This is a genomic window from Granulicella aggregans, from assembly GCF_025685565.1.
GTDB lineage: Bacteria > Acidobacteriota > Terriglobia > Terriglobales > Acidobacteriaceae > Edaphobacter > Edaphobacter aggregans_B.
The window spans coordinates 746,534-804,204 of sequence record NZ_JAGSYE010000001.1; the positions used below are offsets into that span (position 1 = coordinate 746,534).

Below are 57,671 nucleotides of genomic sequence, written 5' to 3' on the forward strand. Positions count from 1 at the left end.
TCAGCCATCGGTTCCCCCAGGAAGAAACGCATCGTGGCCAAGTCAAGGTGACAACTGTCACTTCGCACTCCTGACGTTCCACACTGTGTCCATCGCTCGTTCAAGTGCATTCTTGTCTTCGTAGTCGAGAACTTCTTCGACAGAGAACCAGACAAGGAGAGCAAACGATGAGCGCTACTGCACTCACCTACGACAAAACGGAAACGGCAACTCCCGCGTCCACGCATCGCGCTTTACCGGGGCAAAAGATCGCAACGCTGCAATCCGTCGTGAAGAAGTACGACGCAACCACGGCACTTGACGGCCTCAATCTCTCGCTCCACGCAGGCGAGGTCGTAGCTCTTCTCGGCCCGAATGGCGCGGGCAAATCCACCGCCGTCCGCCTGATGCTCGGCCTGGCCTCACCGACCAGCGGTACGGTACGCATCTTCGGCGCCGACCCGCGAGACGCGGCCTCGCGAACCCGGGTAGGGGCAATGCTCCAGGTAGCCCGCGTTACCGACACCATCAAGGTCCGCGAGCACATCGACCTCTTCCGCAGCTACTATCCAAAGCCCCTCCCGGTGGCCGAGATCGTGCGCATCGCCCAACTCGAAGGTATCGAGAACAAGTTCTTCGGAGACCTTAGCGGAGGCCAGAAACAGCGTCTCCTCTTCGCCCTCGCAGTCTGCGGCAACCCCGATCTCGTTTTTCTCGACGAACCCACGGTCGGCATGGACATCGAAGCGAGGCGCGGCCTCTGGCAGCAGATCCGCTCCCTGAAGGAGCGGGGCAAGACCGTGCTCCTGACGACACACTATCTCGAAGAAGCAGACGCTCTGGCCGACCGCGTCATCGTCATCAACAAGGGACACGTCGTCAGCGAAGGCACTCCAGCCGAAATCAAGAACTTCAGCGGCGGCCGCAAGATCAAGTGCGCGACCATCCTCACGACGGAGTATCTCAAAGCTCTGAGCGGCGTGACCAGTGTCGAACGCAATGGCGAGTTTGTAACCGTAACCGCTACAAATGCGGAAGCGGTCGTCCGCATCATGCTGCTGAACGATGAAGCCCTCAGCGGCCTAGAAATAGCAAGCCCCGCGCTCGAAGACGCGTTCCTCGAGCTGACCAAAAAGTAAAAGATCACAGCAAGAAGGAGATATCAAGAGATGGCAACGACAGCAGTCACCTATTCGATGGAAGCGGTTGGACGCGAGCGTACGCTTGCGGTCTATGGCAAAGAGACGAAGTACGAGTTCCTGCACCTGCTACGTGCGAAGTCGTTTTCGCTCGCGGTCATCGGGTTTCCCCTGATGTTCTATGTACTCTTCGGATTGTCGAACAAGCATGTCGTCGACAACGGCGTGAACGTCACCAAGGCGATGTTGGGCGGATACGCCTGCTTCGGCCTGATCGGCGCTGCGCTCTTCGGCATCGGCGTGGGGCTGGCCTCGGAGCTGAACTACGGCTGGCTGGAGTTGAAGCGCGCAAGCCCCATGCCCGTGATGGCGTATCTCTTCGCGAAGTGCGCTTCGGCGATGGTCTTCGGCATCCTCATCGTCAGCATCCTCAGTGCGGTTGGCGTCGCGTTCGGCGGAGTCACGCTTACGAGCATCGAACTGGTAAAGATGCTGGGCGTGACAGTTGCGGGCTCGGTCAGCTTCGCAAGCCTCGGCCTTCTGCTGGCGCTGCTGATGCCCGCAAACGCAGCGCCTGGACTCGTAAACCTGATCTATCTGCCAATGTCCTACCTCAGCGGCCTTTGGATGCCGATCAAATACATGCCGCACTGGCTGCAGCACATGGCTCCGCTGATGCCGATGTATCATCTCGCCCAACTGATGCTGAGTGTCTATGGCTACCAGGAACCGAACTCGTCATTGGCCCTCCACTGGAACGCGCTGATCGGGTTTACGCTGGTGATGCTGGGGCTCTTCTGGCTGGACTTCCAGCGCAAGGAACGCAACGCTTAGGAACATTGCCGCACACTACACTTTGGGACACGAAGATGAGCTGGACAGCGATCACACAGGACAAAACGTCACAGGACCGAGGGTGGCGCAGATTCCTGCCGCCACTCTCTCGCCCTTCGCCCAGCATCTACATATGGCTCGCCTACTCCATCTTCTTTTTCTTTGAGCCCATCTATCGCCACAACCTCCGCTACTGGCTCCAGAACCTCGCCATCTACGCGTTCTTTCTCTTCCTCTATGTCTGCCTCGACGTCATCGAAGTCGCCTCCATCAATCTCGCCATCCTCGGCACCTTCGTCATTCTCGGCATGGCCACCCTGCCGTTCAATGCCGGCGGATCGACCTTCTTCCTCTACGCCTCCTCCATCCTGCCCTTTGTGCTTCCGAACAGCCGCCTGGTCGCGATCCTGATCGCCCTTGACTTCGTGCTGCTTGTAGGCGAGGGATACCTGATCGGCAACAATGCTCTGAACTACGTCATCCCCGCGTTCTTCCTCGTCGTGGGCGGCGTATCGAACATGTGGATGGCGCGCCAGAGATGGATGAACACCAAATTGACCATGGCGCAGGAGGAGATTCAGCAACTCGCCGCGGTCGCCGAACGTGAACGCATCGCCCGCGACCTGCACGATGTCCTCGGCCACACGCTCTCGGTGATCGTCTTGAAGGCAGAGCTTGCGGGAAGGCTGATAGATCGTGATCCCGAGCGCGCCGCAAGAGAGATCGCCGATGTCGAAAGCACCGCCCGCACCGCGCTCGCCGAGGTCCGCGAGACCATCGGCGGCTACCGCGCCCGTGGCCTCGCAGCGGAGCTTGCCGCCGCCAGGCGCACCCTCGAATCAGCAGGCGTAGCGCTGGCCTGCGAAACCGTACCCGACGCCGAAAGCAACCTGCGCGCGACCGAAGAGACCGTCCTCTCGCTCGCCATTCGCGAAGCCGTCACCAACATCGTGCGCCATGCCGAAGCGACCAAGTGCCTGATGCGTTTCGAGCAGACCACCGACGGCTTCCACGCCCTTCTGGTCGAAGACGATGGAGCCCACAGCGTAAGGCATGAAGGTAACGGCCTGCGTGGAATGAGAGAGCGCGTGCAGGCGTTAGGAGGTAGGTTCAACATCCAAAGCGACCACGGCACCCGCCTGCTCATCGAACTGCCCGTAACGGTCCCTGCCGCCGTCGAGAAGGAGGCCTGACCATGGCAAACACAATTCGCGTAGTAATCGCCGAAGATCAGGCGATGGTCCTCGGCGCGCTCGCCGCTCTGCTCGAGATGGAAGAAGATCTCCGCGTCATGGCCTGCGCCGCAAACGGTCGCGAAGCGCTCGATGCTGTCATCAAGCTCAAGCCCGACATCCTCGTCACCGACATCGAGATGCCCATCATGACCGGCCTCGAGCTCGCCAAAGAGCTGCAGTCAAACCACCCCGCCACGAAGACCGTCATCCTCACCACCTTCGCGCGGCCCGGATATCTACGCCGCGCTCTCGACTCCGGAGCCCGCGCCTATCTCCTCAAAGACCGTCCCGCCAAAGAACTCGCCGAGGCCGTCCGCAAGGTCCATCGCGGCCAGCGCGTCGTGGACCCAGCCCTCGCCACCGAAGCCTGGGGAGCGGAGATGGATCCACTCTCCGAACGCGAGCGCCAGATCCTCCAGCGCGCCGGCGACGGCAAGACCAGCACCGAGATCGCAGGCGAACTCCGCCTCTCCGACGGCACCGTGAGGAACTATCTCTCCGAAGCAATCGCCAAGCTCGGCGCAGCCAATCGCGTCGACGCCGCAAGAATCGCCCGCTCCAAAGGCTGGCTCTAACACTCATACCTTCTCAACTCCGTGCCCGGCCCCCGAGCGATCCCGACGCACCACATCCGCTCGAACCTCTCTGCCATGTAACTCTCAGCTCATCCTGCCCACACTGTTTTCCGAAAAAATCCCGGACCCGCACGACCCCTCGACTATCCCCTGCATCCGAGTGGAGTGACAGGAGAAGCCTCACCCATGAACCCTCGCACTCTCACCTCCCTACGCACCGCCGCGCTATGCGGCACAGCTTTAGCAGTCGCCATCGGATGCAACAAGAAGGCCGATAGCTCGATCAACTACACCAGCGCCATCAACACCTACTACAGCGCACACCCATCCTGCCTCTTCTCGCAGCCTCAGCAGTTCCCGACCCAGGTCACCACCTCCGACACTACCAAGACCGCGCCCTTCGACGCTCTCGTTGACCAAGGCCTGCTGGCACGCACCACCGCCGAGAAGAAGGTCCTCATCATCGCCTCGAAGCAGGTCACAAACTATGACCTCTCCGCCAAGGGCCGGTCTGCGTGGACAGCGGATACCACCCAGCCAGGCTTCGGAAACTTCTGCTATGGCCAGCGCAAGGTAAGCACGATCTATAGCTCCTCGCCCACCACGTCGGACGTAGGTGCCACCACCCAGATCGCCTATCACTACACCTTCTCGGATGCTCCCGCATGGGCCAGCGCCGCCGAGACCAAGACCGCATTCCCCCAGGTCGCGACGGACCTATCCGGCCCCCAAGCCGCCACCGCAACTCTCACCAACACCGCCAACGGATGGCAGGTCACCAGCACCCCCGACGCAAAGCCCTTGCCAGTGAAAGCCGCCGACGGAAAGATCGTCGAGTAACCTTATCCACCTGGAAGAATGTAGGTCGGGATAGTCACCCGTATATCGGGTGCCCCACCCATGGCTCGCCTTTGGCCATGGGTGGGATCACACCCCCTAACTCGCCTTCACAAACCCACCGAAACGTCATCTCGACCGAAGCATTGCAGCCTCATCGCAATGCGTAGTGGAGAGACCCCCGCATTTCGCCTTTGCCTTTGAAAGCTACTCCGTAGCATCTTCATCATTCGAAGGCCCAGAGTTAATCACCGCCATGGACGCAGCATAAGGCTTCATCTCGTACTCCAGCGGCGGAACACCCCCCGCCAGATAACGCACAAAGTAGTCCCATCTACGCCGCGTCATATACTGCGAAGCTGCACCATATCCATGCGCCGCATTCGGAATCATCAGCAGATCAAAGTCCTTGTTCGCCTTGATCAGCGCATCGACCAACACCAGCGTATTGTTCGGCGGAACGTTGTCATCCATCGTCCCATGCGCCAGCAGCAGATGCCCCTTCAGGTTCTTCGCGATGTACTGGTTCGCCTGCGAGTCATAGTTGGTCGTGCCATCGGCGTTCTTCACCAGCAGCCCCGCCCACTTCTCCGCCCAGTCATCTTCGTAGTCGCGCTGATCGTGATTGCCGCTCTCCGCAATCCCCACCTTGAAGAAGTCCGGATAGTGCAACATCGCCGCCGCAGTTGCATTGCCTCCGCCCGAGTGCCCATACATCCCCGCGCGGTCGATATCGATCCACGCATACTTCGCCGCCAGCTCCTTCATCCCCGCAACCTGGTCTGGAATCGTATTGTCGCCGAGATTCCCGTAGTACGCCTCATGGAAGCTCTTCGATCGTAGATTCGTCCCCATGCCATCGATGCACACCACGATGAACCCAAGCTCCGCAAGCGCCTGGTTGTCACGATGCGCAGCCTGGAAGCTCCTTGATCCGCAAGAGCCCGTCTGCGGCCCCGGATACACGTTGTTGATGATGGGATACTTCTTCGTCGCATCGAAGCTGGTCGGCTTGAACATAAAGCCGTAAAGGTCGGTCTTGCCGTCCCGCGCCTTCACCGTGATCGGCACCGGCGGCACCCATCCCGCAGCCGTCAGCGCAGAGATGTCCTGCTTCGCAACCTGCATAGCCACTGCGCCAGACAACGTCCGCACCACTGTCGTCGCAGGCGTCACCGGCGTTGAAGCGATATCGGTAAAGAAGTCGAACTTCGGTGAGAACGCAATCTCATGGTTCGCATCCTCCGGCGTCAGCAACTTTTGCTCGCTGCCATCGAATCGCACGCTGTAAAGATGTACGAAGTAAGGATCACGCCCCGCCTCCTTACCCACGCCGAGGAAGTAGATCACGCGGTTCTTCTCATCCACATGCAGCACCTGCGTCACGTTGCCATCACCATGCGTGATCTGGTTCTTCAGCTTGCCGGTAGTCAAATCGTAGAGGTAGAGCTGGCCCCAGTTGTCGCGCTCGCTGAACCACAACACCTCGTTCGACCCCGGCAGATAGTGCCAGTTCACCATGCCATCGCCGCTCTCGAAGAACTTCGGCGCGGTCTCCTGCATCACCTCGCGAACCTCGCCCGTGGCGGCGTCGGCAACGCGAAGCCACTCCTGCTTGTGGTCGCGCGACGTGGATACGAACGCCAGGTGCTTCATATCTGGCGACCACTCCACATCCTCCCAGGTGTTGTTGCCTCCTCTGCAGGTGATGTCGTCGCAAACCGTACCGCGATGCTGGTCCGGCGGCATCTTCAGCCGCACAATCTTCTTCGTGTCGAGGTCGATGAGGACGCGCTCAATCATCGTCACATTCACATCGCCCACCAGCGGTGACTTCCAGGTCTTCAACACCGGATGCCCATTGGTCACAGAGACCAAGTACATCTCGCCATCTTTCCGCTGGTCCTGCTGAAACGTAGCGATCTTCTTCGAGTCAGGCGACCACAGCAGGATCGCAGCATCACTCTGCTTCCAGCCCGCATTGTCGGTCGCATAGCCGAAGTCCTTCACTCCATCGGTCGTTAGCTGCGTCTCCCTTCCGCTCGCGATGTCCCGCACCCACAGGTTCCAGTCGCGGATAAAAGCGCCCTTTGTCTTATCCGGCGAGAGGTTCATCGGCGGCTGCTTTGTCGTCGACGGCTTGTCGAGCGCCGTACAGGTATAGGCCTCGGCAAGAGCACAATCGAAGTTGCTTGAGCCGATCGCAACGCGGAGCTTATGGTCAGAATCCGAGAACACAAGCTCGGCAGGCTTCAACCGGGCAGCGTCCGCCTTCAGCTTCGGCGAAGCCACGTTCAGAGCCGCAGCCAACTTAGCACTATCGAACGCCACCGTGTTCGTCTTCTTCGCCGGATCGACGATACGGAACGTAGTCTCCTGCTCATCGACAGCGCGGTACCAGAACCGGCCATCGGCCATCCAGTGCGGATTCACAACGCCCCTCCAAGCCAGCGGATTCACGTTGTACGAAAGAAACTTCTCCGCCTGCGCGTAGTCCGCCGCGGTGTAGACACGCGGCTGCTGCGCCACTCCCGATGCAGTCACGATCGTGGCAACCGACAGAGCGTAGCCAATCTTCAAATGCAGATTCACAGTATGTTCTCCTGAAAGTTACAAATAGAATTCAAGCAAAATCCTGACTGGATCAATCATGGACGCCGCAGCGCTGCGATCAGTTTCTCAGCTTCCACAAAATCTGCCGCAGCATCCCCATCCACACTGGCGCGTCGATGCGACTCATCTTCATCCGCAGAACCAGTCGCCGAAGGTCCGCAGGCGCGCTCCGCGCCGGATGATGCCGTATGTAATCTGCAGCCTCCAACACCTCGCCAAGAAGCCCCAGCACCCGCTCCTGCTCTGCGCTTGAAGCAGCATCAGCACTCTCCGGAGACCGAACCAGCGGACGTGCCCTCACCAGCTCATAGAGGCACACCGCCACCGCCTGCCCAAGGTTCATCGAGAGATGCCGCGACTCGGCATGCTGGAACATTGGAATCGTCGTCAGCCAGTTGCAGTGGCTCAACTCTTCGTTGGATAGCCCCGTCTTCTCCGAACCAAACAGGATTGCGACCTTAGAATCGTCCTGCTCAAGAGCCCCAGTCAGCTTCGGCGCAGCGTCATGGATCGCAAACAGTGGATGCTCCAGCACCCGCTCACCCACCGCCGTCGTCCCCGCAACCACCACGCAGTCCGCGACCGCTTCGGCCACTGTCGCATAGGTCCTCGCCGCATGCAGCACGGACGACGCATCCACCGCCGACCGTGCCCCCTCAAGCGGCATCACAAACTCATTCACAATCCGCAGATCCGAGAACCCGAAGTCGTGCATCGCCCGCGCAACGGCGCCGATATTCTTCGGGTTCCGCGCCCGCACCAGCACCACGGCTACCCGCGCAAGATGTTCGCTGCTTAGCATGAGCCCTTATTCTAGTGCGCGGGCAAGAGGAAGAAGCCCGAGTGCCCCATCCATGACAGTTTCCTCGTCATGGGTGGGACGTAAACCGCCCGCTTTACCGTCTCTCACCCAGACCCATACACCGAGGCAAGAAGAAAGGCCGGTGCTTTTGGCACCGGCCTTTCTGGTTGGTCGTTCTGGGGAAGGTTAGCGATGAGGGTGCTCGCCGCCATGGTTCGCTGGCTTCGGGGCCTGTGCGCGCGGTGCCGCCTGCGGCCGCGATTGAGCTGCCGGGCGAGCCTGCGTCTGCGGACGAGACTGCGCCTGTGTCTCCGCCGGCCGCGGTGCCGTCTGTCCAAAGCCGCCCGTGCGGGTCGCCGGAGCAGCGGCGGTCGCCGGACGCTGCGCGTTGGAGCCTCCATGCTGATTGAGTTGCTGGCCATTGAAGCGACCGCCACTCGCTGCCTGACTTCCTGCCCGCTGGTTCACAGTAGCTCCACGAGCCGGAACCGCCGTATTCATCGCCCCCGGCCGCTGGATCGCAGCCATCGCCGGATGCCCGCCGTTGGCCTTGGCAAAGTTCCCCGGCTCGGCATGCGCCGCTTGCACGTGGCTCATCTGCGCGGAGGTCGGCGGAACATGATTTTCGTGCTCGAACTGGGCCTCCTGCGCCGTAGGACGCGCTGGAACGCCGCCCGTTCCACCATTGAAGCTGGTGTGACTATACGTTGTGTTGTTGACATGAACGTTCTCAACATACGTGTTGTGAATCACCGTCCGGTTCACGTTCACCACTGCGGTGTTATACGCGAAGTGACCGCCATCCCAACGCCCGCCCACGAACCCTACGCCGCCGTACCCAAAGCCGTAGTTGATGCCGCCGTAAAATCCGACGTGCGGCCCCCAGTAGCCCTCATGGAAGATGAATGCGCTTCCGCCCCAGCCCCAGTAGCCGGGCGTCCAAAGCAGGCCCACGGTCGGCGGCTGCACCCAGACGCCGGGAACCCAGTAGTAACCCTCCGGCCCATAGGCCCAGTAGCCGGGATTCCACAGATAGCCATCGCCGGGGCACACAGGCTGCGTATAAACAGGCAACGCGGGAGGCGCGAAGCCAACCGAGATAAAGACACCGGCATTTGCAGCGACCGGCGCGACGGCGACAGCGAGGCCGAGGGCTGCGCCCAGTACGAATTTGCGAATAAGGTTCATAGACTTCATAACTTCTCCTGATACTCCATTGAAACGACTGTGTGCTGCGTTGGTCCCTGCCAGACAGCGGCGCGCCTTGAGACTGCTTCTGTACGAACCCCGCCTCAGAGAGGAAGTTTTCGGGAATTTTTTTCCCATTTCGCATCCTCTTGTTCTTGCCGTCATCCTGACATTGACCCTGAGCGTGCCGAAGAAAAAGGGGAAGGACCCGCCACACCGCCCACATCACCAGCACGGCCCGGCCCATTCCACCACAAATCCCGAAGTTCCCCGCGCCAGAATCCACAGCGACGCCATAAATCAACGCAGGTCTTATCCTAATAAGGAGTGGCAGATAACTTCGCACAGACCGTAAAGCAGCAGGCAGACATCGTCAAGATCGTCGGCGACTACGTGAAGCTCCGCAAGACCGGCGCGCAGAACTACACCGGCCTCTGCCCCTTTCACAAGGAAAAGACCGGCTCCTTCTCCGTCAACGCCGCGCACAACTACTTCTACTGCTTCGGCTGCCACGAAAAGGGCGATGTCTTCACCTTCGTCATGAAGCTCGAAAACGTCAGCTTCCCCGAAGCCGTCCGCGCCGTCGCCACCAAGTGCGGCATCCCCCTGCCCAAGCGCGAGTTCAACTCGCCAGAAGAGGCCCGCGACGCCGGCATCCGACGCCAGTTGATCGACCTCCACGAGGCCGCTACCCAGTACTTCGAAGCGCAACTCAAATCCCCCGAAGCCGCCCGCGCCCGCGAGTACCTCACCGGCCGCGGCGTCACCCCGGAGACCATCGCCAAGTTCCGCATCGGCTACGCCCCCGACGACTTCAACCACATGCGCGAGACCATGCGAAAGCACTTCGCGGAAGACGTCCTCCGCGCCAGCGGGCTGTTTTCGGCCAAAGAACAGGAAGATGGAACTCAGGGCACCATGTACGCTCGCTTCCGCAAGCGCATCACATTCCCCATCGCCAACGAGCAGGGCAAGACCATCGCCTTCACCGCCCGCGCCCTCGAAGACGTCGACGATAAGGGCCGCCCCATCGCCAAGTACATGAACTCGCCCGAGACTCCGCTCTATACGAAAGGGCAAGTCCTCTTCAATCTCGACAAGGCGAAGGCTCCCATGCGCGAACTCGACTTCGCCCTCCTCGTTGAAGGCCAGATGGACTGCATCTCCGTCTACATGGCCGGCGTGAAGAACGTCCTCGCGACTTCCGGGACGGCGTTTACCGAGATGCAGATTCGCCTCCTTAGCCGCTTTACGAAACGGGTGGTGGTGAACTTCGACCCCGACGCCGCCGGCTCGAACGCCGCCGAAAAGTCCATCGCCATGCTCACCGAAGAAGAGTTCGATGTCCGCGTCGTCACCCTCGAAGGCGGCCTCGACCCCGACCGCTACGTCCGCGAGCACGGCGTGCAGGAGTACATGGCCGCCCTGCGCGGAGCCAAGCGCCACTCCGACTACCTCATCGACCGCGCCCGTCAGCAGTTTCCTGCTCGCACCGCCGACGCCAAGGTAAAGGCGATGAACTTCCTTCTCCCGCACATCCGCCGCATGCCCAACCGTATCCAGCGCGACGAGTTCGCCGCCGACGCCGCCCAGAAGCTCGGCATCGACTCCGCGTTGCTCCGCCAGGAACTGAAGCAAGCCGCCGCCGCACGCCTCGAAAGCGTCCCTCAATTCCGCCAGGAACCCATCAGCGAGAACGAAAAGATCCTCCTACGCGCCCTCGTACTCGGCGAAGACGACCCGGCCCGTCAGCTAGCCTCCGAACAACTCTCGATGCACCCGGAGTGGTTCGCAGAACTCCCCATGGCCGACATCCTCGAATCGCTCTCGCAGGCCCCGGCCCCCGAAAATCCGCTGGACGCCGCTCCGACAAACGAGTCCCGCGCGCAGTTAGCCGTAGCCCTCCAGCACACTCACGGAGAAAAGGAACCCCCACTTCTCGACCAGGTCCGCGACGCCCTCGAAGCCCTCGACACCCGCCGCATGCAGCGCCGCCAGCGCGAACTTCGCTCCCAGATCGCCGAAGCCGACCGCCGCGGCGACAGCGCCATGCTCGATCAGTTCATGATGGAGAAGATGGCCATCGACAAGAAGCTGCGGGAGCGCTAACCCTCGCAGATGTCCCTCATACGTCCCGAATCAACGATCTACTTGTCCGTACCGTGAAGCGCTCCAATATGCCGCTTGACGATCAGGTCCGTCTCCGCCGCAAAGGCCTTGTACGCGGCAGCCCCGCCGTCTCCGGCCTCCTGCGCGAAGAGCTTCTCATCCTTGTCATGAATAACCGCCATCTCGCTCAGGTACGCCGAATCGAACTCCGCGCCGGATAGCGTGCGAAGGTGAGCGAGCTTAGCCGAAAACTCCGCATTCAGCGCAGGCGCGATCGGAACATGTTTCTCCGCCGAGATCGCCTTCAGCTTCCGGTTCACCAGCTCATGGTCGTGGACCTCGGTATTCGCCAGGTCTTTCACGTCCTGCGCAACCGCCTTGGTCAGCGCGATCTGGCTGGCCTCCACCTCATACCGCCCGCCCTGCGAGACCTTGGCCACAAACGCCTTGTCGTTGTCGGAGGCCGCATCCTGCCCATACGCGAGCGTTGCGGCAGCCAGTGAAAGTATCAGCAAGGAAGACGTGCGAAAGATGGTTTTGATTGGAACTCCCTACGAGCATGGTTGACAGAGGAAAGGACGCACAGCAAGTTAGATACGGCTTCGAAAGCCTTCGTATGCTGTCTTACAGATGCGACGCGCCTGGTCTGCGGTAGCCTGAAGACGATGCCTTCTAACACCCACGTTCAAGTACGACCGCCCCACACGACTGCGGGAGAGGAGATTGATGGATAGCAACACCACCAAGCGCCTGGCCCTCGGCTTCCTCTCGAACTGGGTCAGCAAGCTCGCGTCCACCGTCATCCAGCTCATCCAGGTCCCCGTCTTCCTGCACTTCTGGACGGTCCCGCTCTACGGCGAGTGGATGATCGTCACCTCCATCCCCGCCTACCTCAGCTTCAGCAACATCGGCTTCGGCAACGTCGCCGGCAACGAGATGACCATGCTCGTAGCCGGTGAAGACCGCAACGCCGCCCTGCGCGTCTTCCAAAGCTGCTGGTGGCTCATCGCGATCGTCTGCGGAGCGACCATCCTCCTGCTCAGCGGAGCCCTCTATCTCTTTCCCGTCGCCCACCTGCTGAAGCTCTCCGCGATGTCCGAGTCCGACACCAAGTGGATCATCTTCTATCTCGGCGTCTCCGTCCTCCTCGGCCAGCTTGAACAGCTTCTCCAGTCCGCCTACCGCTGCATCGGCCGCTACCCTTACGGATCCTTCATCAAGAGCGTCTTCTCGCTTATCGCCTTCCTCGCCATGATCGTTCCCGTCGCCATGGGAGCCGGGGCCCGGACCACCGCCCTCGTCTTCGCCCTCGCCAACATCGCCGGAACCATCCTCCTCGCTATCATGGTCCGCCGCGACATCCCTTGGATCCGCTACGGCTGGTCGCACGCCCGCTTCTCCGAGATCAAACGCCTCACCCGCCCCGCCTTCGCCTTTATGGGCTTCCCCATCGGAAACGCCCTCAATCTGCAAGGGACGTTGATGGCTGTCGGCTACGCCCTCGGCCCCACCGACGTCGTCATCTTCGGCACCGCCCGCACCGTCTCCCGCGTCGCCCTCCAGATGATCCAGATGGTCAACAACACCTTCTGGCCGGAGATGTCGATCGCCTTCGGCCAGAAGGACGCCGCCCTCACCCGCACCCTCCACCGGAGAGCCTGCCAGATGGCCCTCATCCTCGCCGCAACGGTCGTTCTCGGCATGTTGACGGTCGGCCCCTGGTTCCTGAGCCACTGGACCGGCGGCCACGTCCCCCCCAGCCGAGGCCTCCTCAGCATCCTCCTCCTCGTCGTCGTCTTCTACTCCCTCTGGTCGACCAGCTCCACCCTCCTCCAGGCCATCAACCAGCACGAGCGCCTCGCCGCCGTCTACACCTTCGCCACCGCCATCACTTGCGGGATCTGCTACTTAGCCGCCCGCCGCTGGGGCCTCTACGGCGCAGCGGCGTCCCTCCTAGTCTCCGAAGCCGTCATGAATCTCTACGTCCTCCCCGCCTCGCTCAAAATCGCCAATGACCACTTCGGAGACTTCCTCGCCAGCATGACCCACTGGCCAAAGTCGCTGAACTGGGAGGCGATGGCAAGCAGGCTCCGCCGCTCCAAGCCGGAGCTGGAAAGCTAGCCGCCTAAGCTCCTTGTCCCATCAACTTGCCGATCAAACAATAGATCCGTCATCCTGAGCGGAGGTTGGCGCGCTCTTGCGCCAACCGGAGTCGAAGGACCCCGAGTGAGCTCACGCCACCCAGGATGTTCGGCCCTTTCCGTCAGCGACCTCTCAATCAAACGCCGTTTCGGGAAGAATCGACGGGCGCAATCGAACTGCCTGGCCGAGCACTTCCTCCGCTGGATAGACTGAATTGAGAGGGAGAATCATGGCGGTCGTTGTGAAAGTTCAGCAGATTGGCGAAGATCTAGCCATCATTTTGCCGGAGGAAGTCCTCGCCCATCTGAAAGCAAGCGCAGGCAATACCCTGGGATTCGTCATGACGCCGAACGGTCTACTTCTAACGGCCTATGACGCTCATTTTGCCGAGCAGATGGCAGCGATGAATCACGTCATGGATGAAAATCGAGAGGTTCTTCGTAAGCTGGCTGAGTAGTTCATGAAGCGGGCTTCACCCCTGGCACTATTTGACTCTTGCCGATAACACGACTTCGCGGCAATGAGAAGGTGTCGAACATCTGAATTGGCAACTACGATGGAGCGTGCAAACTTTCAGCTCAGGCAGAGAAGCAAAGGAGTATCTTGTCGCTCAAATTGTCACTGAGGCCGCTCGCGCAGGTACTCCTCTATCGGACACAGAACGGAAGATGATGTACTTCACCGAGACAGCGTGGACGCTCCCGGATATCTGGGAGGTCAATGAGGTCTTTGAGCGGGATTACGATCAGCCGACTTATGAGGCGAAGATCGTGAGACTTGCACGTGAGGCTAAGAGACGAGCGAACAAGACGGGCGAAACGGAAACCTGGAAACAAGCCGTCCGAATCCTGAATCAGGAAGACCATTACTTGCTGGTACTTCTACCAGAGCCCACAGGTACAGCTGGCTCGTGGGTGGCTGATCGGCTGAAGCTCGTCGGCACCGCAATTCTGGTCTGTCTCTTACTCATTGCAGCAATCTTTCTCTTCTCCTCAAAGAAGTAAATCAATCGAACATGCCGATAACGTCGACTTCCAAGGAGCTTGGAGGAAGTAGGATCGTCGGAGGTATCCTCTCCAAAGACTTCTATGGATGGTATAGACCGCAAATCTCTCGTTACGACCGGAATGCTCCTTGCGGGACTTCTATCACTTGGCTTGTCCCTCTACGGATGCATCATGATCTTGGGTCTGCCCGTTCCTCCTGAGACTTGGAAAGATGGCTTGTTGGAGCTTTCTTTACTCAGCGGCTTTCCGCTTTTCTTACTCTCGCTTAGGTCAGTTCGCCTTTGCACATTCGCTTTGTGGCTTTATTTCATAGCGAATTGGATCTCGTGGTGCCTCGAGAGCGTGCCTCCCAAATTCTTCTGGCCGACTGACGTATACGCGATCATGGTCCTAGCACCGGCACTTCTTGTCCAACTGTGCTTCCTTGTCTGGCCACGCAACCGCGAACGAAGCCCTGGTATTCGCGACATCCTTTCCTAAATGGGGTGCTTTATGACACAGGACATCCTTGCGCAATAGTGTGTGATCAATCGCAGCCTAGCGACAGGGCTATGCCCAGGGAACGCGACGCCCGCGAAGTCCAATAAAAATTACGAAAAGGGCGATCAGCGCAGCGATAAATGCCATATTGCTGTGGTGCATGTCCCATTATTTATGCGCCTGACGCAGCACAAATGCTTGTCTCGCAAAGGGTTAGTTTACGACCGTTGGCAAAAAACGGCATTTATCGGAAATCGGACTATCTCGAGCTAGCCTGACCCGAGCTACCCTCATGCGCAATTTCCCTCAGAACCTGAAATAGGCCCCGATCATCGGCTCAGCCGTATGGACGAACTGCCCCGACGACGAAAACGCCGTCGTCAACTGGGCAGCCTTATAAACGTTCCCGCGATACTGGAATCTCAAGCCAAGGTGCGGGAGTACCCCATAATCCACGCCGCCTCCGTATACCAAGACGCCTTTGGTCTGCGTTTGCGTGGGAACCGTTGTATTCCCACCCGTGGATGCCGAGGTACTCGGCACGTTCAGCAGCAACCCTCCCCCGGCCAACACAAACGGTCGCAAATTCAGCAACTTGAACGATGCCACCCAGTCCGCCGTGATCTCGTGCGCGTCCGCGGGTATGTGGGTGGAGAGCTTGGACCCAGCGTTTCCACACGGCAATCCGCACGATATAACGTTGTCGGTGGTGTAGCTCTGATTTGCGCGGTTGTAGGCATATGTTGCCTCAAACCCCACAAGCGGGTTCTTGATATGCCGCACCTCAAACAGCACACCGGCCGCGTTTGACGGGCTCTGCGTGACTCCATTGCCGTCGGTCGTCCCCGTGAACGCCCCATAGACGCTGGCGGACACGTCAGTCTGGGCCCTCGCGAAACCAGCCAAAGATAAAACGCTGCAAAGCACGAACGTCCCCAGCCACCTGCTCATGTCGTTGCTCCAGAAGATTTCAGTTGAAATAGATCGCAAGCTTTCAACCTTTCAGACGATCAGGATCCCACTTCGTGATGCGGCTTGAACCCTTTCGGACAACAGGTGGACCCGCGAATCCTTTTCCACCCCACCCACGTCTAACAGTTGTGGTATTCTGTGATTCGCTGGGGACGTGCGCCTTTGAATGCCCTGACCTTCCTAAAGGTCCTCGGGTTTGCCACCGCGGTCTACACCGCAATAAAAATCCCCGCCCATTACGAAACAAACGAGATCTTCGTTCGTCCAGGTGCGCCTATTTGCCTGCGAACGAGCCTCTAATCTGAAATTATTTTCGCAGGAGTGCGTGTGCCCGTGGCCGAAGACATTGATAAGTACGAAGACGATATAGACAAGCTGATCGATACAGGTAAAGAAAAGGGATATCTCACCTACGGCGAGGTCAACGACCTTCTGCCCGGAGACATCACCTCCCCCGACGAGCTCGACGACCTGATGACCACCATCAACACGCAGGGCATCGACGTGTTGTCGGGCGAAGGCCGTGGCGATCGCGACAAGTACGAGCCCGAGGCGGGCGAAGAGTCCGACGACGTCGAACTCGACCTCTCCCCCGGCATGCTCGAGAAGACCAACGACCCCGTCCGCATGTACCTCCGCGAGATGGGCACCGTCCCGCTGCTCACCCGCGAAGGCGAAGTCGAGATCGCAAAGCGCATCGAGCGTGGACAGATCCGCGTTATGAAGGCGATCTCGCGTTCGCCCATCGTGATCCGCGAGATCGTTGGCCTGGGCGAAGACCTGCGCCGCGGCGTCCGCAACATCAAGGAAGTCGTCACCTTCGACGAAGAAGAGCTCACCGAAGAGATCCTCCAAGCGCGCGTCCGTGCCACCGTCGGCCGCATCGACGTCATCGTCAAGCACCAGAAGAAGATCGTCGTTCTTGAAGAGAAGCTCGCCGCACCCGTCGGCAAAGACGCGAAGGCGAAGGCGAAAGACACGCGCAAGACCCAGTGGCTCATCGGCCGCGAGCACGTCTACATCAATCGCGTCGTCCGCGAGCTGAAGTACACCAACGGCGAGAAGAAGCGCCTGCTCGACAAGGTGAACAAGACCGTCGACGCCATGCGCACCCTCGAGCGCCAGATCAAGTCGCTCGACGCCAAGTACGAGGCCTCGCGCTCGGAAGAGCTCAAGAAGGAGTACAAGCGCCAGCAGAAGAACTGCCGGACGGACCTCGAAAGGGTAGAAGCCGACGCCGGCATCTCGCTCGCCGACCTCAAGCGCACCCAGCGCGAGATGGTCCAGGGCGACATGGACGCCGAGCGCGCCAAGCGCGAGCTCATCGAGGCCAACCTTCGCCTCGTCGTCTCCATCGCGAAGAAGTACACCAACCGCGGCCTGCAGTTCCTCGACCTCATCCAAGAAGGCAACATCGGCCTGATGAAGGCCGTCGACAAGTTCGAGTACCGCCGCGGCTACAAGTTCTCGACCTACGCGACGTGGTGGATTCGTCAGGCCATCACCCGCGCCATCGCGGACCAAGCCCGGACGATTCGTATTCCGGTCCACATGATCGAGACCATCAACAAGCTCATCCGCACCAGCCGTCAGCTTGTGCAGGAGCTTGGTCGCGAAGCCTCATCCGAAGAGATCGCCCGCCGCATGGACATCCCTGTCGCGAAGGTCCGCAAGGTCCTCAAGATCGCGCAGGAGCCCATCTCGCTCGAGACCCCCATCGGAGAAGAAGAAGACTCGCACCTTGGCGACTTCATCGAAGACCGCATGGCCGTCAGCCCGTCCGACGCCGTGATTTCGGTCAACCTGAAGGAGTACACGTCGCAGGTTCTGCGTACTCTGACACCGCGCGAAGAGCGCGTCATCAAGATGCGCTTCGGCCTCGAAGACGGCTCCGAGCACACCTTGGAAGAGGTCGGCCAGAGCTTCCAGGTCACCCGCGAGCGCATCCGCCAGATAGAGGCCAAGGCGCTCCGCAAGCTCCGTCACCCCAGCCGCAGCCGCAAGCTGAAGGCCTTCGTCGACGGCGTCAAGGACATGTAATCCAGACCGTGCAAAGACTCTGTGCCCCATTCATCGCAGAACCATCGCGATGAGTGGGGTTTCTCTCTTAAGCCGACCACAAAAGCGCCCTACGCGGGCGGCGGTCACTTCGGCACTTCGTGCGGTATTGGGCTTGGCTGGGTGCTCCCGCTGGTCGCAAGATAGTGTTCGTGCCGACCAACGGGAGGACAACGCAACGCGGTTTACAAGTCACCAAGTGACCGCCCCGCGCGCAGCGGGCCCGTCCGGCAGGACAGCATCTAAGTCGCAACCTGATCTTTCTAGGAACGAATCGCATCGTTCTGCCGTATTCTTCTTGGAAAACTTACAGAGATTTCCGGAGAACGTCATGATCGTCAACCCCATGTACACCGCCAGCCTGACCGAACAGCAACGCACCTGGTTCTTCGCCGAATATGAAGCCGCGAAGAAGGACGAAGTCGTCGGCGTCCTCCTGGCGCTCTTCCTCGGCAGCTTTGGCATCCACAAGTTCTATATGGGCGAGACCGGCTGGGGCGTCCTCTACATCCTTCTCTCCTGGACCGGCATTCCCGCCTTCCTCGGCTTCATCGAGTGCTTCCTCATGCCCGGCCGCGTCCGCGCCTACAACGCCGTCCAGGCCCAGATCATCACCAACGGCATCCTGGCCACGAATATCCCCGTCTACGCGGCCAGCACCCCGCCACCCCCGGCGAACCTCACGCCTGCCATGTGCCCATCCTGCGGCGGAGCCGTGCAGTCAGGCGCAGCCTTCTGCGCCAAGTGCGGATCAGGCATGGCCGCCACCGCCTAAGCCACTCGCCTCCCGAGAAACACGTCATCTCGACCGGAGCGAAGCGCAGTGGAGAGACCCCCGCATTTCGCCTTCCGCTCTGCCGCGCCGCAAAATCGGGTACCCCACCCATGGCAATCTCTTGGCCATGGGTGGGTTGAAGCGCCGAACCCCTCCACAAAACAAAAAGGCCCATGCCGAAGACTACCGGCACAGGCCTCTTTAATTCGTAACCAACCCAATTACATATTCGTATGTCCGCCGCGCATCTCTTCATTGAAGCTCGGCTTGATGAACGTAAGCGCCGCCTGCACCTCAGCATCGTACTGCGCCTTGTGGCCCATCAGCGCATCCGTCGGAGTGCCAAACTCAACGTCGGTGCAAAGCCGGATCACACCATCGGCAGCCAGGTCTTCCGCGGTCCTCTTCAACTCTTCAACCGTGGTGTTCAAATACTGCGCATCGCGCGGATCGGCCAGCCAGATCGGCTTCCGCTCGCCCAGTACGCCCGAAAGCCAGTAAGCTTTCGCCGCAAGATAGTTATGCCTCTGCTCCGCGGTCGTGTCGTTGAAGGTGAACTTCTTCTGCCACCGGCTGTAGTAGCGCGTCGTTACCGGAACCGGCTGACGGTTGCCGCTCTTCACCAGCTCCAGTTGTCCCTGGTCCATCGTCTTGCGCACGGCGTTGTAGATAAACGCCTCGGCAAACGGCTGTTCCGGCGCGGGAACGATCTCCGCAAAAGTAACCGTCATGGAAGCAGAGATCTTCGCATGCAGCGGGCTGTCGGTGCCGTCTTCAAGCTTGATCTCGCCATGCACCAGCAAGGTATCGGCACCCGAAGTCGACGAGTGGAAGGGCCAGCTGAACTTGCCGAACGTAAGCGGCAGTCCATGGAGCGTCACGTAGCAATCGGGGCGCGGATTGCGCAGCCGCTTCGCCGTCTCGGCAAGATAGACCTGCAGGTCGCTGATCAGATCAGCGCGGCTCAGGTCGAGGTTCTCCGTCAGCTCCAGAAGCTCGGTCTTGGCCGGATCGGAGGCCAGCGCCAGAATGAACTTCGTGGTGACCGCGCCGGAAGAATCAAGCGCGGATTCGGAGGAGGCGATGGTAAGGGCCGCCACTGCGGCGGCGTCGGCAATCTGGCCGGAAAGTGCTGTCTGAAGCGTTGTGCTCATGCGGAGATCAATTCCCTTCGATGTCCCTCTATTCTACCGGGACGAGAAAGAAAAATGTGTGATTTGGCCGAGATTCTGGAGTAGCAGCGGGCTTTAGTCCCTGGCCGCGTTCACCCTTCCCCCAACGGCCCATCAAAGTGAAACATCTCCTCCATCGGCATCCACCACTCACCCTCCGGCGTCCCTGGAATCTGCCGCTGAAACGGCTCCATGATCGCCCACCACCGCTGCGTCGCCGGGTCAGCCGCCATCAGTTCCATATCGGCCTTGAAATCAACACCGTGGTACTCAAAGCTGGCGAACAAGATCCCGTCGTGGTGGAAGATGGTGTAGTTGCGTATGTTGCAGCGCTCAATCGTGGCCAGCACCTCAGGCCATACCGCGGCGTGATACCGCTTGTACTCGTCATAGGCTTCGGGCCGAAGGCCAATCTGCATGCCGTATCGTTTCAAAATGGGCCTCCTGATCTTTGCGACCGTGACCATGCTAACCCGTGCGTGCTAGGTTTGCGCTCAGAATGGCTTGTGGTGCCGATGTACCGAGGTAGCAGCGATTGAGCAGGAGTCAGAACGTAGGAGTTGGAAGACGTAGGAGTTGGAAGATGATCGACGGAATCATGAAAGCTGAAGACAAGGAAGTTCTCGCCGCCGCCCCCACAGAGGCCCGCAACCCGCACTCATCGCAAATCGACAAGGTCTCCACCCTCGAGATGCTCAGCATCATCAACCGCGAGGACCAGACCGTCGCCGCAGCCGTTGAGCGCGTTATCCCGCAGATCGCCTTGGCTGTCGACGCCATCGCCGAACGCCTCAACCAGGGCGGACGCCTCTTCTACGTCGGCGCAGGCACCAGCGGTCGCCTCGGCGTCCTCGATGCCTCCGAGTGCCCGCCAACCTTCTCCGTCGACCCCGAACTCGTCCAGGGCCTCATCGCCGGTGGCGACGGAGCTCTCCGCCGCTCCAGCGAGGTCTCCGAAGACTCCCCCGAGCTCGGCGCCGCCGACCTCCGCGCCCGCAGCTTCGCCTCTGGCCACCCTGACGTCCTCGTCGGCATCGCCGCCAGCGGCCGCACGCCCTACGTCCTCGGCGCAATGGCCTACGCCAAGCAGCTAGGTGCCCTCACCATCGCCCTCACCTGCGTCCCCGTCTCCGCCATGACCCGCTTCGCCGAGATCGCCATCGCCGTCCAGACCGGCGCGGAGGTCATCACCGGCTCCACCCGCATGAAGGCCGGCACCGCCACCAAGCTCGTCCTCAACATGCTCAGCACCGGCGTCATGGTCCGCACCGGAGCCGTCTACGGCAACCTGATGGTGAACCTCAAACCCACCAACTCCAAGCTCGTCGACCGCGCCCAGCGCATCATCATGACCGCCACCGGCTGCACCCACGACCGCGCCGTAGAACTCCTGCTCGAAGGCGGCACGGTAAAGACCGCCATCGTCATCGAAAAGCTAGGCATCGACCGCGCCTCCGCCGAAGCCAAGCTAACAGCCGCCAAAGGCCGCCTCGCGGCCGCCCTCGGCGAATAACTCCGTGTCGCGTGCCCCATTCATCGCAGTCTTATCGCGATGAGTGGGATGGCCGCACACCCCCTCCAAGATCCCACCCCAAACAACTTCTTGCTCCATTCTCGAAGCAATCGGCTATCCTCTCTTCAGAACCGTGCCCCACCTTCCCCCAGCGTTGCATCTTCGTCCCGATCAGATTGGCGCAGTCGCCTTTGGCCTGGTGGCCTCCATCAGCGTCGCCGCGTACATCTTCTACAACCGCCGCCCCAGCGCCGAAGAGGTCGAGCGTCAGCGCCGCGAATTCCTCGCCACCCAGGGCCGCATCACCGACGCCACCTTGATCGACACCGGTCTCGATCGTCCCGACCGCCGCCCCGACACCGAGGCCAACGCCCTCAACGTCGAAGACACCCCACCCGATGTCCTGCGTTATCAATACAAAGTCGCCGGCGTAGGCTATGAAAGCCTCCAGGACGTAGCTCGCCTCCCCGAGCACGTCCGCCACCTCCGCGTCGACCTCCCCATCCAGGTCCGCTACGACCCAAAGAACCCCGGTAACAGCATCGTCGTCGCCGAATCCTGGAGTGGCCTCCGCGTCGGCCTCGGCACCGGCGTCAGCGCCGCCAAGGGCAAAGGCCTACAGGAACGACTCCATCCCCGCGACTAATTTCGGGAATTATCCCTCTTTGGTCGCATGAACAGACTCGGTTGCTATACGTTCAGATACCCCCCAGAGGTATAGAATCTCCCTATGCACATGGTCGCAAAGCCGTCGGGCAAGATGCAGCAGGTCCTCAAGCTCTCACTCGCCGCGACCTTCTGCTACGTCGTCGCGACCTTCTACTTCGGCGTCCGCGCGCACTCGCTCGCGCTCATCTCGGAGGCCGGCCACAACGTCTCCGACATGCTTGCCATCGTGCTCTCCTACGTGGCCGTCTACTTCCAGACCCGCCCCGCAACCGACGAGAAGACCTTCGGCTACCAGCGCGCCGGCGTCCTCGCTGCCTTCGTCAACGCCCTCACCCTGATCGTCCTCGCCGGATGGATCGCCTTCGCCGCGCTGCACCGCCTCGCGACACCCGAACCCGTTCAGCCCCGCCTGATGATGTATGTCGCAGCCGCCGGCGTCCTCATGAACGGCGTCATCGCCGGTCTGCTCTGGCGCTTCTCCGGCGACGTTAACATCCGTAGCGTCTTCCTGCACATGCTCGGCGACACCCTCTCGACCGCGGCCGTCATCGCCGGCGGCCTCGCCATCCTCTTCACCGGCATGACCTGGATCGACCCCGTCCTCTCGATGATCATCGCCGGCATGATCCTCTACAGCTCCTACGGCATCGTCCGCGAGACCCTCCACATCCTGCTCGAAGGCACACCAAAGAACCTCCAACTCCACGAGATCCGCGACTCCATGCAGTCGGTCGAGGGCGTTTTGAACGTCCACGACCTCCACGTCTGGAGTCTGGGCTCAAGCAGCCACGCGCTCGCCAGCCACGTCACCATCGCCGAGATGCCCATGTCGGACTGCGGCCTCATCCTCGAAGGCATCAACTGCGCCCTCCGCGACCGCTTTCACATCCACCACACAACGATCCAATTCGAGACCAAGGGCTGCGAGACCACCCACGGCTGCGCCGCCCCTCCGGAGCTGGAAGTCGTAGGCGGCCACGCCCATCATCACCACGGCCACTCCCACAGCCACTAAGCTTTCTTCGCGAGCAAAGCGAGCGCCACGCGAAGCCCGATACGCGTCACGAAGTGACCGCCGCCCGCGCAGGGCGCTCTTACTCTCAGACCAACTGCGCATCGAGCGTAATCTCCGCCGCCTTCAGCAGCCGCGAGATCGGGCACCCTTCCTTCGCCTTCTTCGCCAACTCGCAAAACTTCTCCTTCTCGATCCCCGGAACCCGCGCCCGCGTCACTAGGTGAATCTTCGTCACCGTCGGCCCGTCGTCGGTCTTCTCCATCGTCACCGTAGCGGTCGTCTCAAGCGACTCCGGCGGCAGTTCCACCGACGTCAACTGCCCGCTCAGCGCCATCGTGAAGCACCCCGCATGGGCCGCCGCGATCAACTCCTCCGGGTTCGTCCCCACGCCATTCTCAAACCGCGTGCCAAAGCTGTACTGCGCCTCGTGCAGCGTTCCGCTCTGCGTGGAGAGAGTGCCCTTACCCTCTTTCAAATTGCCGTGCCAGACTGCCGATGCGGTGCGATCCATGTTTTTCTCCTGCTGCGTTCAGATGCCGATTTCTCTACCCGTGCGCGGGAGTAGACTGTGCGTGAGTCTACGCGCCCATTGTTACGACCTGTAGACGTTACCGCCGTGGGATTGGCTGCCGCCCATAGCCGGAATCTCCCGCCGTTTGCCCCACCGCTGTCGCAATATGCAACTTTCCGGCAAGTGTGTTGTCAAGGAGGGTACGCCACGATGGACAGGAAATCATTAGGCGGGCGCATGAGATTCTGGTTCGTGCATTCGGGAGACGTCTCCCTTCATAACCAAATCGTCACCCAGGTCTCGCTCGGCATCCTCTCCGGCGATCTGGCGGCCGGCGAGCGCCTGCCCAGCATCCGCTCCCTCGCGCAAAGATTCAAGATCCACCCCAACACCGTCAGCGCAGGCTACCGCCAGCTCGAACGCGAAAGCTGGGTCGAGTTCCGCCGTGGCAGCGGCGTCTTCGTCCGCGACACCGCGCCTAAGACCATCGCCGGCATCCGTCCCACCCTCCACCTCGACAAGCTCATCGCCAACCTCATCCAGGCCGCCAGCGCCGCCGACATGACCCGCGACGAGCTCCGCGCCCGCATCCTCGGCCACCTCGACGCCGCTCCACCCGCCCGCCTTCTCCTCATCGAGTCCGACGTGGAACTCCGCCGTATCGTCCTGCAGGAGCTCCACGAGTCCATCAAGCTCCCCTCCGGCTTCACCATCGGCTTCACCGATCTTCCCCGCCCCGGCGACACCAAGGCCATCGCCGCCATGACCGCCCAGCTCCCCGGCTCGCTCGTCCTTGTCCTCCCCAGCAAAGCCGAAGCCCTGCGCTCCGTCCTCCCGCCCGAAGTAGCAATGCTCATCCTGCAGGTCCGTTCGATCCCGCAGCTCCTGGCACCCTGGCTCCCCGCCCCCAACAACACCCTCGTAGGAGTAGCCTCCCGCTGGCCGCCCTTCCTCGCCTTCGCCAAGATCATGCTGGTCGCCGCCGGCTTCGAAGCCGACGCGCTGCTTCTCCGTGACGCCTCGCTCTACGGCTGGACCTCCGGCCTCAATCAAGCCCGCACCGTCATCTGCGACTCCCACACCGCCACGGTCCTCCCCGCATCCATCCCCCGCATCCGCTTCAACCTCCTCGCCGAGAACTCCATAGCCGAGCTCCAGCAGATGGTGCGCGCCAGCCTCCACGCTGATCCAGACGGCAAGCTCGACTGTGACACTCCAGAAACCGTCACAGTGAAGGACTCAGGCCAGCGCGCCGCCGTGCAGACTCAGCAGCATGAGACGAACTCACGCCACCAAAATTCATGGCTCCGCCCTTCTGCTTCTAGCTCTGGCCTGGCTTACCGCAACTAGCCTCGCTTGTATCTCCTGTTCCGCGCAGTTCTACCCGATCTATCCGCCCTTCGGCTATCCCAGGCCCTATCCCAGGCCACACGACCCTCCGCCCGAGCCGAGAGACGCGCCAGTAGAGATCGGAGGCTACGGTATGCTCGGCGGGGCCATCGAAGACGCACCGCCCCCGCACACCGGATATCCCGTCGGAGCCATCGGCCTCTACGCCCAATGGAACCGCTACGGTCTCTGCCCCGGCCTCGACCTCCGCATCCAGGGCAACGGAAGCCACCTCCACGGCTACCTGGTCGGCCCCCGCGTAGCCTATCAACCCAGAAGTGAAAAACTACGCCCCTTCCGCCTCTACGCCGAAGGCCTCTTCGGCAAAAACGAAATCAGCTACTCCCCCGACAACGGCGGCCTCTACACCCTCCCCGCAAAGGAACACGTCGGCGTAACTCGCTCCATCGTCTTCGGCCTCGACCTCCACGTCACCGCACCCTTCGACTGGCGCGTCCTCGAGTTCTCCAAAGGAGATTTCACCGGCCTCCCCGGCTCCTACCCACAGACACTTCAAACAGGCATCCTCTTCCACTTCCCCTAGGCTCTGCCTATCTCCCTTAGAGAAAGTTGAAGAAAGAGAAAGTTGAAGAACTTCGATGCCGCCTGTCCAGGAGTAGCGTGGGCTTTAGGCAGTGTCTGACGAATCGCGGTAATCCAACCGATGGCTTATGGGAGTAGCGTGGGGCTTTAGCCCCACGAACAACGTGAAATGGAAGGTTCGGGGCTTTAGCCCTGGGTTGTTCGGCTGCAAGGGAGTTTGGACCTCTTCAACAAGCTCTCAGAGCTACCAGCGGTGGTCTGACCCAGGAATGAAACTGCCGAAAACACCGACTTGCAGGGAAGTTCGCACGCGAATCCATTAACGCCGCTCAGCCCCGCAAGCGCCGTTATCAGAGACGATGCTATCGTTCACTCATGCCAAAAACCAAACAGAAAGGATGGCTGAGCCGAGTCCTTTGGTTCTTTTGCAGGGTCTGGCTTGCATGTGGCCTTGCTTCGCTCGTGGCGGGTTTTGGATTTATGACTTACACGTCAATCTGGCTTTTCCGCAGCGTTCCGGAACAGGGTGTCGTCATCGATCTGATCCCGCAGAGGGATGACAATGGGAACATAAATTACTCCGCTCGTTTCAAATTCAAGGCGGGTGACGGGAAGGTTTACACCGCAACGGCGGGTGTCGCCACGAACCCTCCCAGCTTCGAGATTGGAGAAAACGTTCGCGTGCGCTATCTCCAAACCAATCCTGTTTCGGCAAAGCTATCTTACTTCTGGCAATTGTGGTTTGAACCGGTGCTCTGCGCTGGTCTCGGAGCGTTCTTCAGCGGAGCCGGATACCTCTTGCTTCGGCGCGAACGACGCGCCTCTTTGCGGTTGGGCCCAGGATCAGCGCCAAACCTAGGCTAGCAGTCGCCCTATTCGCGGGTTGGTGCTTCGGTGGCGGTCGGGACATTAGATCTCTATGAAGCGATACCGATGGCGAGGTTTCGCGCACTAAAAACGGCATTTTCGGAAACGTCACCCCGCCGAACAATTCCGCAGTTCAAGACAGGATTATCACCCATGTCAGATTCGTGTTTCGCCGACCGCCCAGGCCCAATCCCTCTCACGAAGGAAGCGTCGAAGAAGGAACTCGCGACGACGCAACTCGCCTCTGCCCCGAGTAGCCCGAGATCCCATTCCTCCCATTTGCCTTGACCGTATACATCGCCGTATCCGCATGTTTCAGAATCTCGTCGACCTCAAGGCCGGAGTCCGGATAGATGCACAGTCCAATGCTGACCGTGATGACCAGTTGACGATCTCCAATTTCGATCGGAGCGGAGACCGTCTCCAGGACCTTCTGGGCGCATCGGTCAACCTCTTCCATACTCTTGAAATCGGGCAGAACGATGATGAACTCGTCTCCGCCCAGCCGTGCGACAGTGTCCGTCTCGCGAACCGAGGCGAGCAGACGCTTTGCCAACGCGGAGAGCAGAGCGTCCCCAACCGCGTGCCCCAGCGAGTCGTTGATCCCCTTGAAGTGATCGACATCGACCATCAACACCGCCACCTTATGCTGGTCGCGGCGAGCGCGTGAGATGTCGTTGTTCAGCCGCGCGTAAAGCAGCGTCCGGTTAGGCAGCCCGGTGAGTTGATCGTAGTGCGCCAGAAAATTGACGTGGTCCGTCATCTTCTTGCGCTCGGTAAAGTCGCGGCTCGTCACAGCGACGTTGTTGCCAACCTTCAACGCCTGGACGTGGATCCAGGTAGCGTGAATCGTGTCGTCATCAATGAAGATCTCGTCGATGTAGGGAACGCCGGTGCGCACAACCTCCTTGTAGCGTTCGAGTACCCCGGACGAGACCGCGTAAGGCCGGACCTCCGAGAGCACCTTCCCTAGGAACTGTTCACGTGGCTTCCTGAGCCTGCGCTCCGCGGCGAGATTGATATAGCCGAAGCGGAAGTCGACGATCTGCCCTGCGTCGTCGAAGATTCCTTCGAAGATGTAAAAGTCGTCGAGGTTGTTCTCCGCAACATCGCGGAAGAGATCGTCGTGATCGTCGTGCCGCGCGGAAGCGGGCGAGAATCGGCTGCTCAGCGCAAAAGAGACCGGTGCCGCGACCAAAGCGGCAAGAAGTTGAGCCAGCGCAAGATGGCGCGGAAGAACGATGGAAGCGAAGTACTCAAGGAGAAAGAACAGAACCACCGTGAGGCTCAGTGATAGAACCATTCTTGCTTTTTTAGAACAGCGTTCTAGGAACTTCAAGGAAATCCACCTCGACCGACTCCAGGGAAACTCCAAGCAGGAGGAGCTGCCTGGAATCGACGGCTTTTTCTAAAGTGTATCCGCCCTCCTGCGTTGCGGATGCTACCTCCCTCCACCAAAAGCTGAAGATGCCCGGCAACATAGGCTTCACGGTTGTGCAACTTCGCTGCGGATAGCTAGTCACTCAGCACTGGTCTCTGCGAGCCTCTAGAATTGCTCGTTATGAACAGGATGACCTTCTGCATGCGAATCAGCGCACTGTCTTTGTGCTGGGCATTCCTGACAACTGTGGGAACTCCGCACTGCTTGGGTGCCGACAAGGCCACCATTGCAACCGAGGAAATTGATCGCTCAGTCATGGCAACTCTGTCGCATCAGGGCGCAGAAAAGCCAAAAGTCATCTCTCACATCGATCTGACCCAAACCTTTGAAACAGTAACTCAATGGACGTTAGTAGTAGTCCAGGAAGGCGGGCAGCCAATCACAGAGATCGAAGATCACGGGCCGATACACGTCTGCCTCGTGAAAGCGAACAAGCCGGACTGCTCTGAGAATCTCTATCAGGATGTCGGCAAGGAACGACCACCGTTCGATACTCCGTACCATCTCTTGACCAGTAGGGTTGTGAACGCTGGTCAGAATCAATCAAGCCCCCTTCTATTCATTCAGTTGTGCGGCGCCGAAGGGCCCAACGGAAACTGCGGAATTGCCACTGCTCTTTACCGTTATGAAAGAGAGACCGACCGCTTCATTCGCGTGTTCCAAGGGCTCACGGGTCGAAACAATAATGAAGCCACGCGCTTTGTTGAACGCGGATCCCTGCAGGGGAACGTGATCGTGAACTATCCCACTGAGAATGCGCCGTACACCTATTGGATCGAGGTATACCGGGCAGATGAATCCGGGCAGTATGTACGAGTTCTCCGCTATCGTGGGCATACAGGCTATGGAGATGGCAATCCGCTGGCCGTCGCGGACTCCGAAATGCCTGAGATATTAAGTCACTTGGGATTTTGGAAGCCTGGAGATGCGCTGCCCGTTCCTGCCCATCTACCGAAGGGCTGCAGTCACCTTTACATGCGGCGAGGCGAAGAGTGGTGCAAGTAACGGACGGATTCCCTTCACATGTTGTCATCCTCAACGTGGGAATGGCGAGGGAGTTGCTGCGAGACTTTTAAAACTTGTGACTTTGTCGTTCCCACGAAGTCGCGTTTTGGACGCAATGTACAGCCAGACCAACCCACCACGCCCCAGCCCACACAAGAACCCCACTCAACGCCGGGTGTTAACATAGACTCTGAGGCTGTCCCCCTTTCATGGATCCATCGCACATACGCAACTTCGCGATCATCGCGCATATCGACCACGGCAAATCCACGCTCTCTGACCGCCTGCTTGAGCTTACCGGCTCGCTGACCTCGCGCGAGATGCAGGCGCAAGTGCTCGACGCCATGGACCTCGAACGCGAGCGCGGCATCACCATCAAGGCCCACACCGTCCGCATGATGTACAAGGCCCAGGACGGCGAGACCTATCAGCTCAACCTCATCGACACCCCCGGCCACGTCGACTTCTCCTACGAGGTCTCGCGGTCGCTTGCATCGTGTGAAGGCGCTCTGCTCGTCGTCGACGCCTCGCAAGGCGTCGAAGCCCAGACCCTCGCCAACGCTTATCTCGCCATCTCGAACGGCCTCGAGATCCTTCCCATCATCAACAAGATCGATCTCCCCAGCGCCGATATCGAGCGCACCAAGGAGATGATCGAAAAGACCGTCGGCCTTCCCGCCACCGACGCCATCGCGGTCTCCGCCAAGACCGGCCTCAACGTCGCGTCGATCCTCGAAGCCGTCGTCACCCTGCTGCCACCGCCGCAGGGCAACCCCGACGCTCCGCTTCAGGCGCTCATCTTCGACTCCTGGTTCGATCCCTACAGAGGCGTCATCGTCCTCGCCCGCATCATCAACGGCAAGATGCGCAAGGGCATGAAGATCAAGCTGCTCTCGAACGGCAAGACCTTTGACGTCGAGAGCATGGGCGTCATGACCCCCAAGCCCGTCGAGATGCTGGAGCTCACTGCCGGCGAGGTCGGCTTCTTCGTGGCCACCATCAAGAACGTCGCCGACACCAAGGTCGGCGACACCATCACCTCGGTCGAGAACCCCTGCAACGAGATGCTCCCCGGCTTCGAGGACATCAAGTCGATGGTCTTCGCCGGCCTCTACACGGTCGATTCGCACGAGCACGCCATGCTCCGCGACGCGCTCGAAAAGCTCCGCCTCAACGACGCCAGCTTCTCCTTCGAGCCCGAATCCTCCGCCGCCCTCGGTTTCGGCTTCCGCTGCGGCTTCCTCGGCCTGCTTCATCTCGAAATCATTCAGGAGCGCCTGGAACGCGAGTTCTCGCTCGACCTCATCACCACCGCTCCCGGCGTCCGCTACAAGATCACCATGACCGACGGCACCGTCCTCGAGGTCGACAATCCCTCCCGCTGGCCCGATCCCACCGAGATCGAGACCATCGAAGAGCCCGTCATTATTGCGAAGATCCTGACGAATGAGGAGTACGTCGGCGGCATCCTGAAGCTGGTCGAAGACAAGCGCGGCAAGCAGAAGAACTTCGAGTACGTCTCCGAGACGCGCGTCCTCATCACCTACGAGCTTCCACTCAATGAAATCGTCCTCGACTTTTACGACCGCCTGAAGTCCGTCTCCCGCGGTTATGCCTCGCTCGACTACGTTCTCGCCGGTACCTGGATCTCGCCCATGGTCAAGATGGACATCCTCATCGGCGGCGACCCCGTCGACGCGCTCGGCATCATCGTCCACCGCGACTTTGCCTACGACCGCGGCCGCGCCCTCGTCTCGAAGATGCGCGAGCTGATCCCGCGCCAGATGTTCGAGGTCGCCATCCAGGCCGCCATCGGCGCAAAGGTCATCGCCCGCGAGACCGTCACCGCCATCCGCAAGAACGTCATCGCCAAGTGCTACGGGGGCGACATCAGCCGCAAACGCAAGCTCCTCGATAAGCAGAAAGAGGGCAAAAAGCGCATGAAGCGGATCGGCAAGGTCGACATCCCGCAGGAAGCCTTCCTGGCCGTCCTCAAGGTCGGCGAAGAATAACCGGGTGCCCCATCCATGACGGCTTCATCGTCATGGGTGGGACGTAAACCCCATCCCTGCACGCTTTTCAATGCTGAACAAATCCGGGGGCGTCCTCCCCTCTTATGCTCAAAATCGCTGGAAGGTTGTCACGGCAAATTAACCCTGATCTGTGGAAACTGTTGACTGGCGATGAGTTAGAAGTCCTGCGGCAGACGCTTCACCAAATTGCATGAGCCTCCGGCTAAACTACACAAAAGAATACACATAAGCGAAATTGATTTAACTGTCGGCACGAGCTCTGTAGCCGTTAGCAGTCAGAATCTCTTTCCCTCAATGGGAAAATCCACATTAGTTTCCACAGCCCGGGATGCTAATTCCCCTACGCAGAATCGCATTTTTGCTATCCCAAACGATCACGACGAGGGAGCCACAGGCTCCCTCGTCGCGGGCTTCGGAGGGTGAACGACTACTTCTTGGGAGCAGCGGCTGGAGTCTTCGCCGCACCAGCAGCCGGACGCGGACGCGTCGCCGAAGGTGCCGCCGGAGGCGGAGCAGCAACGCCCGACGAGGTGTTGTAGGCGTTGATGACAGCCTCGGTCACATCGGTCGTCGGAAGCGCCCACAGAACCGGGTTCTGCTGTCCGCTCACATCGAGCAGCAGCGTGTAACCATTGTCCTGCACATACTTACGCATCGTGGCGTTCACCTTCTGCGCCAGCTTACCGTAGGCCTCCTGCAGGTCCGCGTTGTAAGCGGTCTGGGCATCTTCGGCGTCGCGGTTCAGCTGCTTTTCCTTGGTGTCGATGTTCTTCAGGCGCGAAGCACGATCCTCATCCGAGGTCGTTGCCGGAAGGGCCTGGAGCTGCTTCTTCAGCGAATCCACTTCCTGCGCCAGCGTGTCGATCTGCGCCTTCTTGGGCTCGTACTTCTTCTGTACGGCCTGGACCGAAACCTGCCCCTCGTTGGTCGCGAACACCGACTGCTCAAAGGCAATCAGAGCGATCTTTGCGGGAATGGCCTGGGGAGCAACCGGTGCCGGGGCGGCAGCGGCGGGGGCAGCAGCGGGAGTCTGGGCGGAAACGGAAGCGGTGAAGAGCCCAGCGCCGAGCGCGGTGACGAGTGCGAGATTGCGATTCATGCGGTTTGAAGCTCCTTATATGCCAAAGCGGTAATTTGTGTGAAGAGGGAGAACTTGTGTGGGCGTTGATCCAAAGCCGCTGCGAGCGGAACACATCGCGGCTAGAAGGGAATCGCGGTCAGGTTGGATCATTCGCGGTGCCGGCTGGACAGGTCGTGGGTACTCGATTCGTCGATTGATTTCGCGGTGCAAACTGCGTACTACCGCGTATTCCACCCCATCTCGAAAAGCATAACTGCGGGCCTCCGAAGGACAGATCGGCCAGACCGTGCCGATTCCATCTTCAGGTACGCAGCGACCGGGCGTTTCCGTGGGAGCAAGCCAGGCGAGAGGGGTACCGGAACACGTCGATTATAGGGTGGCCGCGTTACAGGGTCAAATATCCGGCGGCCATTCGATGGCTTTTCAGCGGCTATTCACAACGCAATGCAAATACTGAAAAGCGGATATCGCCTTCCGGATTTCTCCATATTCCTGTCTTCTCCGTCCGAACCAACGCAAAGAATGCGGGATTGTTGGGCCTTTTCGTTTGGCTTTAGAATTGCATAAATCGTAACGACCGCGTTATTGAGTTAGCGATCGATTTGCCCCGGACCAGGAAGAGCTCGCGCCCACGTAGTCGCGGTTTACCGGAAAGGGAGAGGCTACCAGAACATACGGAAGCTGTTTTCAGGAGGCCGTGACTGGCCATTGCAGCAAAGCTGGATCCGCCTTATTTCTCCCCCAAGGTTGAATCCAAGCCCCGAAGGAACTTCGGGGCAATCCCGCACCGAAGGGTGACCCGGCTGGAGTTTTCGGGGCCCCGATGTCGCCCACACCGATGGAAATCTGGACCCATAAGGCAAATATCCGGCACCACCCCACACTCCCCTCAAAAGATTCGATTTGCCAAGATCAGGTGGTCGGCGTATTATCAGGCTTGCGTTAAGAGATGGCGTGGGTGCCGATCCCTTCTGTGTCTTCCATGTACCAATCGAGGCAGGCTTGGCCGCCTTTATACATGGGGTTTCAAACAGACAAAACGCAGTGTTCCTGCCTCGACGGAAAGTCGAAGGTTCGAACCAATCGAAATCAGCTCACCGAAATCGAGAAGACGTAACAAATTAGGGTTGCGGTCGCAGTAATCGGCAGGCCGGGTTTGCGCACACGCGCTCCACGGAGTTCGTGGAGGCAAACGCGCTACCAGCAGGTAGAGATAAACGTTACGTTCAGAGCAAAACTTGAGAACTGTTTCTTCCGACACCCAGACTCCGCATCCCTCCGTCAGTTGGATCACACGGTGCCCCATTCCCATGGGCTTCGCGACCTTTTCACCATGTAAGAAAGTTTCAGCACCTAGGCACCAGGAAGTGGAAGCATGACTTCAGATCAGAACGTATCCGACGTGCAGATGCACTCGGATCAGCCACCTCCGATCGCTCACCAGGGCGATTCGGGGCAGGATGCCGGGCAGAATGTACCGCACGGCATGGGACAGTCAAAGAGCAGTCGGCGTCGCCGCCGCAAGCGCAAAGGCAAAGGCCCGGAAGATGTCGCCCTCAACGGAGCGGCACAGGGTGGCGATAGCAGCGGCGAAGCTGCCGCGGCACCTCAGTCCGCAACCCCGCAGGGACAGCCATCCCGGCAGCAGAACGCCCAGGCCCCCAACCAACAGAACGGCCAGCAGAACGCGACCGGCACCAAGCGCTGGAAGAAGAAGTTCCGCGACCGTGACCGCCCACGCGAAGGCCGTTCCGAGAATCCCGGCAACCAGGCCAGCGGAAGCAGCAATGGCCACTCCAACAGCGGCGGCGGTTCGCGCAGCAGCAACGGCGATACCCACCAGTTTGGCAACAACGCCTTCAAGTCGCGCAAAGGCGGAGGCGGTGGCGGCAGTAAGCAGCAGTCTCGTGGTGCCCGCGGCTTCGTCGGCCCCATGGACCACAGCTATCGCGCCGTCAACGGCAACTTCGCCGACACGCCTCCTTCCACGATCGAGTCCTACGGTAACCATCAGCCCCGCGGCAACGGCCACAGCCGGGGCGGTGGCGGCGGATACCACGGCGACTCGCAGCCCATCGACTACTCCCAGGGCCGCACGATTCCGATCCCGGAAGACGCACAGACTAAGATCTTCTTCTTCATCGACGACCTCTTCTTCGTCGCCAAGATTCAGGAGACCGCCCGCAAACTCGGCGTCAAGATAGAGTTCGTCAAGAACGACAAGGAATCCCTGGCTAAACTCACCGGAGTCGAAGAAGCAGACCGTCCCGCTCTCATCGTCTTCGACCTGAACAACGCCAGCGCCAAGCCGATGACCCTCATCCCGAAGCTGAAGACGAAGTTCAAGAAGAGCACCTCGATCGTCGGCTTCCTCTCACACCTGCAGGGCGACCTGAAGGCCAAGGCCGTCGAAGCCGGATGCGACTCGGTCATGCCCCGCGCCGCCTTCAGCCAGAACCTGCCCAACCTCCTCCGCCGCTACGGCATCGTCGAGGAAGAAGAACCAAACTACAACATGTAACTCTAAAAGTTACATGTACAAACACTAAGGCCCGGAGATCAATCTCCGGGTCTTCTTGTTTTTCGCTAAAGGAACTGATCGCCAATAAGAGAAATCGTCATCTCGACCGAAGCCGCGCAGCCTCATCGCGTGGCGAAGTGGAGAGACCCCCGCATTGGCCTTTATCCCGCCACAACTCTGTGCCCCATTCATCGCGCTTTGTCTCACGCGATGAGTGGGTCTTCTCACAGATCACCCCACCCGGCAGATCACGCACTTCAAATAGTCCGTCTCCGGCAGCGTCATCACCGAAGGATGATCCAGCGCAGCCCCGCGCATCTCCATCACCTGCACTCGCCTCTTCGCATCGCTCGCCGCAGACCCCACTGCCTCCATAAACTCCGCCAGCGGCACATGGTGCGAGCACGAACACGTCACCAGCGTCCCTCCCGGCCTTAGCATCTTCATCGCCCGCAGGTTCAGCTCCTTGTATCCACGCATCGCTCCCTCGGCCGCCCGCTTCGTCTTCGCAAACGCTGGCGGGTCGAGCACGATCGTATCGAACCGCTCCCCCGCCGCCTCAAACTCCCGCAACAGCTCAAACGCGTCCGCCTCAATCCACTCCACCGTCGCCGCTAACTGCGGATTTAGTTGCAGATTCCGGTCCGCCACCTGCAACGCCGACCGGCTCGCATCCACGCCCGTCACCTCGTCGCAAACCTGTGCCATATGCAGCGCAAATCCACCCTGATAGGTACACACATCGAGCGCCCGCCCCCGCGCATACTTGGCCGCCGCCGCATAGTTCAGCCTCTGATCCAGAAACGCCCCGGTCTTCTGCCCCGCCTCCGCGTTGAAGTGAAACTTCAGCCCATTGATCGTGAACACCGTCTCCAACACCGGAGCCGCCGCATCCTTCGCGAACAAAGCCCCCGCCGGAGGCATCTCCAACTTCTCCAGCTCCCTCACCCGGGCATCCGGTCGCTCCACAATCGTCTCTAACGGAAGCTCGCGCGCCAGCACCTCTCGCAGCACCTCGCGAACATCATCCTGAGCCGTCCCCTGCGTCAGAAGCTGTAGTACCACCAACCCGTTGTACTTATCCGCGACGATCCCCGGCAGCCCATCTGCCTCACTGAAGATCAACCGGCAGGCATCATTTCCGCTCGTATCTGCATTGAGATGGACGGCCTCCGGCGCAAGCTCCCGCCGCAGCGCAATCGCCGCAGCCACGCGCTCCTTCACATCCGCGAGGTACTCCGCCCGCGTCAGCGCCGTCTTGTCTGACACCACCCTCAGCGCGATCTGCGAGGCATCGCTGTAGATCGCCGACCCCAACGGAAACCCCCGCCCATCCAGCACCGAGACGATCGCGCCCGCCGCAACTCCAGCCTCACCCGCCGCCGGATAAACCTCATCCACATCCGACCGGTACACCCAAAGATGACCCGCCCGAAGCCGATCCGCAGCCCGCCGCGAAACCTTCGCCGCCGCCTCTGCCTCGCGAGGCAATCCCACCCGCAAAGCCCGTTCCTTCAAACCACTCGTCATCCTTCTATCGTCGCATGCAGCCATGGAACTCCGTCATTCTGAGCCGAAGGCGAAGAATCCCCGCATTTGCTCCCGCCCGCGCCCAAGGGAGGCCCCGCCCTCTGTGCCCCATTCATCGCAGTCATATCGCGATGAGTGGGTCCGCCACAACCGTCACCCTCGATAAACTAGAGCAGTTGCCCACCTCCACCCAATTCGACGTCCTCATCCTCGGCGCGGGCGCCGCCGGCCTCATGTGCGCCTTCGAAGCCGGCCGCCGCGGTCGCACCGTCGCCGTCCTCGACCACGCCGAACGCGCCGGCAAGAAGATCCTCATCTCCGGCGGAGGCCGCTGCAACTTCACCAACCTCAACACCCGGCCCGAAAACTTCCTCTCCGAAAACCCCCACTTCGCCAAGTCCGCGCTCTCCCGCTTCACCCCGGAAGATATGATTGCGCTGGTCGAAAAGCACAACATCCGCTACCACGAGAAGACCCTCGGCCAGCTCTTCTGCGACCGCTCCGCCCAGGAGATCGTCGCCCTCCTCGAGCGCGAGTGCACCGCCGCCAACGTCCGCATCCTGACGGGAACCACCATCGAATCCGTAGCAAAATCTGAAGCCCAGCACTTCACCGTAGCGACCTCCCGAGGCACCTTCACCTCCGACTCCCTCGTCGTCGCCACCGGCGGCCTCAGCATCCCAAAGATGGGCGCAACCGGTCTGGGCTACGAGATCGCACGCCAGTTCGGCCTCAAAATCATCCCCTGCCGCCCCGGTCTCGTACCGTTCACCCTCTCGCCCGGAGACCTGCAAGACTGGGCCGACCTCTCCGGCCTCTCCGCCCCCGTAGTCGCATCTGCCGTCGCGACCGGCTCCGCAAAGAGGCCGCGCGTCACCTTCCGCGAAAAGATGCTCATCACCCACCGCGGTCTCAGCGGCCCGGCCATCCTGCAAATCTCCTCCTTCTGGAACCCCGGCGACCCCATCCTCCTCGACCTCGCCCCCAACCAGCAGGTCTTTTCGCATCTACTAGCACCCGCGGCCCGCCGTGACGCCACCACAGCCACCAATGCCCTTCGCGCAATCCTCCCCGCCCGCATGGCCGAACGCTGGGTCGCCGTGAACACCCCCGAACGCTGGACGAATTCTGGCCTCGAGGGACTCGAGGCCTCCCTGCACGCCTGGCAACTCCACCCGGCCGGGACCGAGGGCTACGCCAAAGCCGAAGTCACCGCCGGAGGCGTCGACACCCGCGAACTCGACGCCAAGACCTTGCAATCCCGCAAGGTTCCCGGCCTCTACTTCATCGGCGAAGTCGTCGACGTCACCGGCTGGCTCGGCGGCTACAACTTCCAATGGGCCTGGGCCTCCGCCGTGAGCGCCGCCCAATCCGCCTGACCGCCTTACCATCCCATCTAGTCAGCGGTTTCTTATCAGGTCACGTTGGCGCCAAGTCGATCTGCTGGGTCACGTCCAGCGGAATCGATCGGAATGAATGTACGAGACTCTGGACTGGTGAAGACCGCTCGATTTCGGCCCGATTGCTTTGCTTGATACAGCGCTTGATCCGACATCTTGCGCAGGGATCCAGAGTCGGTTCCATCGGTAGGGTAAAGCGCACCTCCGATACTGACCGTCAAGGGAATCTCGACCCCCTGGACAACCACACGCCCCTGAAATAGATCCAGGATCGCAGAGGAGATTCCGAAAGCAGTCTCGGAGTCACGAAGGCTGCCCACAATCAGCATGAACTCCTCACCCCCGATGCGGGCGATAACGTCCATCTTTCGCACCGTTCCGCGCAGGCGGCTTGCAACGATCTTCAGACACTCGTCGCCAACAAGGTGACCGTGCGTGTCGTTGATCTTCTTGAAGTAGTCGATGTCGATCGTAAAGACGGCGGCAAGTGTGTGCTTCGCAGCGCAAACTTCCAGGCAGCGCCTCATGTGCTCTTCCAACATGAGCCGATTCGGCAGACCGGTCAGGTAGTCGTGCTCTGCAAGATGACGAAACCGCTCTTCACTTTGACGGATGATGTTGGTCTGGTGCTTGACCTGGGTCTTTAGAATGACAACCCAAAGGACGACAACGCTCATGACCCCCATAAAAGCGGCGAGTATCGCCAGCGTATGCTGGGCCGTCCACCATGAGGCACGATTCAATATGACGATGTCCTGCGGAGTGTTGAGCAGGATGCTGAATGAGACGGGATTATGGTACAGGTCGGCATGCACGACGCAGATACCCGTGAGCAGAAGCAGGGTTCCGTTGTCCGTACCAGGAGCCGAGCCCTTGCCCGACAGCGGGAACGACGCCTCGAAGACTTCGTTGCCATCGCGCAGAAGCAGAACCCTCCTCTCTCCCGCAACATGGCTCTCTTCGACCCTTCCTTGTATCTGCACAAGCTGCTGATCGTAGGGGACCTGATAGAAGTCTCCGTCTTGCGTGATAACGTTCTTGGCCATGATCCGTATTGGAACGATGGGAGTAGCAGGGCCAAGCTCCCGGAGGAGTGCATCCTCGAGAATGGGTCCATAGTCACCCAGAACTGGAAAGCCAACCGCTTCTACTTGACGGCCTGTCCCGATGAACCGCGTACCGCTTGCCTGGATCCCTATCCCGTCACTGCCGTTCTGCAGATAGATCCCGCGACCGGAGTTCTGGTAGGTGGAAACGCCACTCACTTTGACGCGGTGCTGTGCCTGCCCAAACTGAAGCGCGTTGCCAATTGGCATCGTCGGCACGCCGAACGGGTCGGTTCGTGCCGGCTCCAGCACCTTCATGAACTTCGTAGACGGGACATAGAGGTCCAGACCCACGAACTGCTTCTTTTGATTGAAGTCCGTAGCACAAACACCCTGGAAGCTCACCCTCGCGTCCACCAGGTGGGCGATGTCCACACCGGCGAAATCCTGCAGCAGAACATTGACCGACCCGCCACCTATCTCCAGGCGCAGATGGAGAAGCGTATTCTCGTCGACCTCTTCCATTCTGGCGGTGTGAACGATTCCTTCGATTTCGACCCATTGGCTGTCCTGAACGCCGCCGAACAGGTCGCCGTACATGAATCGGTGGGTCGGCGGCGGAGAACTTTGGCCCATCACGGTCACCCTCGACGCAAGAACGACGGGCGCAAACAGACCCGGCCCACTGGTTCCAACGATCTCGACTCGATCGCCCGCATGCACATCAGCAGAATCTGTGCGGTCCACAGAGATGCCGCCCGTTTCGTCTTGAAAGAAGAACGAGTTCTTATACCCGGAGAGGTCCGTTACGACGCCGGTAAGTTTGACAGGAATCAGCTGCTCCGCCTCGGCGGAGCTAAGTTGCCGGAGCTGCTTCACCGTATCGAGGTAAGGCTTGGCACTCTTCATCTTCATCTCTGACTTCAAGAGAGAGGCATGCGTCTCTTCGCCAGGAAGCTCCGCGGCGGCAGGGCTTATTGCGCCGGGGAGGACCGGAGCCGCTCTCGCAACGCCAACCAGGCAGAGCATAGATCCAACCCAGAGGAATGCGCCCACCACGAAAACGGAACGCAGGAATACTGACGCCTTGCGTCGTGTAGATTGAACGTGCAACTGCAGGCCCTGAGCGCCATCGGCAGCCTTTGCCCGACGCCGTCCCAGTATCAGCTCGCCCGGCCTATATCTTCGACCAATGGCAAAGAGCATTTTGTCACCTGATCCTCCCTTTGAAAACTCCGTTCGCGTCCGGCCAACGATCCAACCGCTTCAATGCCGCAAGTGACGTCCGAGGTTCAATCTCGAAAGATCAACCTCTGAAGATCGCGGGTCAACCAGTCGTCCAGTGCTTGACCTCGTGCTTCCCCATATTCAAGGAAGCCACTCGAACAAGACTCAACAAAGGAGTTGTCACAGTTGCTGGTGAAGAGAAGCGAAAGACGGAGCCGTGCCTCAATCGAGTCAAAGTTAACGGTACAGGCATGAGACCTCAAATTTTGTCTGCTTACCCACATACTGTCTGCAACTTCGGCGCAGCAGAATGCACATGCCGTAACCTATCGGATGCGACGCAAGGCGAATGCGGGAAAGTGATTGCCATCGAGAACCATCGCTTGTTCTCGAAAACTGGTGTGATGGGAGACTGCTGGGTGCCGCCACGAACCCGCCGCACCACCAACGTCAGCGCCACCAACCGCGGCAGCCTGACCTAAGCCCCTGAACAGTGCCGATCTAGATGGCATGGGAGATCGGGAACGGCGCGTGGATAAGTGCGCTGCTAACAACCTGAGAAATGGATGTGCCGGTGCCAATGGAAAACTAAGTTCAACTTTCGTTCCTATAGAAAGCCCAACGGCAGGCCTATGATCCTAAGAAAGGAAGACCTTATGGCTCGTTATCAAGCTGTCGGTTCCAACGCTGAGTTCAACGTCCATGCGATGAAGAAAGATGTCACTTTCGCTCTTGTCCTGGCTGCTATTATGTTGCCGCTGCCGTGCAGCCCACAGGCAAGCGAGGTTGCGCCGAACGACCCGGTGTTCCGTTCCCCTTTTGCCTTGAAGCTCCATGTCGACGATCCGCGTTATTACGAGCAGAAGTTCGATCATGTGCCCTATGTGGCGTCTGGCGATGTGTATCTTTTCGCTGGGGAAGCCTTCGGCGTCAATGTCACCACCGCCGGTGATCGATTGACTGGGATCACCTACCAGAGTGACCCCGCAAAGGCGGACGTGGAGTTTAAGTTCACTCAAGAGAAGGCACCGAGAGGCTTCATGATGCTTTTAGTGACCCGCAACAAGCTCAAGAAGAAGCTCTTTTTCGATGCAATGATGACCGTCCCCGGAAAGACGGGAATCTTTAACACCAGCGTGCTTCCGATCGACCCCGGTCTCAGCAACTTCGAATCGTGGCCGCATCCGATCGTTCAGCTGGCTCTTAGGAACTTCCGCTTCTCCGAGACCCATTCACAATAGATCAATCTGACTAGAGGTCGGGTGCGGGTGCCTGATCGATGGCTCGCACCTGGCCATGGGTGGGTCCACCACAGATCTCACTGCACCACCAGCGTCAACGTCACAGACCGCGTCAACCCCGCGCTCGTCCCCGACACCACAATCGAATACGTCCCGCTCGGCGTCACCGGCGACCCTCCACCACCGCCCCCACCACCCGGCGGCGGAATCAACCTCCCCGACCCACACCCAGCCAGCACGATCAGCCCCACGAACAGCAACAATCCCCGGAAACGAAGCCGCCGAAACGGCAACACCACCGGCAGAACCATCACCCACCACACTCCCGATCTCGAAGACCACGCACTCGAAGCCACCGTCACCCCCGTATCCACCGTCACCGAGATCGTCGTCGACCCTCCCAGCCCCGCGCTCCCCGGCGTCACCACGCACGTCGCATTTGCTGGCGCTCCCGTGCATGCCAGCGTCGCCGTCCCCGGAATCCCCGCCGCCGAGCTCAGCAGCAGCGGAAACACCGCCGCACCGCCACTGCTCACCGTCACGCTCGTAGCCCCATTCACCGCCAGCGAAAAATCCACGCCCATCCCCGCCAGCGGCACCACCGGAGCCGGTCCCGGCGCATTCGTCATCGCCGAAACCGTCCCCGTCCGCGCTCCTCCTACCGTTGGCGCAAAGACCACCTGGAACGCGCACGACCCTCCCGGAGCCACCGTGGCCGTACAAGCATTCTTAGCTGCCGGAACGTTGAAATCCCCCGTCACCACGATCCCCGCTACCACCAGCGGCGAGCCACCGTTATTTGCCAGCGTCATCGCCTGTGGCGCGGACACCGTAGTCACCCCGGTCGCCCCGAACGTCAGCCCAGCCAGCGGCGACAGCGTCACCCCCGGCGGAGCCACACCCGTCCCGTTCAACGCCACCGTCTGCGTCCTGAACTCGTCGGACACGGTCAGCGTCCCACTCCCCGGCCCTACACTCTTCGGCACCGACACTACCGAGATCGCACAGCTCGCATGTCCAATCAGCGAGCTCCCACATGCACTCGAAGCCGCAAAGTCCCCGCTCGTCACCAGCGCCGAGATCAGCGTCAGCGCGTTGTCCCCCGTGTTCGTCAACGTCACAACCTGCGCCGCGCTCGTCGTATTCAACTGCTGCGGCGCAAACGTCAGCGCCAGCGGACTCAGCCCATCCGTCGCCGCGCTCGCTCCCACGCCGGTCAGCGCCGCCGTCTGCGTCCCCACCGAATCCGTCACGGTCAGCACACCCGTCCGCTTCCCAGAGACCGTCGGCGTAAACACAATCCCCACCGTACACCCGGTCTGCGACGCCAGCGAACTCTCACAGGTATTCGTGCTCACCGTAAAGTCCCCGCTGATCGAGACACCTTGAAGCGTCGCCGCAACTCCGCCCGTATTCGAGATAGTCACATTCTGCGCCATGCTCGCAGAACCCAGCGTCACCGTCCCGAAGTTCGTACTCGCCGGATTGAGCACGATCGCCGCCGGCGTAGCTCCCGTCCCTTGAAGTATCGCCGTAGCCACCTGCCCGGCCGCCACTCCCGTCACCGTCAGCACGCCCTGTCGCACCCCCGCGGCCGTCGGATCAAACACCACTGTCACGCTGCAACTCGCGCTCCCGCTCAGCACCTTCCCTGCGCACCCATCCGTCTCGACAAAGTCCCCCGTGATCGCCACCTTCCCCACTGCGATCTGCCCCACACCGGAGTTCGTAATCATCACCGTCTGCGCCGCCGAACTCCCTCCAATCACCGTCGCCGGAAACGTCAGCATCCCCGGCGTCAGCGCCACCGTCGGCGGTTCATATCCCGTCCCGCTTAACGCCACCGTCTGCGAACGAAACTGGTCCGACACCGTCAGCGTCGCCATCACCGACCCATTGACCATCGGCGTCAACGTCACCTGAATCGCGCAGCTCGAGTGCCCCGCCAGCATCGGCCCGCACTGGTTCACCGCCGTAAAGTTGGAATTCGAAACCGTCGTAGCGATCAGTGTCAGCGCCTCATCGCCGGAGTTCGTCAGCGTCACCGCCTGCGCCGCGCTTGCCGTCCCCACCGTCTGCGTCCCAAAGCTGAGCGCCAGCGGCGACAGCGTATCCGTCGCCGGCGAAGCTCCCGTCCCCGTCAAACTCGCCGTCTGCACCCCCACCGAATCCGTCACCGAGAGCGTCCCCGTCCTTGTCCCAGAGGCCTTCGGCGTAAACACCACCGACACCGTACATCCCGCCTGCGGCCCCAATGTCTGAGCACACGTATTCGCGGTCGTAATGAAGTCGCCCGTGACCGAGACCGACGTCAAAGCCGCGCTCACCCCGCCGGTATTCGAGATCGTCACGTTCTGCGCCGCACTCGTCTGCCCCAGCGTCACCGCCCCAAAACTCAGCCCCGCAGGCGTCAGCACGATCTTTGCCGGTTCCGCTCCCGTCCCCGTAAGCCCGACCGTGGACGTCGCAGGGTTTGGCGGCTGCCCCGTCACGTTCCCCGTCCCGCTCACCGTCAAGGCCCCCTGCAACGCTCCCGCCGAGAGCGGCGAAAACCTCACCTGCACGGAGCAAGTCGCCGCCCCGCTCAACGCCGCACCGATGCAGTTGTCCGTCTCCGCAAACGTCCCCGGCGTAGTCGTCACCGACCCAACCACCAGCGTCCCGCCACCCGCATTCGACACCGTCACCGTCTGCAGGGAGCTCTGCCCAATCACGGTCACCGGAAACGCCACCGGCCCCGTTGGCAGCCCCACACCCGGCGGCGCAAACGCGCTCCCCAAGAGCGCAATCGTCTGCGATCGCAGCGCATCGGACACCACCAGCGTCCCAGTCGCCGCCCCTGCAGCCGTGGGCGAAAACACCACCGCAATCATGCACGAGCTCTGAGCACTCAAACTCGTCCCGCAGTTGTTCGTCACCGAAAACGGCCCGCTCGTCACCTTCGCCGCGACCAGCGTCAACGGCTCATCGCCGGCGTTCGCCAGCGTCACACTCTGCGCCGCGCTTGAAGTCCCTACAAGCTGAGGCACAAAGCTCAGCGACTGAGCCGACAGCGAATCCGTAGCTGGAGTCACCCCAATCCCGGTCAACGCAGCCTGCTGATCCCCTACCGAATCCAGCACATTCAGCACCCCACCGCGTGCGCCTCGTCCCGTCGGCGCAAAGACAATCGACACTGTGCATCCCACCCCCGGCGCCAGCGCCGCCCCGCATGTATTCGCCGTCAGTTGATAGTCTCCCGACACCATAGGCACCTGCAGCGTCGCCGCAACTCCTCCCGTATTCGCGATCGACACGCTCTGCGCCGAACTCGTCTTCCCCACCTCCAGCGTCCCAAAGTCCACGCTCCCCGGCGTCAGCGTAATCGCCGCCGGGGAGACAGCCGTCCCGGTCAAGATAGCCTTCGCCTGCTGCCCCGGTTGCGTACCCGTCACCGTGATCAAGCCCGTCCGCGTCCCCGGCGCACTCGGCGCGAACGTGACCAGGATTCCGCAGCTGTAAGGTCCTGTAACCGACTGGTTGATACAACTGTTGGTCTCGGTAAAGTCCCCGGTAATCGAAACCGATGCCACCGTAAGCTGCCCCGCTCCAGCATTGGTGACGAGGATCTGCTGAGGATCTGTCCGCGCACCGACAATCGTCAGAGGAAACGTCAGCGACCCCGGTGTCAGCGCCACCGTAGGCACCGCCACCGCCGTCCCCGTCAACGCCACACTCTCCTGGCCAAACTCGTCGGTCACCACCAGCGTCCCCGTCCGCATCCCCACCGCCGCAGGCGCAAACGCCACCTGCATAGTACAAGCCGCATGTCCGCTCAGAGTCGCGCCGCAGCTGTTCACTACCTGAAAATCGCCCGCCCCTATAGCCACCGAAATCCCGGTAAGCGCCGTGTCCCCCGCGTTCGTCAAAAACACCGTCTGATAGGCACTCGTAGTCCCCACCATCTGCGCCCCGAACGTCAGCGACGTGGGCGACAACGTGTCCGTCGCCTTCGAAGCCGCAACCCCGGTCAGCGACGCAAGCTGCGTCCCCGCGGAGTCCACCACCGACAGCGTCCCATTCCGAATCCCAGCCACCGTCGGCGCGAAGGTCATCCCAATCGTGCAGCTGGCCCCCGCAGCCAGCGACGCCCCGCAGTGATTCGTCGCCATCTGAAAGTCTCCCGCGACTGTCTCCCCGTAGAGCGCCACTGCCACACCACCTGTATTCGCGATCACGATGTTCTGCGAAGCCGATGTTCCACCCACCGTCACCGTCCCAAAACTCACCGAGGGCGGAGTCAGCACCACCGCTCCCGCAGCCGCTCCCGTCCCGGTCAGCGCCGCCGTCGCCTGCCCTCCCGCCACGTTCGCCGAGATCGTCAGCACCCCCGTCGCCGCACCCACCGCCGTAGGCGAAAACACCACCTGCACCGCGCAACTCCCTCCAGCCGCAATCGATGACCCCACACAATCATCCGTCTCCGGAAAATCCCCCGTCGCTGTAACTCCAGACACCACCAGCGCCGCACTTCCACCATTCGTCACTGTGATCGTCTGCGCCCCGCTTGCCGACCCCACCGCCTGCGTCCCAAAGGCCAGAGCTGCCGGCGTCAGCGTGATCGCCGCATTGGTCCCCGGCCCCGCCGTCAGCAGCGGAATCTGCCATATCCCTCTGCCATAAGTCGCCGCCCGCAACTCCCCAACCGTTCCACCCCCGGCAGGTGTCGTCGCCGAGGCCACCAGCTGCACCACCGGAGCGTTCGGCAGCCCGCTCCCATAGACGCTCCAGCAGCTCGCGCTCGTGCAACTCGTAACCTGGTTCGTTACAAATACGCCCGTGTCCATCGCCACATAAACCGTATTCGCATCGTTCGGATCGACCACGATGCTGTTCGCCGGAGCGTCCGGCAGATTGCTCCCGATGTTCGTCCAGTGCGCTCCGCCATCGGTCGAGCGATACGCATGCGCCGCCGTCACCCCGTTCCCGGTAAACCCCATCACCGTCGCATACACCGTCATCCCGGTCGCATCATGCGGATCGACCGCGACCGAGGAGATATCGAACCCCGCCGCATTGAACACACCGCCACCCACCCCATCGTTCGTCACCGGCGATCCCGCAAGATCGGTCCAGGCCGTCACCGAACTCGCCGCATTTGCATCCGTCGTAGCAAACACATGCCCACCCACGCTCCCACCGCCGTCGAGAACCCCCGCCATCCCCGCATACAGCACCGTAGATCCGCTCCCCGCCGCCGTCGTCGCCGTCGCCGCAGGTCCTCCCGCAGCCAGCGACCGCACAAAGTTGTTCGTCCCGTCACACGCTTGGTTCTGCGGCCCGCCAAACTCGCTGCTCAACACATTCGTCGCCGGCCAAGCCGTGCTCTGCGTCGCCGGGCCGCGCCACACCCGGCACGTCCCAATCAGCACATTCGAGCTCAGCGCGGGGTCCAGCAGCCACGGCGGGTCGATCAGCGAAGCATCCTGCGTAACCTGCGGCGCTCCAATTGTCGGCTGTGTGTCGAACTCCGTCGGCCCACACGCGCTGCCCTGGCTGCAATATGTGATGCTCACTCCCGGCGCCGTCGACGCGTACCACTTCGCCGGACTCACCGGATCGATCGCCGAGTACCCTCCCTCGCCATCCGCCAGTTGCCCCCACGCCGAAAGATCTGACGCCGTCGAAGTCGCAGCCGTCCCGTTCGCTCCCAGCCCTACCAGCAGCATGTCGGCATTCGTCGGGTGCTGCGAGAACTGCACCACCTCCGCCAGCGACCCCAACCCCCCATTCAGATTGTCGAAGTGCGTCGCATCATCTGCCGCGCACGGACTCCCCTGCTGCGCCACGCCATCCAGCGACCGCCACAGCCCGCCATCATTGCCCACAAACACCAGTGGCAGCGCTCCTCCTGCAAGCCCCGCAAGCGCATGCTGCCCCGGCGCCACCATCGCCGGAGCCGCGCATCCATCCTCCACATTCGTCGTATTGCGGAACACACACCCGCCAGCGCCCGTCGCCGCTGTCGTCAAGCTGCATCGATAAAGATCAAGCGTCCCCGCAAACAACAGCGTGCTGCTCCCCGAAGCCATCGCCGCCAGCGTCAGGTTGTAATCTCCTTGAAAGATCTGTCCGCCGATCGCCCCGCCCGTCTCCAGCGGCCCCGAGTTCAGCTTCGTCGCAAACGCAATCTCACTCGTCGAGCAGACTCCGCCCATCGCCGCGCAACTGTCCCGCCATATCCCCTGGTCCCCGTAGTTCGCATCCACGGTAAACGCAAATGTGTCGCCACTCTCCGGCTCGACCGCCAGCGCCCCGCGAAAGATCGGGCAGGTCGCGCTTCCGACAGACCCCGGATTCGCCGGACACGCGGCCACCGTCAATCCCGCACCCGGCTGAGCGGCCAGCCGCGTCCACGTCGCACCATCCGCCGACTCGTAGTACCCATGGAACCGCACCGCCGCGTAAAACCGCTGCCGCAAAGGGTTCCACACCACCGCCGTCGCCGCATTCCCACCCACGTTCTCCCCGTTCGGCAGCGGCTGCTGCACCGTCTGCATGCCGTCCAGAATCGTTGCCATCTGCCAGCTCACGCCCGCGTCGGTGGAGAAATACAGCCCGCGAACGCTATACTCCGTCTCCGCCGCGTTCACAAACTTACCCTCAGCCGCATCCCCTACAGCCGCCACCATCACTGTCGGTGAAGCCGCCAGCCCGGCAAATCCCAGCCCCACAAAGCTATGGATACCGCTCGTCGCCCCCTGCGCAGTGTCTGCCTGTTGCACCAGCGTCCACGTCGCCCCGCCGTCATTGCTCCGCAGGAGACCGCTCCCGTAGTACGAATCCAGCGCGTCGTTCGTGTCCCCCGTCCCCGCCAGAATGACCCCGTTTCCCACGCTCAGCGCCCCGATACTCAACGACGCAATCGTCGCGCTGCCGCTATTCAGCGAGAACACCGGCAGCGTGTCCGTCAGCGGAACAAACTTCACCGCAGACGCCGCTCCCGCCGCATTGGTCGACTTCCAAACCCCGCCGCCCGTCGTCCCCACATAGACCGTATTGCCGCTAGCGTCCGCCGGATCGATCGCAATCGCCGTCACCCGCCCGGTAACCTTGCCGTAAGCCAGACTAGCCACCTGCATCGGCCCCACCGGCTGCCACGCCGTCGTCAGCGGCGTCACCCGCGGCTCCGCCAGCATCGCCGCCTGCTGCCGCCGCGCCAGCTCCATCCCCGCCGCACCACTCTCCCGGCCAGCAAGGAACCGCCGCGCCCTCAGCCCGTGCTCAAGTCGTCCATGTTGGGTGCCCCATCCATGCGGCTTTATCGCATGGGTGGGTTCCTGCCCCAACCCCAACCCAGAAACGAGCACGACAAATCCCACCGTTCCGCACCACAAACTGGCGCGGCGATGCATTCTTCGACATCTGGGAAGAGTAGGAAGGCCCATGCTCCTGCTCCGGACCGCCTGCGGCATCTTCGACGATGCTGCAAGCTGGTTCGCAGTCAGTCAACGCAGAACCTGGAAAAGTAAGAGAGGAGTTAGTTCACAAATTTCAAAACGGGAATGGCAGAAGACCAGCAAATCATCGCGGATCTAAAGTCCGCTTCCTGCTCTCGCAACCCACGAACGACCGGGTGCCATATCTGACAGCTTCATCGCCAGATGTGGGACGGAAAAAGTTCAACCAGTCAAAGCTCTAGCAACGCACGATCTTCGCCGACTGGATCGCCCGCGTTGCGTTCCTAGAATCTACCACCAGCCGCGCTTCGGTTACGATCTTTTCGTACTCATAGCTCGAGTGGTCGGTAGCGATCAAAACGCAATCAAAATCCCCCAACTGCTCCAACGGAGTCGAAGCCAGATTCAGGTCATACTTCCGCCCACGCCCCACCGTCGGGAAGAAGGGATCGTTATAAGCCACCGTCGCTCCCGCCTTCTGCAGCAGCTCGATAATCGTCAGCGCAGGCGACTCCCGCAGATCATCGACGTCCTTCTTGTACGCCACGCCAAGCACCAGCACCCGCGCATTCCGCAGGTTGACACCATTTCGTTCCATCGCCCGCGCCGCCGTCTCCACCACGTGCAGCGGCATCGACTCGTTCACCTCGCCGGCAAGCTCGATGAACCGAGTCTGCAGCCCATACTGCTCCGCCTTCCAGGTGAGATAGAACGGATCGACCGGAATACAGTGCCCGCCCACGCCCGGCCCCGGATAAAACGCCTGGAACCCGAACGGCTTCGTAGCCGCCGCGTTGATCACCTCCCACACGTCGATCCCCATCTTCTCGCAGAGCTGCTTCATCTCGTTCACCAACGCGATATTCACGCACCGGTAGATGTTCTCGAGCAGCTTCGTCATCTCCGCCGCCGCCGGCGAAGACATCAGCACCGTCCGATTGAACACCGTCCCATACAGGGCCTCGGCAGCCTTCGCCGCCCGCTCATCCACTCCACCAATCACCTTCGGAATGTCTCGCCGCGGCGTCACAATATTGCCCGGATCTTCCCGCTCCGGCGAGAACGCCACCATCACCCCATCAAGATCGTCCTGCCCCTTGCGCAACACCGCCAACCCACGCCCCGCCCCATAACGGTTGATCGTCTCCACCACGATCTCTTCCGTCGTCCCCGGATACGTTGTGCTCTCGAGCACCACCAACTGCCCCGCGCGCAGATGCGGGGCAATCGCCTCCATCGTCGACACCACATAGCTCATATCCGGCGTGTGGTCGTCGTGCAGCGGAGTCGGCACGCAGATCAACACCGCATCCATCCCCGCAATCTGCGAGAAATCCGAAGTCGCCGAGAACCCTGCCTTCTGCGCCCCTTGAATATGCTCCGGCTCAATCCGGTGGATGTACGATCCACCCACATTCAGTCGCTCCACCTTCGCGTCGTCGATGTCGAACCCGGTAACGCGGAACCTCTCCTCGCTGAACAACAGCGTCAGCGGCAGTCCAACGTATCCCAGCCCAACAATGCCAACTCGTGCCGTCCGGTTCTCGATGTGCTGCAGCCAATCGGACAGAGAGGCAGAAGCGGTCTTGGTAGCGGTCCTGGGGGGGGCCTGATCTAGAGTTTGTGTCGTCAAGTTGTTATGAGCCTTACTGCCCGAGCGTGTCCTGATACCACGCGACCGTTCGGCGCAGACCTTCCTCGAAGCCGACCAGGGGCTTGTAGCCAAACGCTTCCTGGGCGGCAGAAATATCGGCCAGCGAGTCGCGAACGTCGCCCGCGCGCACTTCCGTATACATTGGAAGGCCTTCGAAGCCTAAAAGTTGCGCAAGAATTCGATACGTTTCATTCAACGTATGTCGTTCACCGCACGCGACATTGAACACTTTTCCCGCAACCTGGTCCGCCGGAGCAGCAGCCGCTAACAGATTCGCGCTCACCGCGTTGTCGATGTACGTGAAATCCCGCCCCTGCTCCCCGTCGCCGAAGATCACCGGCGTCTCTCCCCGCATCATCTGCAGGATGAACTTCGCCATCACCCCTGAGTAAGGAGAATCCGGAACCTGCCGAGGCCCAAAGATATTGAAGTACCGCAGGCACACCGTCTCCAGCCCATAAACCTGCCAGTACGACTGCATATACAGCTCGCCCGCCAGCTTCTGCACCGGATACGGAGCAATCGGCATCGGCTTCATCCCCTCATGCCGCGGAAATCCCGGCTGGTTCCCATACGCCGACGAAGAAGCCGCGTACACCACCCGCTTCACCCCGTTCGCCCGCGCCCCTTCGAGCACATTGAACGTCCCGTCCAGATTCGACTCATGGCTGGTTCGCGGGTCCTTCACGCTGCGCGGCACCGAAGGAAGCGCCCCCTGGTGCAGGATGTAGTCCACACCTTCGCACGCCCGGTTCACCGCGTCCGCATCCCGCAGGTCGCCTTCGTGAAACTCGATGCGGTTCAAGATCCGCGACAGATTCTGCCGCCGCCCGGTCACAAAATTGTCGAACGCCCGAACCTTGTCCCCACGAGAGACGAGCGTATGCGTCAGATGAGAGCCAATAAATCCGGCAGCGCCGGTAATCAAATAGGTAGCCAAGTCCTAAGTTTACCGTACCCAGGACGCCGAACCATACGGCACACCGCTCTCTGAAGTCGCAGCATGCTAACTCTCACTCATCGTCTGCATGCGATAGTCGCCGCCATCCTGGCCTCGAACCGAGGCAACGAATCGCTCAATGCCAATCCGCTGCAGGAGCCGGACAGCAGCGAGCAAAGCCGGATTCGTCTGAGTGTATTCCATGGGTCACCTCAATCACCTTCACCCTGTTGGACGCTCTTCGGCCACCTTCCGAACCCGGAAGATTTTCCCCTGTTTCCATCCAAAACTACGCACTTACTTCGCGCTCAGCCAAACAGCGGCGTCCTTCGGAAACCATATGATGCTCTCAATCTGAGCCTCGCCAGACAGACGAATCGAGTCGTACCCCATGGAAGCTCCGCTCCCATCCGGAAGGATCAGCTGCCACTCCATCAGCGCAAAGTTGCGATGGGCATACGCGTTCCGGGCAACGAACCTGCCTCCCTTCGCCCGTCAGCACCATCGCTCGGAGTAGCAGCGGGCTTCAGCCCCGGACACCTCCGCCACATATCTCCCCTTGACATCCGACAAGAGACGTACGATCATCATCTCCAACCGCTCTTGTCGAACATCAAGGGGAACAAATGCCGCCCTCCACCGATCTGCTTCAAGGAACTTTAGACGTCCTTATCCTCAAGACCCTTGCCCTCGGCCCCATGCACGGCTGGGCCATCGCCTCTCGCATCCAGCAGGTCTCGAAGGATGTCCTCCAAATCGGCCAGGGCTCGCTCTACCCCGCCCTTCATCGCCTTGAGTACAAGGGCTGGATCGCCGCCGAATGGGGCACCTCAGAGAACAATCGCAAGGCCAAGTTCTACGCCCTCACCGCGACCGGCAAAAAGCAGCTCGACACCGAACTCGCCACCTGGGACCGCCTCAGCTCCGCCATCGCCCTTGTGCTCAACACCACCCCGGAGGTCTCCGCATGACCAACCCGCTCCTCACTCGCCTCCGCTTCTTCTTCAAGCCCAAACCATCCGCCGAGATCGACGAAGAGTTGACCTTGCACCTCGAAGCCGCCATCGCGGCCAACCTCGCCGCCGGCATGTCCCCCGCCGAGGCCCGCCGCCGCGCCAGAATCGACTTCGGCGCCTTCGAATCCGCCCGCGAAGGTGCCTTCGACGCCCGCCCCTCGGCCGCCTTCGACCGCCTCCGCCAGGACATTCGCTACTGCCTCCGCACCCTCCGACGTGATCGCGGCTTCACCGCCGTCGCCGTCACCATCCTCGCCCTCGGCATCGCCGCCAACGTCGTCGTCTTCTCGCTCGTCGACACCATCCTGCTCCGCCCGCTCCCCTTCGCCGAGCCCGATCGCCTCGCCTGGATCGCCCCCGCCACCACCTCCGGCGGCATCTCCGGATCCAGCTACTCCTCCGACGCCTACGACGACTTCCGCGCCATCAACCACTCCTTCACCGACATCACCGGCTACTACGCCTTCTCCTCCCCCGACAACATCAAGCTCACCGGCACCAACACCGCCATCCCGCAGTCCATCACCGGCATCGGCGTCCTCGGCAACTTCCTCAACGTCCTCGGCGTCACCCCCATCCTCGGCCGCAACTTCACCCCCGCCGAAGCACAGTCCCACGCCGCTCCCGTCGTCCTGCTCTCCTATCCCTTCTGGAAGCAGCACTTCGACTCCGACCCCAGCATCGTCGGCAAAGCCATCTCCCTCGACAACTCCCCCACCACCGTCGTCGGCGTCCTTCCCCCCGCCTTCGACTTCGGTGCCGTCTTCTCTCCCGGAACCCGCGTCGACGTCCTCACCCCCACTGCCCTCGACGACATCCGTAATCAGGGCAACACCCTCACCCTCCAGGGCCGTCTCAAACCCGGCGTCACTATTGACCAGGCCTCCGCTGATGCCCGCATCGTCGCTCCCCAGCTCTACTGGAGCAAGAAGCAGGCCGAATCCAAGGGCAGCTACGGCCCCATGGCCGCCACGCCGCTCAAGGAGCACGTCGCCGGCCAGCTTCGCCGCTCGCTCAACCTCCTCTGGGTCGCCGTCGGTCTCATCCTGCTCATCGTCTGCGTCAACCTCTCGAACCTCCTCATCGCGCGAGCCGCCACGCGCTCTAAGGAGTTCGCCCTCCGCGTCGCCCTCGGCGCAAACCGCGCCCGCCTCGTCCGCCAGCTCCTCACCGAAAGCGCCGTCCTCTCCATCGGCGGCGCGGCCCTCGGCCTCCTCATCGCCTTCGGCGTGACCACCTGGCTGGCGCATCAAGGCTCGCTCGCACTTCCACTCCTCGCGACTCTTCGCATCGACACGCCCGTTCTCCTCTGGACCCTCCTCATTGCCCTCGTCACTACCTTGCTCCTGGGGCTCGCTCCCGGCATCAAGATGTCCACCAATAACCTGCAGGAGACCCTCAAGGACTCCGGCACCAGCGCCAGCGACGGCCGCAAGAACGAGACCCTCCGCACCGCTCTGGTTATCTCCGAGGTCGCCCTCGCCTGCGTCCTGCTCGTCGGCGCAGGCCTGCTTCTCCGCAGCTTCCTCCACGTCCTCGATGTCGATCTCGGCTTCCGCCCCGCCCAGGGCTACAGCATGCAGATCGAACAAAGCCCGAGCCCCAAGGTCGAAGTCCGCAGCGCCTTCTACCAGACCGTCCTCAGCGAGGTCACCAGCATCACAGGCATCGAAGCCGCCGGCCTCTCCGACAATCTCCCGCTCACCCGCAATCGCAGCTGGGGTTCGCCCGGCGTCAAGGGCGTCGACTACCCACGCAGCGCCCGTCCCGGCACGCTCGTCTATGTCGTCTCCCCCGGATACCTTCCTGCCATGGGCATGAAGATCACCGGCCGCGATCTCTCCTGGCACGACACCGCCAAGACCGAACCCGTCATCATCCTCAACAAGAAGGCCACCGACTTCCTCTTTCCCAATCAAGATCCAATCGGCCGCATGGTCGAATTCGGCGACAAAAGCGACCGCATCGTCGGCGTCGTCCCCGACGTCCACGCCAACGGCGTCGAGTCCGACACCGGCTGGCAGGTCTACGTCAACGTCTCGCAAGACTGGGGCGAGGCCGGCACCCAGCTAGTCGTCCGCAGCCGCCTCCCCGCCGAAGCCCTTGCGCCCGCTATCATGGCCAAGCTCCGCGCCCTCAACCCCGGCCAGCCCGCCGCCACGCTCCAACCCCTCCAACAAATCGTCGACCACGCCACCTCGCCGCGCCGCTTCTTCGCCGTCCTGGTCGCCATCTTCGCCGCCCTTGGACTGGTGCTGGCCTCGCTCGGCATCTACGGCGTCATCTCCTACACCGTCACCCGCCAGACCCAGGAGATCGGCATCCGCATGGCCCTCGGAGCCAGCCAGGCCAGCGTCCAGCGCCGCATCCTCAAAGCCACCCTGCGCATGACCGCCATCGGAGTCGCCATCGGCGCCATCGCCTCGCTCACCATGAGCAGGCTCATCGCCTCACTCCTCTTCGCCACCGATGCCACAGACCCCACCACCTTTGCCGCCACAGTCGCCATCCTGATCGGCGTAGCCCTAACCGCAGCCTATCTTCCCGCCCGCCGCGCATCGCGCATCAACCCCATGGTCGCCCTCCGCAACAGCTAACCCTCCAAGCTTGTCATCAGACCTGTAAACCTTGTCATCCTTCGACGAAGTCGGAGGATCTGCTTCTCGAACCAGCCAACACTCTGTGCCCCATCCACCGCGCCGTTTTCGTACGCGATGGTTGGGACAGTTCCCAGCACGAAGCACGAAAGACCCGTCATCTCGACCGAAGCGCAGTGGAGTGGAGAGATCCCCGCATTGGCTTTCGCCGCTGCCTGTCCCCCACCTCTACCCCTCCAACCCAAACTCATCCCGAATCGAATCATGCTCCCGCCTTAGATTCGTCATCAGCTCGCTAAACCGAGGCTCACCCCGCAGCCCCCGAAGATAAGGGTCGGCTTCGAACAGACGATAACTCGGCAGCCCCATCGCGGCACACCGTTCCAGCTCGTGAATCGCCTTCTCCGGCCTTCCACTTAGCGTGTACGCCGCAGCGCAAGAGTGCCAAGTATGGTGCGTGTGCGTCAGGCTATGCACGCTGTGCGCCGCTTCATCGGCCAGCTTCTCGGCACGCCGCGCATCGCCTTCGATCCCGGCAACAATCGCCTCCAACCCCAGACTGAACGACTCCGCCGGAAACATCTGCCGCGCCTTCCCGATGGCCACCCTGGCCTCTTCGAGCCGGCCCGCATACAACACCGCAATCGGCGAAAGCAGATGATTGAGAACGCCGTTCGGCTCCAGTTCCAGCGCGCTGGCATAGTGCTCCGCGCTCAGATCGAACTCCCCTCGTTGCAGCGCGATCGCGCCCTGATGCATCGTGCCCAGCGCCGGATTCGCCAGCTTCAACTCCATAGCGTCCCGCTCCGCGGCGTCGAAGAACCCAAGATGCCACAGGATCGCCGCCCGCTGATGACGCGCCGTCGGTCGAGCAGGATCGATCTTGATCGCCGCATTCAAAGCACGCAGCGCAGCCCGATTCTGAAAGCTCCGCGAAGGCGACCACAGGATCACGCCGCGAGCGCACAGAGCGTTGCACTGCACCGGATCCAACTCCAGCGTCCGCGCAATCGCTCGTTCACCCAGCTCGAACCACTTCGGATCGGGATCGAGATGCGCTCCCATCTGCGTATAAGCCTGCGCCAGCAGTCCCCACGCATCGGCAAACGAGGGATCCAGTTCCGTGGCGCGATTCAGCAGCTCGATCGCCGAGGCCATCTCGAACTTGTCCACATGCACCTGCCGATCCACCGCGCGCAGATAAAGCTCAAACGCCCCCGGATGCTTCGTCGGCGGCGTCTGCGTCCCCGTCCCGCCCTTCTGACGCGGAACGAAGACCTCGCTCACCGCATCCGCAAGCCGGTCCTGCAACGCGAAGAGATCGCTCGCATCTCCATCCTGCTTCAGCGACGCCATCGTCGTCGCGTCGCTCGCCCGATGAATCCCCACCAGCACCCGAATCTTCGGCCCCGCGATCTGCACCGTTCCCTCGACCACCAGATCGACGTTCAACTCCCGCGCCGCCTTAGCCCAGTCCACCTCTTCGCCCGCATAGCGCATCACGCTCGCAATGGGCCGGGTCAGCAGCTTCCCCGTCGACGAAAGCCGATGAACCAGCGCCTCCGCCAGTGACACCGCAAGATATTGCTCGCTCGCAGGGCCTCGCACCTTCAGCGGTAGCACGGCCACCGAAGCGCGCTTCTCCCGAACATGGCCCTCCTGCCGAGTTGGAAAAGCTAGCGACCGCAGCTCCGTAGCCAGCTCAATCGCAGACTCCGGCCTCTGACTCCGCTCCTTCGCCAGGCACCGCATCACCAGCCGAACAAACTCCGGCTGCAGCTCCGGGCGATACACGCTGGGCGGCTCCGGCTCCGTCGTGACAATCTCGTGCATCAGTCCGAGAACACTCCCCGCCTTGAACGGCGGCTCTCCAACCGCTGCCTCATAAAGCACGCATCCCAGCGAAAAGATGTCCGACCGGAAGTCCGTCTCTTCCCCGCGCGTCTGCTCCGGAGACATGTACGCCACCGTTCCGATGATCTGTCCAACGCCGGTCAGCCGCGTAGTCCCATCGCTGCGCGTCACCTTCGCGATCCCGAAGTCGAGCACCTTCACCTGCTGCGCCTTCGTGACCATGATGTTCGCCGGCTTGACGTCTCGATGAACGATCCCCGCCCCATGCGCCGCGCCCAGCGCCAGTGCCATCTGCGACCCAAGAGCAGCCAGTTGCTCGAAGCTCAACGGCGCTTCCGCAATCATCTCAGTCAGCGTTCGTCCATCGACGAACTCCATCACCAGAAAATCGACGTCCCCGCCCGTAGAGGTTCTGTCCGTGCAGATGTCATACAGCGCCACAATATTGGGGTGATTCAAGGCAGACGCGGCACGCGCTTCGTTCAGCAAACGGCTCCGCCCCGTATCGTTTGCGGTGTCCCGCGGCAGGATCTTGATCGCGACGGTCCGCTCCAGCCGAGTGTCCCGCGCGCAAAAGACCTCGCCCATGCCACCAGCGCCGATCGGCCTCTGGATGACATACCGTCCCAGATAGGTTGTTGCGGGAGCAAGTTGGACCGCTGTCTCCGCGGACTGCGAATACGAACGATCAGACACAGGGCCTTCCCTCCGCCGGCGTCTCCACGATCTGCCGGGTCATTGCTCAACACAAACAACTGCGCGAGGACTCAAGATCCTCGATGGAACCAATAAGCAGTGTCAGCGGGGCTCGATTCGTTTCGCCAACCACAGTCGAGCGTCTTTCCCACGAAGTCTAACATCCGCGCACCCAGCACAGACGCACGGGTGCCCCATCCATCGCAGCCTCATCGCGATGGGTGGGACGTAAACCGCTCACCCACCCTCATCCCCTCAGCCCAAACGATTCGGGTGCCCCATCCTCGCGACAGCTTCATCGTCGCTAACGTGGGATATTCGTGCGAAGCACGAACCACTTTCTTCCCTACCCCCAAAGACTCCGTCATCCTGAGCGGAGGCGCTTGCAGTATCACCGCAAGCGCCGCAGTCGAAGGACCCCGAGACAGCTCACGTCTTCGGAAACCGCTCGCACCTCTCCGCCCACGGCTTCTCATCACCGCAACCGAAACTCCTCCACCACCCCACCCGGCAGAGCATTCATCTG

42 protein-coding genes (1 of these 42 cut by a window edge) are annotated in these 57,671 nt (G+C 61.2%); 24 read left to right on the top strand and 18 right to left on the bottom strand.

Annotation, left to right across the window (positions count from 1 at the left end; genetic code table 11):
• Positions 1-167: 167 nt before the first annotated feature.
• From OHL18_RS03160 to OHL18_RS03180, 5 genes are all read left to right on the top strand, one after another.
• Positions 168-1,118 carry an ABC transporter ATP-binding protein gene (locus OHL18_RS03160; protein ID WP_263373376.1) on the top strand — a complete coding sequence of 317 codons (951 nt, stop codon included), beginning with the start codon at positions 168-170 and terminating at the stop codon, positions 1,116-1,118.
• 30 nt (positions 1,119-1,148) lie between these two features.
• Positions 1,149-1,952 carry an ABC transporter permease gene (locus OHL18_RS03165; RefSeq protein ID WP_263373377.1) on the top strand — a complete coding sequence of 268 codons (804 nt, stop codon included), beginning with the start codon at positions 1,149-1,151 and terminating at the stop codon, positions 1,950-1,952.
• A gap of 35 nt (positions 1,953-1,987) precedes the next feature.
• The gene (locus tag OHL18_RS03170) at positions 1,988-3,145 is read left to right on the top strand and encodes a sensor histidine kinase (protein WP_263373378.1); all 1,158 of its coding nucleotides are present in this window, start codon (positions 1,988-1,990) and stop codon (positions 3,143-3,145) included.
• 2 nt (positions 3,146-3,147) lie between these two features.
• Complete coding sequence (locus OHL18_RS03175; RefSeq protein WP_263373379.1) at positions 3,148-3,762, top strand: response regulator transcription factor; 615 nt, start codon at positions 3,148-3,150, stop codon at positions 3,760-3,762.
• 186 nt (positions 3,763-3,948) lie between these two features.
• Positions 3,949-4,602, top strand: a complete 654-nt coding sequence (locus OHL18_RS03180; RefSeq protein WP_263373380.1) for a hypothetical protein — start codon at positions 3,949-3,951, stop codon at positions 4,600-4,602.
• Positions 4,603-4,806: 204 nt separating this feature from the next.
• On the opposite strand, the gene OHL18_RS03185 is transcribed toward OHL18_RS03180, so the two are convergent.
• The 3 genes from OHL18_RS03185 to OHL18_RS03195 all read right to left on the bottom strand — a co-directional run bounded on the left by OHL18_RS03185 (position 4,807) and on the right by OHL18_RS03195 (position 9,211).
• Positions 4,807-7,191 (bottom strand): S9 family peptidase, encoded by a 2,385-nt coding sequence (locus tag OHL18_RS03185; protein WP_317890457.1) that lies wholly within the window; start codon positions 7,189-7,191, stop codon positions 4,807-4,809.
• A gap of 79 nt (positions 7,192-7,270) precedes the next feature.
• A complete protein-coding gene (locus OHL18_RS03190) occupies positions 7,271-8,014 on the bottom strand; it encodes an RNA methyltransferase (protein ID WP_263373381.1) in 744 nt (247 codons plus the stop codon).
• Positions 8,015-8,200: 186 nt separating this feature from the next.
• Positions 8,201-9,211: a hypothetical protein gene (locus OHL18_RS03195; protein ID WP_263373382.1), complete on the bottom strand. Its 1,011-nt coding sequence runs from the start codon at positions 9,209-9,211 to the stop codon at positions 8,201-8,203.
• Between the two features lie 318 nt (positions 9,212-9,529).
• On the opposite strand from OHL18_RS03195, the gene dnaG reads away from it, so the two are divergent.
• Positions 9,530-11,311 (top strand): DNA primase, encoded by a 1,782-nt coding sequence (gene dnaG / locus OHL18_RS03200; protein ID WP_263373383.1) that lies wholly within the window; start codon positions 9,530-9,532, stop codon positions 11,309-11,311.
• Positions 11,312-11,349: 38 nt separating this feature from the next.
• Here the strand turns inward: dnaG and OHL18_RS03205 are convergent, their stop codons facing one another.
• Complete coding sequence (locus OHL18_RS03205) at positions 11,350-11,826, bottom strand: DUF4142 domain-containing protein (RefSeq protein ID WP_263373384.1); 477 nt, start codon at positions 11,824-11,826, stop codon at positions 11,350-11,352.
• 211 nt (positions 11,827-12,037) lie between these two features.
• Here OHL18_RS03205 and OHL18_RS03210 point away from each other — a divergent pair, with 211 nt between their 5' ends.
• The 3 genes from OHL18_RS03210 (at position 12,038) to OHL18_RS03220 (ending at position 14,457) form a co-directional block, all read left to right on the top strand.
• Positions 12,038-13,432 carry a lipopolysaccharide biosynthesis protein gene (locus OHL18_RS03210; RefSeq protein WP_263373385.1) on the top strand — a complete coding sequence of 465 codons (1,395 nt, stop codon included), beginning with the start codon at positions 12,038-12,040 and terminating at the stop codon, positions 13,430-13,432.
• Between the two features lie 250 nt (positions 13,433-13,682).
• Positions 13,683-13,910 (top strand): AbrB/MazE/SpoVT family DNA-binding domain-containing protein, encoded by a 228-nt coding sequence (locus tag OHL18_RS03215; RefSeq protein ID WP_263373386.1) that lies wholly within the window; start codon positions 13,683-13,685, stop codon positions 13,908-13,910.
• A gap of 214 nt (positions 13,911-14,124) precedes the next feature.
• Positions 14,125-14,457: a hypothetical protein gene (locus OHL18_RS03220; RefSeq protein ID WP_263373387.1), complete on the top strand. Its 333-nt coding sequence runs from the start codon at positions 14,125-14,127 to the stop codon at positions 14,455-14,457.
• A 789-nt stretch (positions 14,458-15,246) separates the two neighbouring features.
• Here the strand turns inward: OHL18_RS03220 and OHL18_RS03225 are convergent.
• On the bottom strand, positions 15,247-15,891 hold the full coding sequence (locus tag OHL18_RS03225) for an outer membrane beta-barrel protein (protein WP_263373388.1): 645 nt from the start codon (positions 15,889-15,891) through the stop codon (positions 15,247-15,249).
• 354 nt (positions 15,892-16,245) lie between these two features.
• On the opposite strand from OHL18_RS03225, the gene rpoD reads away from it, so the two are divergent.
• Together rpoD and OHL18_RS03235 are read left to right on the top strand one after the other, a co-directional pair.
• Positions 16,246-17,952: an RNA polymerase sigma factor RpoD gene (gene rpoD / locus OHL18_RS03230; protein WP_263373389.1), complete on the top strand. Its 1,707-nt coding sequence runs from the start codon at positions 16,246-16,248 to the stop codon at positions 17,950-17,952.
• 349 nt (positions 17,953-18,301) lie between these two features.
• A complete protein-coding gene (locus OHL18_RS03235; protein ID WP_263373390.1) occupies positions 18,302-18,745 on the top strand; it encodes an NINE protein in 444 nt (147 codons plus the stop codon).
• A gap of 221 nt (positions 18,746-18,966) precedes the next feature.
• Here the strand turns inward: OHL18_RS03235 and OHL18_RS03240 are convergent, their stop codons facing one another.
• Positions 18,967-19,899, bottom strand: a complete 933-nt coding sequence (locus tag OHL18_RS03240) for a hypothetical protein (protein ID WP_263373391.1) — start codon at positions 19,897-19,899, stop codon at positions 18,967-18,969.
• Positions 19,900-20,009: 110 nt separating this feature from the next.
• A complete protein-coding gene (locus tag OHL18_RS03245) occupies positions 20,010-20,351 on the bottom strand; it encodes an L-rhamnose mutarotase (RefSeq protein ID WP_263373392.1) in 342 nt (113 codons plus the stop codon).
• A 149-nt stretch (positions 20,352-20,500) separates the two neighbouring features.
• Here OHL18_RS03245 and murQ point away from each other — a divergent pair, with 149 nt between their 5' ends.
• From murQ to OHL18_RS03260, 3 genes are all read left to right on the top strand, one after another.
• Positions 20,501-21,430, top strand: coding sequence for an N-acetylmuramic acid 6-phosphate etherase (gene murQ / locus OHL18_RS03250; protein WP_263373393.1), 930 nt, complete (start codon positions 20,501-20,503; stop codon positions 21,428-21,430).
• 133 nt (positions 21,431-21,563) lie between these two features.
• A complete protein-coding gene (locus OHL18_RS03255) occupies positions 21,564-22,076 on the top strand; it encodes a DUF3592 domain-containing protein (protein WP_263373394.1) in 513 nt (170 codons plus the stop codon).
• An 84-nt stretch (positions 22,077-22,160) separates the two neighbouring features.
• Positions 22,161-23,114, top strand: a complete 954-nt coding sequence (locus OHL18_RS03260; RefSeq protein ID WP_263373395.1) for a cation diffusion facilitator family transporter — start codon at positions 22,161-22,163, stop codon at positions 23,112-23,114.
• Between the two features lie 85 nt (positions 23,115-23,199).
• Here the strand turns inward: OHL18_RS03260 and OHL18_RS03265 are convergent, their stop codons facing one another.
• Entirely contained in the window at positions 23,200-23,625 is a 426-nt protein-coding gene (locus OHL18_RS03265; protein WP_263373396.1) for an OsmC family protein, read from the bottom strand.
• Positions 23,626-23,862: 237 nt separating this feature from the next.
• Here OHL18_RS03265 and OHL18_RS03270 point away from each other — a divergent pair, with 237 nt between their 5' ends.
• From OHL18_RS03270 to OHL18_RS23200, 3 genes are all read left to right on the top strand, one after another.
• Positions 23,863-24,975 carry a GntR family transcriptional regulator gene (locus OHL18_RS03270; RefSeq protein ID WP_263373397.1) on the top strand — a complete coding sequence of 371 codons (1,113 nt, stop codon included), beginning with the start codon at positions 23,863-23,865 and terminating at the stop codon, positions 24,973-24,975.
• A gap of 133 nt (positions 24,976-25,108) precedes the next feature.
• The gene (locus OHL18_RS03275) at positions 25,109-25,558 is read left to right on the top strand and encodes a hypothetical protein (protein WP_263373398.1); all 450 of its coding nucleotides are present in this window, start codon (positions 25,109-25,111) and stop codon (positions 25,556-25,558) included.
• A 479-nt stretch (positions 25,559-26,037) separates the two neighbouring features.
• Complete coding sequence (locus OHL18_RS23200) at positions 26,038-26,421, top strand: DUF3592 domain-containing protein (protein ID WP_449727813.1); 384 nt, start codon at positions 26,038-26,040, stop codon at positions 26,419-26,421.
• A 199-nt stretch (positions 26,422-26,620) separates the two neighbouring features.
• Here the strand turns inward: OHL18_RS23200 and OHL18_RS03280 are convergent, their stop codons facing one another.
• A complete protein-coding gene (locus OHL18_RS03280) occupies positions 26,621-27,727 on the bottom strand; it encodes a sensor domain-containing diguanylate cyclase (RefSeq protein WP_263373399.1) in 1,107 nt (368 codons plus the stop codon).
• Positions 27,728-28,069: 342 nt separating this feature from the next.
• On the opposite strand from OHL18_RS03280, the gene OHL18_RS03285 reads away from it, so the two are divergent.
• Together OHL18_RS03285 and lepA are read left to right on the top strand one after the other, a co-directional pair.
• On the top strand, positions 28,070-28,870 hold the full coding sequence (locus OHL18_RS03285) for a hypothetical protein (protein WP_263373400.1): 801 nt from the start codon (positions 28,070-28,072) through the stop codon (positions 28,868-28,870).
• Positions 28,871-29,079: 209 nt separating this feature from the next.
• Complete coding sequence (lepA, locus tag OHL18_RS03290; protein ID WP_263373401.1) at positions 29,080-30,882, top strand: translation elongation factor 4; 1,803 nt, start codon at positions 29,080-29,082, stop codon at positions 30,880-30,882.
• Between the two features lie 448 nt (positions 30,883-31,330).
• On the opposite strand, the gene OHL18_RS03295 is transcribed toward lepA, so the two are convergent.
• Positions 31,331-32,002: an OmpH family outer membrane protein gene (locus OHL18_RS03295; RefSeq protein WP_263373402.1), complete on the bottom strand. Its 672-nt coding sequence runs from the start codon at positions 32,000-32,002 to the stop codon at positions 31,331-31,333.
• Between the two features lie 1,357 nt (positions 32,003-33,359).
• Here OHL18_RS03295 and OHL18_RS03300 point away from each other — a divergent pair.
• The gene (locus OHL18_RS03300) at positions 33,360-34,505 is read left to right on the top strand and encodes a response regulator (protein ID WP_263373403.1); all 1,146 of its coding nucleotides are present in this window, start codon (positions 33,360-33,362) and stop codon (positions 34,503-34,505) included.
• A gap of 231 nt (positions 34,506-34,736) precedes the next feature.
• Here the strand turns inward: OHL18_RS03300 and OHL18_RS03305 are convergent, their stop codons facing one another.
• Positions 34,737-36,035 (bottom strand): class I SAM-dependent rRNA methyltransferase, encoded by a 1,299-nt coding sequence (locus OHL18_RS03305; protein ID WP_263373404.1) that lies wholly within the window; start codon positions 36,033-36,035, stop codon positions 34,737-34,739.
• 131 nt (positions 36,036-36,166) lie between these two features.
• On the opposite strand from OHL18_RS03305, the gene OHL18_RS03310 reads away from it, so the two are divergent.
• Positions 36,167-37,414: a BaiN/RdsA family NAD(P)/FAD-dependent oxidoreductase gene (locus OHL18_RS03310; RefSeq protein ID WP_263373405.1), complete on the top strand. Its 1,248-nt coding sequence runs from the start codon at positions 36,167-36,169 to the stop codon at positions 37,412-37,414.
• Positions 37,415-37,449: 35 nt separating this feature from the next.
• Here the strand turns inward: OHL18_RS03310 and OHL18_RS03315 are convergent, their stop codons facing one another.
• Positions 37,450-39,510, bottom strand: coding sequence for a diguanylate cyclase (locus OHL18_RS03315; RefSeq protein WP_263373406.1), 2,061 nt, complete (start codon positions 39,508-39,510; stop codon positions 37,450-37,452).
• Between the two features lie 854 nt (positions 39,511-40,364).
• Between OHL18_RS03315 and OHL18_RS03320 the strand changes: the two genes are divergently transcribed.
• Complete coding sequence (locus OHL18_RS03320) at positions 40,365-40,949, top strand: hypothetical protein (RefSeq protein ID WP_263373407.1); 585 nt, start codon at positions 40,365-40,367, stop codon at positions 40,947-40,949.
• Between the two features lie 77 nt (positions 40,950-41,026).
• Here OHL18_RS03320 and OHL18_RS03325 read toward each other — a convergent pair whose 3' ends face one another.
• From OHL18_RS03325 to OHL18_RS03340, 4 genes are all read right to left on the bottom strand, one after another.
• A complete protein-coding gene (locus OHL18_RS03325) occupies positions 41,027-48,298 on the bottom strand; it encodes a choice-of-anchor D domain-containing protein (RefSeq protein WP_263373408.1) in 7,272 nt (2,423 codons plus the stop codon).
• A 328-nt stretch (positions 48,299-48,626) separates the two neighbouring features.
• Positions 48,627-50,021: a nucleotide sugar dehydrogenase gene (locus OHL18_RS03330; protein WP_396273831.1), complete on the bottom strand. Its 1,395-nt coding sequence runs from the start codon at positions 50,019-50,021 to the stop codon at positions 48,627-48,629.
• 13 nt (positions 50,022-50,034) lie between these two features.
• Positions 50,035-50,982, bottom strand: a complete 948-nt coding sequence (locus OHL18_RS03335) for an SDR family oxidoreductase (protein WP_263373409.1) — start codon at positions 50,980-50,982, stop codon at positions 50,035-50,037.
• 66 nt (positions 50,983-51,048) lie between these two features.
• Positions 51,049-51,186 (bottom strand): hypothetical protein, encoded by a 138-nt coding sequence (locus OHL18_RS03340; protein WP_263373410.1) that lies wholly within the window; start codon positions 51,184-51,186, stop codon positions 51,049-51,051.
• Between the two features lie 422 nt (positions 51,187-51,608).
• Here OHL18_RS03340 and OHL18_RS03345 point away from each other — a divergent pair, with 422 nt between their 5' ends.
• Together OHL18_RS03345 and OHL18_RS03350 are read left to right on the top strand one after the other, a co-directional pair.
• Positions 51,609-51,953, top strand: a complete 345-nt coding sequence (locus OHL18_RS03345) for a PadR family transcriptional regulator (protein WP_263373411.1) — start codon at positions 51,609-51,611, stop codon at positions 51,951-51,953.
• The gene (locus OHL18_RS03350) at positions 51,950-54,595 is read left to right on the top strand and encodes an ABC transporter permease (RefSeq protein WP_263373412.1); all 2,646 of its coding nucleotides are present in this window, start codon (positions 51,950-51,952) and stop codon (positions 54,593-54,595) included. Before OHL18_RS03345 ends, OHL18_RS03350 begins: the two co-directional genes overlap by 4 nt.
• Before the next feature lie 228 nt (positions 54,596-54,823).
• Here OHL18_RS03350 and OHL18_RS03355 read toward each other — a convergent pair whose 3' ends face one another.
• Positions 54,824-57,145: a protein kinase domain-containing protein gene (locus tag OHL18_RS03355; RefSeq protein WP_263373413.1), complete on the bottom strand. Its 2,322-nt coding sequence runs from the start codon at positions 57,143-57,145 to the stop codon at positions 54,824-54,826.
• A gap of 475 nt (positions 57,146-57,620) precedes the next feature.
• Positions 57,621-57,671: the end of a deoxyribodipyrimidine photo-lyase gene (locus tag OHL18_RS03360; RefSeq protein WP_263373414.1), read on the bottom strand. Its footprint extends 1,371 nt past the window's final position; only the last 51 of its 1,422 coding nucleotides appear in the window; its start codon lies beyond the right edge, outside the window; it ends in the stop codon at positions 57,621-57,623.

Coding starts and splice junctions, on each gene's coding strand:
- OHL18_RS03260 (WP_263373395.1), top strand. CDS start 22,161: ATGCACATGGTCGCAAAGCCGTCGGGCAAGATGCAGCAGGTCCTCAAG.
- OHL18_RS23200 (WP_449727813.1), top strand. CDS start 26,038: ATGACTTACACGTCAATCTGGCTTTTCCGCAGCGTTCCGGAACAGGGT.
- OHL18_RS03300 (WP_263373403.1), top strand. CDS start 33,360: ATGACTTCAGATCAGAACGTATCCGACGTGCAGATGCACTCGGATCAG.
- OHL18_RS03305 (WP_263373404.1), bottom strand. CDS start 36,035: ATGACGAGTGGTTTGAAGGAACGGGCTTTGCGGGTGGGATTGCCTCGC.
- OHL18_RS03215 (WP_263373386.1), top strand. CDS start 13,683: ATGGCGGTCGTTGTGAAAGTTCAGCAGATTGGCGAAGATCTAGCCATC.
- OHL18_RS03280 (WP_263373399.1), bottom strand. CDS start 27,727: ATGGTTCTATCACTGAGCCTCACGGTGGTTCTGTTCTTTCTCCTTGAG.
- lepA (WP_263373401.1), top strand. CDS start 29,080: ATGGATCCATCGCACATACGCAACTTCGCGATCATCGCGCATATCGAC.
- OHL18_RS03275 (WP_263373398.1), top strand. CDS start 25,109: ATGCTCGGCGGGGCCATCGAAGACGCACCGCCCCCGCACACCGGATAT.
- OHL18_RS03265 (WP_263373396.1), bottom strand. CDS start 23,625: ATGGATCGCACCGCATCGGCAGTCTGGCACGGCAATTTGAAAGAGGGT.
- OHL18_RS03240 (WP_263373391.1), bottom strand. CDS start 19,899: ATGAGCACAACGCTTCAGACAGCACTTTCCGGCCAGATTGCCGACGCC.
- OHL18_RS03315 (WP_263373406.1), bottom strand. CDS start 39,510: ATGCTCTGCCTGGTTGGCGTTGCGAGAGCGGCTCCGGTCCTCCCCGGC.
- OHL18_RS03235 (WP_263373390.1), top strand. CDS start 18,302: ATGATCGTCAACCCCATGTACACCGCCAGCCTGACCGAACAGCAACGC.
- OHL18_RS03175 (WP_263373379.1), top strand. CDS start 3,148: ATGGCAAACACAATTCGCGTAGTAATCGCCGAAGATCAGGCGATGGTC.
- OHL18_RS03295 (WP_263373402.1), bottom strand. CDS start 32,002: ATGAATCGCAATCTCGCACTCGTCACCGCGCTCGGCGCTGGGCTCTTC.
- OHL18_RS03165 (WP_263373377.1), top strand. CDS start 1,149: ATGGCAACGACAGCAGTCACCTATTCGATGGAAGCGGTTGGACGCGAG.
- OHL18_RS03170 (WP_263373378.1), top strand. CDS start 1,988: ATGAGCTGGACAGCGATCACACAGGACAAAACGTCACAGGACCGAGGG.
- OHL18_RS03190 (WP_263373381.1), bottom strand. CDS start 8,014: ATGCTAAGCAGCGAACATCTTGCGCGGGTAGCCGTGGTGCTGGTGCGG.
- OHL18_RS03270 (WP_263373397.1), top strand. CDS start 23,863: ATGAGATTCTGGTTCGTGCATTCGGGAGACGTCTCCCTTCATAACCAA.
- OHL18_RS03220 (WP_263373387.1), top strand. CDS start 14,125: ATGTACTTCACCGAGACAGCGTGGACGCTCCCGGATATCTGGGAGGTC.
- OHL18_RS03320 (WP_263373407.1), top strand. CDS start 40,365: ATGGCTCGTTATCAAGCTGTCGGTTCCAACGCTGAGTTCAACGTCCAT.
- OHL18_RS03180 (WP_263373380.1), top strand. CDS start 3,949: ATGAACCCTCGCACTCTCACCTCCCTACGCACCGCCGCGCTATGCGGC.
- OHL18_RS03195 (WP_263373382.1), bottom strand. CDS start 9,211: ATGAAGTCTATGAACCTTATTCGCAAATTCGTACTGGGCGCAGCCCTC.
- murQ (WP_263373393.1), top strand. CDS start 20,501: ATGATCGACGGAATCATGAAAGCTGAAGACAAGGAAGTTCTCGCCGCC.
- OHL18_RS03340 (WP_263373410.1), bottom strand. CDS start 51,186: ATGGAATACACTCAGACGAATCCGGCTTTGCTCGCTGCTGTCCGGCTC.
- OHL18_RS03160 (WP_263373376.1), top strand. CDS start 168: ATGAGCGCTACTGCACTCACCTACGACAAAACGGAAACGGCAACTCCC.
- OHL18_RS03225 (WP_263373388.1), bottom strand. CDS start 15,891: ATGAGCAGGTGGCTGGGGACGTTCGTGCTTTGCAGCGTTTTATCTTTG.
- OHL18_RS03210 (WP_263373385.1), top strand. CDS start 12,038: ATGGATAGCAACACCACCAAGCGCCTGGCCCTCGGCTTCCTCTCGAAC.
- OHL18_RS03310 (WP_263373405.1), top strand. CDS start 36,167: ATGAGTGGGTCCGCCACAACCGTCACCCTCGATAAACTAGAGCAGTTG.
- OHL18_RS03350 (WP_263373412.1), top strand. CDS start 51,950: ATGACCAACCCGCTCCTCACTCGCCTCCGCTTCTTCTTCAAGCCCAAA.
- OHL18_RS03345 (WP_263373411.1), top strand. CDS start 51,609: ATGCCGCCCTCCACCGATCTGCTTCAAGGAACTTTAGACGTCCTTATC.